60 protein-coding genes and 5 pseudogenes (2 of these 65 cut by a window edge) are annotated in these 53,839 nt (G+C 66.1%); 26 read left to right on the top strand and 39 right to left on the bottom strand.

Translation table 11 applies throughout. The features are described from left to right. The 5 genes from ACFYOW_RS08585 to ACFYOW_RS08605 all read left to right on the top strand — a co-directional run. Nucleotides 1-852 carry the 3' portion of an amidohydrolase family protein gene (locus ACFYOW_RS08585; RefSeq protein ID WP_387285809.1) on the top strand. Its footprint begins 366 nt before the window's first position, so only the last 852 of its 1,218 coding nucleotides appear in the window; the start codon falls outside the window, past its left edge; its stop codon occupies nt 850-852. Beyond that, complete coding sequence (locus ACFYOW_RS08590; RefSeq protein WP_040700292.1) at nt 839-1,255, top strand: nuclear transport factor 2 family protein; 417 nt, start codon at nt 839-841, stop codon at nt 1,253-1,255. The genes ACFYOW_RS08585 and ACFYOW_RS08590 overlap by 14 nt, the downstream gene beginning before the upstream one ends. A gap of 2 nt (nt 1,256-1,257) precedes the next feature. Then, nucleotides 1,258-2,346: an acyl-CoA dehydrogenase family protein gene (locus ACFYOW_RS08595; protein ID WP_387286085.1), complete on the top strand. Its 1,089-nt coding sequence runs from the start codon at nt 1,258-1,260 to the stop codon at nt 2,344-2,346. A 66-nt stretch (nt 2,347-2,412) separates the two neighbouring features. Further along, the gene (locus tag ACFYOW_RS08600; RefSeq protein WP_387286087.1) at nt 2,413-3,147 is read left to right on the top strand and encodes an acyl-CoA dehydrogenase family protein; all 735 of its coding nucleotides are present in this window, start codon (nt 2,413-2,415) and stop codon (nt 3,145-3,147) included. A gap of 26 nt (nt 3,148-3,173) precedes the next feature. Then, nucleotides 3,174-3,467 carry a hypothetical protein gene (locus ACFYOW_RS08605; RefSeq protein ID WP_387285811.1) on the top strand — a complete coding sequence of 98 codons (294 nt, stop codon included), beginning with the start codon at nt 3,174-3,176 and terminating at the stop codon, nt 3,465-3,467. Nucleotides 3,468-3,588: 121 nt separating this feature from the next. On the opposite strand, the gene ACFYOW_RS08610 is transcribed toward ACFYOW_RS08605, so the two are convergent. The 5 genes from ACFYOW_RS08610 to ACFYOW_RS08630 all read right to left on the bottom strand — a co-directional run bounded on the left by ACFYOW_RS08610 (nt 3,589) and on the right by ACFYOW_RS08630 (nt 5,992). Then, on the bottom strand, nt 3,589-4,140 hold the full coding sequence (locus ACFYOW_RS08610) for a dihydrofolate reductase family protein (RefSeq protein ID WP_387285813.1): 552 nt from the start codon (nt 4,138-4,140) through the stop codon (nt 3,589-3,591). 132 nt (nt 4,141-4,272) lie between these two features. Further along, complete coding sequence (locus ACFYOW_RS08615; RefSeq protein WP_387285815.1) at nt 4,273-4,794, bottom strand: type II toxin-antitoxin system RelE/ParE family toxin; 522 nt, start codon at nt 4,792-4,794, stop codon at nt 4,273-4,275. Between the two features lie 4 nt (nt 4,795-4,798). Further along, nucleotides 4,799-5,107 (bottom strand): type II toxin-antitoxin system prevent-host-death family antitoxin, encoded by a 309-nt coding sequence (locus tag ACFYOW_RS08620; RefSeq protein ID WP_357466316.1) that lies wholly within the window; start codon nt 5,105-5,107, stop codon nt 4,799-4,801. 58 nt (nt 5,108-5,165) lie between these two features. Beyond that, complete coding sequence (locus ACFYOW_RS08625) at nt 5,166-5,366, bottom strand: hypothetical protein (protein ID WP_387285817.1); 201 nt, start codon at nt 5,364-5,366, stop codon at nt 5,166-5,168. 425 nt (nt 5,367-5,791) lie between these two features. Next, nucleotides 5,792-5,992, bottom strand: coding sequence for a hypothetical protein (locus ACFYOW_RS08630; protein ID WP_387285819.1), 201 nt, complete (start codon nt 5,990-5,992; stop codon nt 5,792-5,794). Between the two features lie 260 nt (nt 5,993-6,252). Here ACFYOW_RS08630 and ACFYOW_RS08635 point away from each other — a divergent pair, with 260 nt between their 5' ends. After that, nucleotides 6,253-7,050, top strand: a complete 798-nt coding sequence (locus ACFYOW_RS08635; RefSeq protein ID WP_387285820.1) for an inositol monophosphatase family protein — start codon at nt 6,253-6,255, stop codon at nt 7,048-7,050. Nucleotides 7,051-7,075: 25 nt separating this feature from the next. Here the strand turns inward: ACFYOW_RS08635 and ACFYOW_RS08640 are convergent, their stop codons facing one another. From ACFYOW_RS08640 to ACFYOW_RS08665, 6 genes and pseudogenes are all read right to left on the bottom strand, one after another. Further along, a complete protein-coding gene (locus ACFYOW_RS08640) occupies nt 7,076-7,318 on the bottom strand; it encodes a hypothetical protein (protein ID WP_387286098.1) in 243 nt (80 codons plus the stop codon). A 26-nt stretch (nt 7,319-7,344) separates the two neighbouring features. Beyond that, nucleotides 7,345-7,503, bottom strand: a pseudogene (locus tag ACFYOW_RS08645) (NUDIX hydrolase); the annotation flags it as partial. A gap of 336 nt (nt 7,504-7,839) precedes the next feature. Then, a complete protein-coding gene (locus ACFYOW_RS08650; RefSeq protein WP_387285823.1) occupies nt 7,840-9,195 on the bottom strand; it encodes a cytochrome P450 in 1,356 nt (451 codons plus the stop codon). Between the two features lie 405 nt (nt 9,196-9,600). Then, a complete protein-coding gene (locus ACFYOW_RS08655; protein ID WP_387285824.1) occupies nt 9,601-10,383 on the bottom strand; it encodes an enoyl-CoA hydratase in 783 nt (260 codons plus the stop codon). An 11-nt stretch (nt 10,384-10,394) separates the two neighbouring features. After that, nucleotides 10,395-11,570 carry an acyl-CoA dehydrogenase family protein gene (locus ACFYOW_RS08660; protein WP_387285827.1) on the bottom strand — a complete coding sequence of 392 codons (1,176 nt, stop codon included), beginning with the start codon at nt 11,568-11,570 and terminating at the stop codon, nt 10,395-10,397. Continuing rightward, nucleotides 11,554-12,552: an acyl-CoA dehydrogenase family protein gene (locus ACFYOW_RS08665; protein WP_387285829.1), complete on the bottom strand. Its 999-nt coding sequence runs from the start codon at nt 12,550-12,552 to the stop codon at nt 11,554-11,556. The genes ACFYOW_RS08660 and ACFYOW_RS08665 overlap by 17 nt, the downstream gene beginning before the upstream one ends. A gap of 177 nt (nt 12,553-12,729) precedes the next feature. On the opposite strand from ACFYOW_RS08665, the gene ACFYOW_RS08670 reads away from it, so the two are divergent. From ACFYOW_RS08670 to ACFYOW_RS08680, 3 genes are read left to right on the top strand one after another with little or no spacing between them, the layout of a single operon-like run. After that, a complete protein-coding gene (locus ACFYOW_RS08670; protein WP_387285831.1) occupies nt 12,730-13,383 on the top strand; it encodes a TetR/AcrR family transcriptional regulator in 654 nt (217 codons plus the stop codon). A 45-nt stretch (nt 13,384-13,428) separates the two neighbouring features. Beyond that, nucleotides 13,429-14,247: an acyl-CoA thioesterase gene (locus ACFYOW_RS08675; RefSeq protein WP_387285833.1), complete on the top strand. Its 819-nt coding sequence runs from the start codon at nt 13,429-13,431 to the stop codon at nt 14,245-14,247. 4 nt (nt 14,248-14,251) lie between these two features. Further along, entirely contained in the window at nt 14,252-15,331 is a 1,080-nt protein-coding gene (locus tag ACFYOW_RS08680; protein ID WP_387285835.1) for a dihydrodipicolinate reductase, read from the top strand. 484 nt (nt 15,332-15,815) lie between these two features. Here ACFYOW_RS08680 and ACFYOW_RS08685 read toward each other — a convergent pair whose 3' ends face one another. Genes ACFYOW_RS08685 through ACFYOW_RS08710 form a run of 6 tightly spaced genes read right to left on the bottom strand, consistent with a single transcriptional unit; the run spans nt 15,816 to nt 21,753 of the window. Further along, nucleotides 15,816-16,628: an SDR family NAD(P)-dependent oxidoreductase gene (locus ACFYOW_RS08685; RefSeq protein WP_387285836.1), complete on the bottom strand. Its 813-nt coding sequence runs from the start codon at nt 16,626-16,628 to the stop codon at nt 15,816-15,818. Nucleotides 16,629-16,671: 43 nt separating this feature from the next. Continuing rightward, nucleotides 16,672-17,814 carry a thiolase family protein gene (locus tag ACFYOW_RS08690; protein ID WP_387285838.1) on the bottom strand — a complete coding sequence of 381 codons (1,143 nt, stop codon included), beginning with the start codon at nt 17,812-17,814 and terminating at the stop codon, nt 16,672-16,674. Nucleotides 17,815-17,844: 30 nt separating this feature from the next. Next, the gene (locus ACFYOW_RS08695; protein ID WP_063039589.1) at nt 17,845-18,261 is read right to left on the bottom strand and encodes a Zn-ribbon domain-containing OB-fold protein; all 417 of its coding nucleotides are present in this window, start codon (nt 18,259-18,261) and stop codon (nt 17,845-17,847) included. Nucleotides 18,262-18,272: 11 nt separating this feature from the next. After that, nucleotides 18,273-19,172 (bottom strand): ArgK/MeaB family GTPase, encoded by a 900-nt coding sequence (locus ACFYOW_RS08700; RefSeq protein ID WP_387286089.1) that lies wholly within the window; start codon nt 19,170-19,172, stop codon nt 18,273-18,275. A gap of 12 nt (nt 19,173-19,184) precedes the next feature. Then, nucleotides 19,185-20,330: a thiolase family protein gene (locus ACFYOW_RS08705; RefSeq protein WP_387285839.1), complete on the bottom strand. Its 1,146-nt coding sequence runs from the start codon at nt 20,328-20,330 to the stop codon at nt 19,185-19,187. Then, the gene (locus tag ACFYOW_RS08710; protein WP_387285842.1) at nt 20,323-21,753 is read right to left on the bottom strand and encodes a class I adenylate-forming enzyme family protein; all 1,431 of its coding nucleotides are present in this window, start codon (nt 21,751-21,753) and stop codon (nt 20,323-20,325) included. The genes ACFYOW_RS08705 and ACFYOW_RS08710 overlap by 8 nt, the downstream gene beginning before the upstream one ends. 53 nt (nt 21,754-21,806) lie before the next feature. Here ACFYOW_RS08710 and ACFYOW_RS08715 point away from each other — a divergent pair, with 53 nt between their 5' ends. Together ACFYOW_RS08715 and ACFYOW_RS08720 are read left to right on the top strand one after the other, a co-directional pair. Further along, complete coding sequence (locus ACFYOW_RS08715; protein WP_387285844.1) at nt 21,807-22,571, top strand: SDR family NAD(P)-dependent oxidoreductase; 765 nt, start codon at nt 21,807-21,809, stop codon at nt 22,569-22,571. Nucleotides 22,572-22,591: 20 nt separating this feature from the next. After that, nucleotides 22,592-23,341 (top strand): SDR family NAD(P)-dependent oxidoreductase, encoded by a 750-nt coding sequence (locus ACFYOW_RS08720; protein WP_387285847.1) that lies wholly within the window; start codon nt 22,592-22,594, stop codon nt 23,339-23,341. 79 nt (nt 23,342-23,420) lie between these two features. Here the strand turns inward: ACFYOW_RS08720 and ACFYOW_RS08725 are convergent. Both ACFYOW_RS08725 and ACFYOW_RS08730 read right to left on the bottom strand, forming a co-directional pair. Next, nucleotides 23,421-23,639, bottom strand: a pseudogene (locus ACFYOW_RS08725) (aldo/keto reductase); the annotation flags it as partial. Nucleotides 23,640-23,952: 313 nt separating this feature from the next. Continuing rightward, the gene (locus ACFYOW_RS08730) at nt 23,953-24,654 is read right to left on the bottom strand and encodes a TioE family transcriptional regulator (RefSeq protein WP_387286091.1); all 702 of its coding nucleotides are present in this window, start codon (nt 24,652-24,654) and stop codon (nt 23,953-23,955) included. 111 nt (nt 24,655-24,765) lie between these two features. On the opposite strand from ACFYOW_RS08730, the gene ACFYOW_RS08735 reads away from it, so the two are divergent. Continuing rightward, a complete protein-coding gene (locus tag ACFYOW_RS08735; RefSeq protein WP_387285848.1) occupies nt 24,766-25,980 on the top strand; it encodes an erythromycin esterase family protein in 1,215 nt (404 codons plus the stop codon). Between the two features lie 186 nt (nt 25,981-26,166). Here ACFYOW_RS08735 and ACFYOW_RS08740 read toward each other — a convergent pair whose 3' ends face one another. Beyond that, complete coding sequence (locus ACFYOW_RS08740; protein WP_387285850.1) at nt 26,167-26,346, bottom strand: hypothetical protein; 180 nt, start codon at nt 26,344-26,346, stop codon at nt 26,167-26,169. Nucleotides 26,347-26,497: 151 nt separating this feature from the next. Here ACFYOW_RS08740 and ACFYOW_RS08745 point away from each other — a divergent pair, with 151 nt between their 5' ends. The 3 genes from ACFYOW_RS08745 to ACFYOW_RS08755 all read left to right on the top strand — a co-directional run bounded on the left by ACFYOW_RS08745 (nt 26,498) and on the right by ACFYOW_RS08755 (nt 28,679). Further along, on the top strand, nt 26,498-26,899 hold the full coding sequence (locus tag ACFYOW_RS08745; RefSeq protein ID WP_387285852.1) for an SgcJ/EcaC family oxidoreductase: 402 nt from the start codon (nt 26,498-26,500) through the stop codon (nt 26,897-26,899). A gap of 329 nt (nt 26,900-27,228) precedes the next feature. After that, nucleotides 27,229-27,624 (top strand): ectoine synthase, encoded by a 396-nt coding sequence (locus ACFYOW_RS08750; protein ID WP_387285854.1) that lies wholly within the window; start codon nt 27,229-27,231, stop codon nt 27,622-27,624. Continuing rightward, nucleotides 27,621-28,679: a threonine aldolase family protein gene (locus tag ACFYOW_RS08755; protein WP_387285856.1), complete on the top strand. Its 1,059-nt coding sequence runs from the start codon at nt 27,621-27,623 to the stop codon at nt 28,677-28,679. Before ACFYOW_RS08750 ends, ACFYOW_RS08755 begins: the two co-directional genes overlap by 4 nt. A 21-nt stretch (nt 28,680-28,700) precedes the next feature. On the opposite strand, the gene ACFYOW_RS08760 is transcribed toward ACFYOW_RS08755, so the two are convergent. The 4 genes from ACFYOW_RS08760 to ACFYOW_RS08775 are packed head-to-tail and all read right to left on the bottom strand — an operon-like array spanning nt 28,701 to nt 32,870. Beyond that, complete coding sequence (locus ACFYOW_RS08760) at nt 28,701-29,465, bottom strand: enoyl-CoA hydratase/isomerase family protein (protein ID WP_387285858.1); 765 nt, start codon at nt 29,463-29,465, stop codon at nt 28,701-28,703. A gap of 1 nt (nt 29,466) precedes the next feature. After that, on the bottom strand, nt 29,467-30,555 hold the full coding sequence (locus ACFYOW_RS08765) for an acyl-CoA dehydrogenase family protein (protein WP_387285860.1): 1,089 nt from the start codon (nt 30,553-30,555) through the stop codon (nt 29,467-29,469). Next, a complete protein-coding gene (locus ACFYOW_RS08770) occupies nt 30,542-31,444 on the bottom strand; it encodes an acyl-CoA dehydrogenase family protein (RefSeq protein WP_387285862.1) in 903 nt (300 codons plus the stop codon). Before ACFYOW_RS08770 ends, ACFYOW_RS08765 begins: the two co-directional genes overlap by 14 nt. Further along, nucleotides 31,422-32,870, bottom strand: coding sequence for a class I adenylate-forming enzyme family protein (locus ACFYOW_RS08775; protein ID WP_387285864.1), 1,449 nt, complete (start codon nt 32,868-32,870; stop codon nt 31,422-31,424). The genes ACFYOW_RS08770 and ACFYOW_RS08775 overlap by 23 nt, the downstream gene beginning before the upstream one ends. 76 nt (nt 32,871-32,946) lie before the next feature. Between ACFYOW_RS08775 and ACFYOW_RS08780 the strand changes: the two genes are divergently transcribed. Further along, the gene (locus ACFYOW_RS08780) at nt 32,947-34,011 is read left to right on the top strand and encodes a 2Fe-2S iron-sulfur cluster-binding protein (RefSeq protein ID WP_387285866.1); all 1,065 of its coding nucleotides are present in this window, start codon (nt 32,947-32,949) and stop codon (nt 34,009-34,011) included. Further along, nucleotides 34,008-34,334 (top strand): hypothetical protein, encoded by a 327-nt coding sequence (locus ACFYOW_RS08785; RefSeq protein WP_387285868.1) that lies wholly within the window; start codon nt 34,008-34,010, stop codon nt 34,332-34,334. The genes ACFYOW_RS08780 and ACFYOW_RS08785 overlap by 4 nt, the downstream gene beginning before the upstream one ends. Nucleotides 34,335-34,366: 32 nt before the next feature. Here ACFYOW_RS08785 and ACFYOW_RS08790 read toward each other — a convergent pair whose 3' ends face one another. The 6 genes from ACFYOW_RS08790 to ACFYOW_RS08815 all read right to left on the bottom strand — a co-directional run bounded on the left by ACFYOW_RS08790 (nt 34,367) and on the right by ACFYOW_RS08815 (nt 40,138). After that, complete coding sequence (locus tag ACFYOW_RS08790) at nt 34,367-35,179, bottom strand: alpha/beta fold hydrolase (protein WP_387285870.1); 813 nt, start codon at nt 35,177-35,179, stop codon at nt 34,367-34,369. A 179-nt stretch (nt 35,180-35,358) separates the two neighbouring features. Continuing rightward, nucleotides 35,359-35,790, bottom strand: a complete 432-nt coding sequence (locus ACFYOW_RS08795) for a group 1 truncated hemoglobin (protein WP_387285872.1) — start codon at nt 35,788-35,790, stop codon at nt 35,359-35,361. A gap of 186 nt (nt 35,791-35,976) precedes the next feature. Next, nucleotides 35,977-37,035 (bottom strand): CaiB/BaiF CoA transferase family protein, encoded by a 1,059-nt coding sequence (locus tag ACFYOW_RS08800; protein WP_387285874.1) that lies wholly within the window; start codon nt 37,033-37,035, stop codon nt 35,977-35,979. Between the two features lie 76 nt (nt 37,036-37,111). Continuing rightward, complete coding sequence (locus tag ACFYOW_RS08805; protein WP_387285876.1) at nt 37,112-38,068, bottom strand: TIGR03564 family F420-dependent LLM class oxidoreductase; 957 nt, start codon at nt 38,066-38,068, stop codon at nt 37,112-37,114. Nucleotides 38,069-38,117: 49 nt separating this feature from the next. Then, the gene (locus ACFYOW_RS08810) at nt 38,118-38,561 is read right to left on the bottom strand and encodes a cobalamin B12-binding domain-containing protein (RefSeq protein ID WP_387285878.1); all 444 of its coding nucleotides are present in this window, start codon (nt 38,559-38,561) and stop codon (nt 38,118-38,120) included. Beyond that, nucleotides 38,561-40,138 carry a methylmalonyl-CoA mutase family protein gene (locus ACFYOW_RS08815; RefSeq protein WP_387285880.1) on the bottom strand — a complete coding sequence of 526 codons (1,578 nt, stop codon included), beginning with the start codon at nt 40,136-40,138 and terminating at the stop codon, nt 38,561-38,563. Before ACFYOW_RS08815 ends, ACFYOW_RS08810 begins: the two co-directional genes overlap by 1 nt. Before the next feature lie 87 nt (nt 40,139-40,225). Between ACFYOW_RS08815 and ACFYOW_RS08820 the strand changes: the two genes are divergently transcribed. Genes ACFYOW_RS08820 through ACFYOW_RS08835 form a run of 4 tightly spaced genes read left to right on the top strand, consistent with a single transcriptional unit; the run spans nt 40,226 to nt 42,579 of the window. Beyond that, entirely contained in the window at nt 40,226-41,059 is an 834-nt protein-coding gene (locus ACFYOW_RS08820; RefSeq protein ID WP_387285882.1) for an SDR family oxidoreductase, read from the top strand. Nucleotides 41,060-41,080: 21 nt separating this feature from the next. After that, nucleotides 41,081-41,476 (top strand): 4-carboxymuconolactone decarboxylase, encoded by a 396-nt coding sequence (gene pcaC / locus ACFYOW_RS08825; protein ID WP_387285884.1) that lies wholly within the window; start codon nt 41,081-41,083, stop codon nt 41,474-41,476. Next, nucleotides 41,469-42,359, top strand: a complete 891-nt coding sequence (locus ACFYOW_RS08830; protein WP_387285886.1) for an NAD(P)-dependent oxidoreductase — start codon at nt 41,469-41,471, stop codon at nt 42,357-42,359. The genes pcaC and ACFYOW_RS08830 overlap by 8 nt, the downstream gene beginning before the upstream one ends. A 10-nt stretch (nt 42,360-42,369) precedes the next feature. After that, nucleotides 42,370-42,579: a hypothetical protein gene (locus ACFYOW_RS08835; protein ID WP_063047811.1), complete on the top strand. Its 210-nt coding sequence runs from the start codon at nt 42,370-42,372 to the stop codon at nt 42,577-42,579. 7 nt (nt 42,580-42,586) lie between these two features. Here ACFYOW_RS08835 and ACFYOW_RS08840 read toward each other — a convergent pair whose 3' ends face one another. Further along, entirely contained in the window at nt 42,587-42,940 is a 354-nt protein-coding gene (locus ACFYOW_RS08840) for a hypothetical protein (RefSeq protein ID WP_387286100.1), read from the bottom strand. A gap of 25 nt (nt 42,941-42,965) precedes the next feature. Beyond that, nucleotides 42,966-43,052: pseudogene (locus ACFYOW_RS08845) on the bottom strand (hypothetical protein); the annotation flags it as partial. Between the two features lie 398 nt (nt 43,053-43,450). Here ACFYOW_RS08845 and ACFYOW_RS08850 point away from each other — a divergent pair. Continuing rightward, entirely contained in the window at nt 43,451-44,365 is a 915-nt protein-coding gene (locus ACFYOW_RS08850; protein ID WP_387285888.1) for an LLM class F420-dependent oxidoreductase, read from the top strand. Nucleotides 44,366-44,378: 13 nt separating this feature from the next. Here ACFYOW_RS08850 and ACFYOW_RS08855 read toward each other — a convergent pair whose 3' ends face one another. Then, nucleotides 44,379-45,095, bottom strand: a complete 717-nt coding sequence (locus ACFYOW_RS08855) for an enoyl-CoA hydratase/isomerase family protein (RefSeq protein WP_387285890.1) — start codon at nt 45,093-45,095, stop codon at nt 44,379-44,381. 147 nt (nt 45,096-45,242) lie between these two features. Between ACFYOW_RS08855 and ACFYOW_RS08860 the strand changes: the two genes are divergently transcribed. Next, nucleotides 45,243-46,775 (top strand): AMP-binding protein, encoded by a 1,533-nt coding sequence (locus ACFYOW_RS08860; RefSeq protein ID WP_387285892.1) that lies wholly within the window; start codon nt 45,243-45,245, stop codon nt 46,773-46,775. On the opposite strand, the gene ACFYOW_RS08865 is transcribed toward ACFYOW_RS08860, so the two are convergent. The 4 genes and pseudogenes from ACFYOW_RS08865 to ACFYOW_RS08880 all read right to left on the bottom strand — a co-directional run bounded on the left by ACFYOW_RS08865 (nt 46,776) and on the right by ACFYOW_RS08880 (nt 51,242). Beyond that, entirely contained in the window at nt 46,776-47,234 is a 459-nt protein-coding gene (locus ACFYOW_RS08865; protein ID WP_387285893.1) for a MarR family winged helix-turn-helix transcriptional regulator, read from the bottom strand. A 243-nt stretch (nt 47,235-47,477) separates the two neighbouring features. Then, complete coding sequence (locus tag ACFYOW_RS08870) at nt 47,478-49,538, bottom strand: ArnT family glycosyltransferase (RefSeq protein ID WP_387285894.1); 2,061 nt, start codon at nt 49,536-49,538, stop codon at nt 47,478-47,480. 29 nt (nt 49,539-49,567) lie between these two features. After that, nucleotides 49,568-49,690 carry a hypothetical protein gene (locus ACFYOW_RS08875; protein WP_387285895.1) on the bottom strand — a complete coding sequence of 41 codons (123 nt, stop codon included), beginning with the start codon at nt 49,688-49,690 and terminating at the stop codon, nt 49,568-49,570. Nucleotides 49,691-49,879: 189 nt separating this feature from the next. Beyond that, nucleotides 49,880-51,242, bottom strand: a pseudogene (locus ACFYOW_RS08880) (ISNCY family transposase). 318 nt (nt 51,243-51,560) lie between these two features. Here ACFYOW_RS08880 and ACFYOW_RS08885 point away from each other — a divergent pair. Both ACFYOW_RS08885 and ACFYOW_RS08890 read left to right on the top strand, forming a co-directional pair. Beyond that, nucleotides 51,561-51,866, top strand: a complete 306-nt coding sequence (locus ACFYOW_RS08885) for a hypothetical protein (protein WP_387285897.1) — start codon at nt 51,561-51,563, stop codon at nt 51,864-51,866. After that, entirely contained in the window at nt 51,863-52,033 is a 171-nt protein-coding gene (locus tag ACFYOW_RS08890; RefSeq protein ID WP_387285899.1) for an integrase core domain-containing protein, read from the top strand. Before ACFYOW_RS08885 ends, ACFYOW_RS08890 begins: the two co-directional genes overlap by 4 nt. Nucleotides 52,034-52,118: 85 nt before the next feature. Here the strand turns inward: ACFYOW_RS08890 and ACFYOW_RS08895 are convergent, their stop codons facing one another. Continuing rightward, a complete protein-coding gene (locus ACFYOW_RS08895; protein ID WP_387285900.1) occupies nt 52,119-52,229 on the bottom strand; it encodes a DUF397 domain-containing protein in 111 nt (36 codons plus the stop codon). A gap of 1,240 nt (nt 52,230-53,469) precedes the next feature. Here ACFYOW_RS08895 and ACFYOW_RS08900 point away from each other — a divergent pair. Continuing rightward, a pseudogene (locus ACFYOW_RS08900) lies at nt 53,470-53,716 on the top strand (transposase); the annotation flags it as partial. A gap of 23 nt (nt 53,717-53,739) precedes the next feature. Here ACFYOW_RS08900 and ACFYOW_RS08905 read toward each other — a convergent pair. Continuing rightward, on the bottom strand, nt 53,740-53,839 hold the final stretch of the coding sequence (locus tag ACFYOW_RS08905; protein ID WP_387285902.1) for an IS110 family transposase. The gene runs 1,124 nt beyond the window's last position; only the last 100 of its 1,224 coding nucleotides appear in the window; its start codon lies beyond the right edge, outside the window; it ends in the stop codon at nt 53,740-53,742.

Raw genomic sequence — 53,839 nt, forward strand, 5'->3', positions numbered from 1 at the left:
GCGATCGACGCGGGCTGGATCGAGGGTCCGCGGATCGTCCCGGCGGGCCACGCGATCACACCCACCGGTGGCCACCTGGATCCGACCATGTTCTCCGCCTTCGCGCCCGATGTGCTGAAGCTGACCCTCGAGGAGGGCATCGCCAACGGCGTCGACGAGGTGCGCAAGGCGGTGCGCTACCAGATCAAGCATGGCGCGCAGCTGATCAAGATCTGCGTCTCCGGTGGCGTCATGTCGCTAACCGGAGCACCTGGGGCGCAACACTATTCGGACGAGGAGCTGCGCGCGATCGTCGACGAGGCGCACCGGCGCGGGCTCAAGGTCGCCGCGCACACGCACGGGGCCGATGCGGTCAAACATGCCGTCGAGGCCGGAATCGACTGCATCGAGCACGGCTTCCTCATCGACGACGAGGCGATCAAGATGATGGTGGCGGCGGGCACCTGGTTGGTGCCGACCACCCGGCTCGCCGATGCGATGGATGTGTCGAAGGCGGATCCGGCATTGCAGGCCAAGGCCGCCGAGATGTTCCCGAAGGCCCGCACCTCGGTCAAGGCGGCCTACGACGCCGGAGTGAAGATCGCCGTCGGCACGGACGCGCCGGCGATTCCGCACGGCCGCAATGCCGATGAATTGGTGGCACTGGTCGAACGCGGCATGAGCCCGATCGACGTCCTGCGCGCGGCCACCGTGCGCGCGGCCGAGCTGATCGATGTCACCGACCGCGGGCGGCTGGCCGAGGGTCAGCTGGCCGACATCATCGCCGTGCCGGGAGATCCGGTGCGCGATATCACCGTCACCCAGAACGTGCGGTTCGTCATGAAAGGCGGCAAGGTCCATGTCCAGAAATGATGATCTGCTGGAGATCCAGCAGCTGCTGGCCCGCTACGCGGTGACGATCACCAAGGGCGATATCGATGGCCTGCTCGCGGTATTCACCCCCGACGGCACCTACAGCGCATTCGGCGACACCTATACCCTCGACCTGTTCCCGGAGCTGGTCGCGGCCGCGCCGAAGGGCCTATTCCTCACGGGCACACCGGTTCTCGATATCGACGGTGACACCGCCGCGGGCACCCAGCCGCTGTGCTTCATCGACCACAGCACCCACGATATGCGTATCGGCTACTACACCGACAGCATCGTGCGAACCGAAGCGGGATGGCGGCTGAAGACGCGCCGGATGACCTTCATCCGCCGCAGCGGCGTGCACGATTCGGGCATCCCACACGCCTTCGAGAACACCCGCGGATGACCATGGACGTGTCCGAATTCCGGTCCGGTGTGCGGGCGTGGCTGGACGAGCACGATCTGTCCCCCGGTCCGGATCATTCGTTGGACGGTCAGGTCGCGCAGTTGGCCCGCGTGCGGCGGGCCCTCTACGACGCGGACTGGATGCGCTACGGCTGGCCCGCCGAGATCGGCGGTCTCGGTGGGCCCGCCATGCTCCGCGCGATTCTCGGTGAGGAGGTGGCCACCCGCGACCTGGCCGAGCCCGGACTCTATTCGATGGTCGAAGTGCTTGCGCCCACGATGATTTCGTATGCGCGCCCGGAGTTGGCGGCGGAAATGGTGCCGTTGCTGCTGTCGGGTCGTGAGCAGTGGTGCCAGGGCTTCTCGGAGCCGGGTTCGGGCAGCGACCTCGCCTCGCTGACGACGAAAGCCGTTGCGCGCGGCGATGATTGGGTGGTCAACGGGCAGAAAGTGTGGACCAGTCTCGCCCAGTACTCGGCGCGCTGTGTCCTGCTGACCCGCACGGCCCCCGGACACGACGGGATCACCGCGTTCTTCCTCGATATGGACTCCCCCGGCATCACGGTGCGCCCGCTGCGCACCATGCACGGCGTCGACGAATTCGCCGAGGTGTATTTCGACGATGTCGTGATACCCGGCGACCGCATGCTCGGGCGGCCCGGCGATGGCTGGCGCGTCGCGATGGATCTGCTCCCGCACGAGCGCTCCACCTGCTTCTGGCACCGCGGCGCCTATCTTTTCACCCGGCTCGACCGCTTGGCGGGCGCGGCCACGGTGGCCGACGATGCCGACCTCGGCGCCGCCTATCTGGCGCTGCACACGCTGCGCTGTCGCTCCCGGCTGACCCAGCAGCGGTTGGCCGCCGGCGAGCATCTCGGACCGGAAACCTCGATCGACAAGGTGCTACTGGCCGGTGCCGAACAGCAACTGTTCGACACCATGCGCGACATGCTGCCCGGCTCGGTAGAGCTGACCGATCCCGAATTGCGCACCGAATTCCTCTATTCGCGCGCGGCCACCATCTACGGTGGCACAGCCGAGATCCAGCGCAATATCATCGCGCGCCGTCTGCTCGACCTGGGCAAGGAGTAGGCCGTGACCAGCATCGATACCGATACCGCCGAGCTCGAACTGCTCACCGACACGCTGCGCAAGACGATGACGGCGACGTCGGGTCGGCAACTCGATCATGCGCTGACCGACCTCGGTTGGCCAGACCTGCTTACCGAAATACCGTACGTGGCAATACCTCTGGTGTTCCGCCTGCTCGGCGAGACCGGCGCGCACGCGCCACTGCTCAACGATGTCATCTCCCACGCCGCCGGTACATCCCTCGGCGCCACGCACCCGCTGCCGTTCGCGGGCGGATCGTGGGTCGTCTGGGAGCGCGCCGATCGGCCCGGCACCACGGTGGACGAGGAACTCCCCCTGCACCCGGTAGCGACCGGAACCGCTGTCGGGGTGGCCGCCGGTCGTCATGCCCTGGCCTGGTGGCTGCTCGGCAGCAGCCGCGCCATGCTGTCGCTGGCCCGCCGACATGCCTTGGACCGCAAGCAATTCGGCCGTCCCGTCGCGTCGTTCCAGGCGATCCGGCACCGTCTCGCCGAGACGCTGGTCGCCATCGAAGGCGCCGAGGCCACCCTCACGGCCGCCGACGACGAGTTCGGCGCGCTGCTGGCCAAGGCCGCCGCCGGACGCGCGGCACTGATCGCGGCTCGACACTGTCAGCAGACACTCGGCGGTATCGGCTTCACCGCCGAACACGACCTACAGCGGCATATCCGCCGCGTCCTGATCCTGGACGGATTGCTGGGCAGCACAAGGGAACTCACCCGCGAGGCCGGCACCCGTATCCGTACCGCGGGCGCGGCACCGCGCCTGGTTCACCTGTAGATCCAAACCGCAAACTCCGAGGCGCCATGAAATTCGCTCCAACCGCGATCGGCTATCTCCGCAGCGATGTATCCGGAATACGGCAGGGATGGGACGAAACCCAGATCCGGAGCCTAGCCGGGCGTCTCGGCTACAACCTCACCAAAACCGTTGCCTTCAGCGCCAAGACCGACAATCCGGTCGCACAACTGGTCGCCCTGGCTCGGAAGATGAACGCGGACGCGGTGATCGCGCCCGGCCTGATCCATTTCGGCGGTGCGGTACCGCGCGAACTGGACCAGATCACGGCCGTGATCACCGTCGTCTCGGACACCGTCTGAATCGATTCGCCGACTTTCTGAACGCCGGTCGAGTTTCCGAACACTGACTTACTGGTCCCAACAAAATGATCAACGTGGTGGCGTCGGGCGCGTCTGGTAGCGGGCTGCGGTTGAACGGACCTCAGTCGGCGAGATAGCGCAGCATCACCACGGTGTTGAAGTGCCGCGTCTCGGCCAATCGAAGCTGGATGCGCTTGTCCAGCAATGGGAACAGCGGTGTGCCGCCCCCGAGCACCACGGGCAAGACGAACAGCTGGTACTCGTCGATGAGCCCGTGCGGCATCAGCGAGGCCGCGAGGCTCGCGCCACCGACCTCCATGACGCCATCGCCCCCAGCCTTCAGCCTGCGGACCTCCTCGACCGCGTTCTCACTGATCAGGGTGCTGTTCCAGTGGACCTCGGTGAGCGTCCGGGAGAAGACGACCTTCGGCTTGTCGGTCCAGAGCCTGCCGAACTCACGCTCGATACGCGGCGCGTCCTCGGGCACGTGCGGCCAGTACTCGGCCATCAGCTCGTACAGGCGACGGCCGTGCAGCGAGACCTCGATCTCGCGGTAGCGGTCATTGTGGAACTGGTGCAGCTCATCGTCCGGGTTGGTCCAGTCGATGCGGCCGTCGCGGTCGTTGACGTAGCCGTCCACGGACACGCCGAACGAATAGATCAGTTTCCTCATGACCGAGTAGACGTCCTGCGCGCTCGAAACTCATCGGCATCGGTCGGCAGGCGAATGGCTGGCGGGACGCGGTGAGAGACGTGCCCCGGGTCGACGGGTGGAGCCGGTAGAGCAGGATCGTGTCCGGCCGGGTTATGTTGATGGCCGCGAGGTGTATTCGGCCCAGTGGTCGACCGCCTGTTCGAGACTGAGTGCCGCGACCTCGGCAGGAGCCATCCCGACCGTATGGATCAATCGCTGTGCGAGCCAATCGGGGACAGGTTCGCGCATCGGTGTCGGTGGAATTCCGAGCGATTCGGCACTGCGGCCGAGTCGCTGGACCACTTCGCTGAGTTTGCTGAATTCCGGTAGCCGACTGGCCGCCGTGACGATACGGGCGGTTGCTTCCGCGTAGACCTCGGAGTCGGCGCGTGCTCCGATCGTCCAGATCTCGCAGATCTCGATCGTCTGCTGGTCGACGACCCGGTACACGATCCGCCACGTGTTGCGGCCGACGACAAGCTTGCGGAACCCGGTCAGTTCGCCGCCGAGTGGATAGCCCGCTTGCGGTGAATCCAGTAGCAGGAGCACCTTTTTGAGGACTTTGGGCACGGCGTCGGGGCCGAGTTTTCGAAGATCGTCGATTGCCGCATCGGTGAAGAGGACTTCGACCATCGGTTTACTCGTGGTCGTCGAGTTCGGCGAGGGATTCCCTCGTGTGCCCGAAGGCGCCGAGTACATCGTCCAGTGGCGTTCGGTTCCCGCTGTCGGTCGCGGCCCGGGCGAGCACCAGTGCGAGGTCGCGCAGGTCGGACTCCGCGCGATCCAACTCGGCGAGCCGATCCATGCTGACCACGGCCGCAACCGGCCGATGATGGCGGGTGACCACGAGGTCGGTGCCTCGTTCGGCATCCGCTACCAGTCCAGCGACACCTCGCTGCGAGGCGTCGGAAACGCTCAGCTCACGAGTGTTGCGCAGAATGGACATGCCATAACTGTACAGAATTCTAGCTAGATTATCTATGCCGTGCCGCCTGCGGGAACGGTCATCCGGGTGACGGGGCGATCAGCGCGTCGGCGTCGGCGTTGCGCACCTGATCGACCAGCGGAATCAGACTCGCCGCCTTCGGCCAGATCAACACGTACCCGAGGCGGCGCGCCGGCCGCCGCACCTGCGCGGCATCCCAGTCCGGTGCTGCCGTCACGTTCGGGGCGATCCACCCCAGCGCGGTCGGTAGCACTCGCATCACGACCACCTCCCCAGCGCCTCGAGGCCCCGCGGGGTGATCGAGTAGCGCGACTGGTGGGACGTAGTCGCGATCGGACCCCGTGCCGCGAGCTGGCCTGTCGCCCGGCGCGCGTCCAACTGGTCAGCTGCGCCTGCGCCTTGATCGGGTCCACGTGCCCGAACAGACACGGTCCCGCATAGGCGACCGGTGGGGTGGTAAGCGTCTGGCCGCCGAGTAGTGCGGCGCTGACAGCGACAACCGAGATGACTGCCCGAATCCCGTTGAATCCCACGGACATTCCTCCATTACCTACAACTCCCGTACCCCACAGGAGAGATCAGAACCGTCCCCGGCCACGCACAGCCGGGGACGGTGTTGTGACGTGCACGCGTCACAACGTTCTTCTGCGCGCTTCCTGGCGATCGACGGTGGCGGGACGTAGCTCACCGGGCTTGTTCCGCGATGCGGATGCGCTCGAGCGCGGCGGCCAGGCGCGGGCAGGAAGTGGGGGCGCAGGTGCCTTTATCCCGGTTGACGATGACGATGCCGTGGGCGTGCTCGTAGGTCAGACCGGGGGGCACCTTGTCGCAGCGGTCCATCTCGCGCGCCATCTCGGGAGTGAGCCGGTTCACCGTTCTCCCCATTCGCGGACCGCATCAGCTATCCGCTCGACGAATTCAACCGACTGGCTTATCGGCCGCGGTGGCCCACGGTGACAGCGGCGCAGACCGGGTCGTCGGTGCTGCCGCCCTTGACCGCCTCGACCAGGCTTTCACTGGTGGGTAACGTCATCGCCTCGGAGCTCATCGGACAGCCTCCCGAGTCGGACGGATCAGTCCAGCGTTCACGCGAGTCCAATACGCTGTGTGCTTGGAGTCGCACAGTTCACTACTGGGGTTCCCGGGTGACGAGCTTCGACGAGCTGCTGACGGTTGGGCGTTTAGCGGCCGAGGAAGGTTGCCGACTTCTGAGGACTGCTGAACCAGGAAAAATCACGGTCAAAGACGACCGTGATTTCGTTACGGATCTCGACCTACGCATCCAAGAGAAGGTCTGCCGGTTTCTCGGCAGCCGTACTCCGGGCATCGGATTTGTTGGAGAAGAAGCTGGCCAGCATGAGGAGTCCGACCACGAACAGCCCTATCGCTGGATACTCGACCCCATAGACGGGACGTCGAATTTCATTCACGGGATCCCGCTATGCGCTGTGTCATTAGCTCTGGTGCACAACGGTATTCCGGTGATCGGCATCATCAAGGCGCCATTCTTGGACCTGGAGTACCATGCGAGCGCGGGGCATGGCGCCTTCCGAAACGATGCTCGAATAAAGGTGAGTCACACGGATTCTCTTGAAAATGCGATCGTTTCGATAGGTGACTATGCCGTCGGAGCCGATGCTGCCGAGAAGAATCGGCAGCGCTTCGCCGTGACAACCGCGCTCGCGGGACGAGTCGAGCGAGTGCGCATGCTCGGATCGGCAGCATTGGATCTCGCCTGGGTCGCCGACGGGCGCCTCGACGCGTGCGTCTCGCTGTCCAACAAGCCGTGGGATACCGCGGCTGGCGTTCTTATCGCACGCGAAAGTGGCGCTGTCGTAACGGATTCCGATGGCAGCGCGCACAGCCTGACTGCGGAACATACCATCGCGGCAAGCCCGGCCATTGCTCCGCTCTTGCTCGATCTGATCGCAAGCGCCCGGTAGTGCGGCCGCACGGCTCCGCCAGAGATCAATGCGGCGCTGACTGCCCTTCGAGAGTGAGCGCGCGATAGATGGCGACAACCGTTGCGGCGCCGATAATCTCGCCGCGATTGATCATCTTCACCGCCTCGTCCAGCGGTATCCAGCGGATGTCTTCGGCTTCGTTGATGTCCGGCGCCGTGTCGGTGAGGTCGGCACCTCGCGCGACGTAGATCTCCTGCGGCTGGTCCAGGCTGCCGATCGACGGCTGATAGGTGACCAGGCGCTCCATCGATCGCGGCCGCCAGCCGTCTCTTCCTCCACCTCGCGCGCGGCTGCAGCGGCAACGTCTTCGGCGTGATCGACATAGCCGCCGGGTAATTCCCACACCCACTTGTCGATAATGAACCGATGCCGGTACATCAATAGGGCCTCGTGGTCCTCGTTTAGTACCAACGTCATCGCGCAACGCGGCATTCGCACCACATACTGCGTGAACTGCACGCCATCCGGCAACTCGACATCGACCGTCGACAATCGAATGTGCCGGTTCTCATCTACCAGCCTCTCGCCATGGATCTTCCACTGGGTGCGCTCCACGGCTCGACCCTACGCCCACGGGAGGACCACCTTGGGATCTTCTTATGCGGCAGGCCCTTGCGGGCACAAGTTGCGACCGAGCTGCTGGAGACCAGTCGATACCGGTAACGAGTCACTGACTTCCGACAGGAATTACGCCCGGTGATCGGTGAGTTCCGCGTCACCCACTGCCATGGCGCCATTCGGCTGCTTCCAAACCAACTCTTCACAAGGCTATTGCCGTTCGGTCACCGTCGCGATGACCGGGAACTTGGTGTTGAGGGTCAGCGCGGAGATCGGTGTGAGGTCCGGGTTGTCGATGGTCAGCTCGAACCGGCTGACTATGGTCGAGAGCGCCAGCTGCATCTCCATCATCGCGAATGCGTTGCCGATGCAGAGGTGTCCGCCCGCGCCGAAGGGCAGCCACAAGTTCCGGTCACGGCCGGCGACCGCGTCGGCGGCGAAGCGGTCCGGGTCGAAGGTATCGGGCCGGTCCCAACACTCGGGGTTTCGGTGTGCGTGGTAGAAGCTGTACATCAGCGGAGTGCCTGCCGGGATGTGGTAGCCCCCGATCTCATCGTCCTCGGCGGCGCGCCGCTGCCCCATCCATGCCGGCGGTTTGAGCCGCAACACCTCCTCGAGTACCTGCTTGCTGTAGGGCAGCGTGGGCAGGTCGGCCAGGGTGGCATGCCTGCCGGTCAAGGCGCTGTCAACGTCATCGCGCAGCCGCTGGTGCACCTCCGGATGCAGTTGCAACAGCAGTATGGCCGACGTCAATGCCGAGGAGCTGGTCTCGTGACCGGCGAAGAGCATGGTAACGACCTCGTCACGCAGTTCCAGGTCCGTGAGTTTCTCGTTGGTATCGGCGTCCGTGGAGTTGATGAGCATAGACAGCAGCCCACCGCTGCCGGAGTCGCGCAAGTCGTCGATCACCTTGTAGACGATGGCATCCATTTCGGCGATCCCGCGCCAGAAACGGCGATGGCTGGGCGTCGGAAACTTCAAGGGAACCAAGGGCATTCGCACGAACTTCCCCAACTCGGCGTTCACCTTCTGCGTCGCGCGGGCGAAGCCGGTGACCTCCGGGCCGTTGGGATCCAATCCGAACAGCGCCCGCACCACGATCCGCAGCGTGAGGTGGCTCATCTGCTCACCGATATCGACCGTCCGTCCGGCGCGGGCGTGTTCGGCCCATTCGTCACACATGGAGTCGATCTCGGCCACCATGATCTCGGTCAGCGCACTGATCTTCTTGTGGTGGAAGGCCGGTTGGACGAGGCGCCGGTTGCGTCTCCACCGGTTGTGGTCGGCGATGGTCGCCAGCCCTCGCCCCACGAACGGCTCGATGATGTCGTACATCTGGGTCTCGCGGGTGAAGTTCGCCATGCGCTCCTGCAAGACGTACTTGATGTGGTGGGGATGGGTGATCCCGACCATGCTCCCGTTGATCAGTTGGAACCGAAAGACGTCGCCGTGGTGGGTCATGGAGTCGGAGAGGAACGAGATCGGGTCGACGACAAAATGTTTGGTATTCCGGAGGCGGCCGGCGACCATCGGGGGCAGGCCGCTGACTGTGGAGGTGGAAGACATGAGAATAAGTAGAACCGATCTCCTCGGAATCCGGCTGATTTTCAGTGGTTGTGACTGGAGGCCAACTCCCGCAACAGGTCCCGGCCGGCAAAGCCGCTGGCGTTCTCATCGCACGCGAATGTGGCGCGTCGTAACCGATTCCGATGGCAGCCCGTTCAGCCTGACTGCGGCACATGCCATCGCGGCAAGCCGGGCCGTTGCTCCGCTCTTGCTCGATCTGATCGCAAGCGCCTGGTAGCAACGCCACCAGATCGGCAAGCGAGAGATCGTTCTCGCCGCCGAGTGCTCGCCGCCTCGCCTATCTGCCGATTCGACACCGCCACCATCCGCATTCGGCGAAAAGCCATTCCGCCACAACCAGAATCAGCTCCCAGGTCGCCGTCACCCGCACACGCCGCAGTCGACCTACTGCATCTTTTCCTTCATCTCGTCCAGATGCACCAGAATCGGCAGACCGGAATGGCTGAGGGCATTGCCGTGGCCGGTCTGGTGCACATCGAAGACCGATTGGATGGCGGCGTAGAAGCCCTGTATGTCGAGCGTTTGATTCACCGCACGCTTGGCCTGACGCAACCCGAACGGCGGCATCGCCGCGATCTGTGTGGCCAGCTCGGTGGTCTGCGCATCCAACTCGGCTCGCGGCACTACCTTGTTCACCATGCCGACCTGCTCGGCCTCGCGCGCGGTGACCGGACGTCCCGTGAACAGGATCTCCTTGGCCTTGCGCGGGCCCAATTCCCAAGTGTGCCCGTGATATTCGACGCCGCCGATACCCATCAGCACGACCGGATCGGAGAAGAGCGCGTCCTCGGCGGCGACGATCAGATCGCACGGCCAACACAGCAGCAGGCCACCGGAAATGCAGCGGCCCTGCACCGCGGCGATGGATGGTTTCGGCACATTCCGCCAGCGCAGCGAATACTCCAGATAGCGGCGCGATTCGACGTTGTAGATCATGTCCAGGGTGATCTTGTCCGGTAGCGGGCCGCCCGAGCGCAGATCATGACCGGAGGAGAAATGCTTGCCTTCGGCCCGCAGGACGATCACCGATACGTCGTCGTCGGCCGCCGCCCGAGCCCATGCCGCATCGAGTTCGTCCAGTAGCTCACCGTTCTGGGCGTTCGCGACCTCGGGACGGTTCAGGGTGATGGTCGCGATCTTGTCGGCGACGGCGTACAGAATATGCATGGCGAACTCCGCTACCTGGGCAGTCCGAGCACTCGCTCGGCGACGATATTGCGCTGAATTTCGGAGGTGCCGCCGGCGATTGTTCCGGCGAAGCTGCGGACATACCGTTCGAACCAACTGCTGATGAAATTGTCATTGTTCAACGGGTTGAACGGCGCGGTCATTGCCGGATGGATCAGGCCGTCGGGGCCCTGTGCGGACAGCGCCTGTTCCGAACCGTTCTGCACCGCCTCGGAACCGAGCAGTTTCAGCACCGACAGCGCGGCCACGTCCTGTTGGCCCCGCGCCTCGCGCGCCAGCGCCGCCGACCCGAGCAACCGCAGCGCCTGAGCATCCATGACCAGCGTCGCGTACCGGTCGCGGTCGAGCACGGTGCGCGGGTGGAAGTCCTCGATCAGCTCCTGCAGCCGGCCGGCGAAACTGAGCCACAGCAGCGTGCGCTCATGTCCGAGCGAACCGTTGGCCACGCCCCAGCCGCCGTGCAGCGGGCCGACCAGATTTTCCGCGGGCACCCGGACGTCCTCGAAGAAAACCTCGTTGAAGTCCAGATCGTTCGGTCCGCAGATGGAAGCGAACGGTCGCCGGGTCACGCCGGGAGTATCGGTGGGGATCAACAGCACGCTGATGCCCTTGTGCTTGGGCGCATCCGGATCGGTGCGCACGAAGGTGAGCAGCACGTCGGCGTCGTGTGCGCCGGAGGTCCATACCTTCTGCCCGTTGACCACGAAATGATCGCCGTCGCGCACGGCCCGGGTGCGCAGCCCGGCCAGATCCGACCCAGCCCCCGGTTCGCTCATGCCGAGCGCTGCGGTGATCTCGGCCCGCAAAATCCTTGCCGCCCAATGCTTCTTCTGCTCCGCGCTGCCGAACGACAGCAGCGAGGCGGCGATGATGCCGAGCCCCTGCGGATTGAAGCTGTGATAGATGCGCCGCTTGGACAGCTCCTCCAAATGCACATACTGCTGCAGGATTCCGGCATTGCGGCCGCCGAATTCCGGTGGGTTGCCGGGTAGCAACCAGCCGTGGTCGAACTGCAGACGCTGCCATTCCCGCGCCCACGGCGGGACCTCCGCACTGGAGATCGGCCGATCCTGGGCCGCCACCGCCTCGTCGGGCATGAATTCGGTGAGGAAGGCGATGAATTCGGCCCGGAACTCCTCGACCTCGGTATCAAAAGTCAGTCGCACGGTACTCCTCGGCGATCAGCGCCCGGTGCTCGGCCGCGCCGCCGAGCAACAGCTCACCGGCTTTGGCCCGCTTGAGCGCGAACTGCAGGTCGTTTTCCCAGGTAAAGCTCATGGCACCGAACAACTGCATGCCGCGTCCGAACACCTGTGACTGGCATTCGCCGGCCGCGGCCTTGGCCATCGACGCCGCCAGGCGCCGCCGCGGATCGTTCTCGCGGATCGTCATCGCCGCGAAATACGCCAGGGCGCGGGCTCTTTCGATCGCGATGTGCATATCGGCGGCCTTGTGTTTGACCGCCTGGAACGAGCCGATCGGCACGCCGAACTGCTGTCGGCTGCGTACATGCTCGAGCACCATGTCCAGTACCCGTCGACACGCGCCGACCATGGTCAGCGCCATTCCGGTCGTGGCCAGGTGGCGCGCGGGCTGCGGATCGACGCGCAGGTAGCGATCGTCCGGAACCCGCACCTCGACAAAGCTCACTTCGGCGAGATGCAGCACCGGATCGAACACGGCCGCACGCCGCACGATGACGTCGTCGGCGGGCACCACGAAGACACCGGCCTCGGTCACGACCGCCAGCTGCCGCGCCCGATCGCCGTCGAGCACGTGACGCGCGGTGCCGCTCAGCAGCCAGCCATCCCGGTCGCGCACCGCCGACACACCGTCGTACACCGCGGCGCCCGGTTCACCCTGGCGCACGAAATCCGGTGCGAGCGGCGCGAATTGGGTCATGGTGGCCAGATACGGGGTCGGGTCGGTGGCCCGCCCCAGCTCCTCCAGCACGATCCCCAGTTCCACCGCGTCGGCCGAGTCGGTCAGCTCCATCCATCCCAGCTCCGCATAGGTACGCCACAGTCCCTCGGGATCCGCGCCCTTATCGGCGACCTCGCGGATCAGGGTCGGCGGACACTGCTTGGCGACCACCTCGCGGACGGTTTGCTGCCACAGCAGTTGATCGGAGTCGAACTCCAAAAGCATCCGGCCTGCCTCCTTGCCACTCCGACACACTCCAGATCCGAGAATATCATTCTCCAGTTCGGAAAGTAAGAGTCTCGCATTTGTTCGCTGACACAGCGTCCAGCCAACACGGAGACACCCCGTTCTCCGGTACAGTGCATCCATGTTCTCTCTACATGACCGAGGACCGGAGCGCCGGTGACCAGCCCGAGCGAAGAGCCCGCCTGGAAGCAGCGCGCCGTCGAGCGCTCGTTACGGACCGCGAAATTGCGGGCCGAACAGCGCGTTCAGCGCTTCCTCGACGCAGCGCAGGCCATCATCACCGAGAAGGGCAGCACTGACTTCACCGTTCAGGAAGTCGTCGATCGTTCGCGCCAGTCGCTGCGGAGTTTCTATCTGCAGTTCGACGGCAAGCACGAGCTACTGCTAGCCCTCTTCGAAGACGCACTCGTGCGCACCGCCGATCAGCTGCATGCCGCCGCCGACGCCAAGGCCGATCCGCTGGAGCGGCTGCAGGTAACCGTCGAGCTGTTGTTCGAGTTGTCGCGGCCCGATCCGGCCGCACAGCGCCCGCTGTTCACCGACTTCGCGCCACAGCTGCTCGTCACGCATCCGGCGCAGGTCAAGGTCGCACACGCACCGCTGCTCGCACTGTTCACCGAGCTCATGGAGCAGGCCAAACAGGCCGATCAGCTGCGCTCGGACGCGAATCCGCGACGGACCGCGGCGATGGTCATGCAGACGGTCATGTTCATCGCCCAGTCCACCGGCGGCACCGACGAGGAGACCGTGCACCCGCTGACCGCGACCGAGGTCTGGAACTTCTGCGCACACGGCTTCACCAAGAATTGAGAATAATATTCTCAATTCAGGAGAGTTTCACTTACACTCGGGGACATGCCCGACCTCTGGAATGATCTTCTCGGCTGTCTCGACCTGACCGCTCGGCCGTCCCTCGACGACGAATCCGTCTTCGAGGGACGCAACCAGCAGCTCGAGTACTACCGCGTCTTCGGCGGGCAATTGCTCGGCCAATTCATCCGCGCGGCCGATCTGACCTGCCCGGAGAAATCGGTCAAGTCGCTGCACGCACTGTTCGCCCGCGAGGGCAGGACAGATGAGCCGATCCGCTATCGGGTGCGCCGACATCACGGAGGCCGCTCCTTCGCCACCGTGACCATCGTCGCCGAGCAGAGCTACGGGGTCGTGGCCACCGCATCGGTGTCGCTGCACGCGGAGGCGGAGGGACCGGAACACCAGAGCGTGCCCGCCGCTCCCGCGCTGCTGAGCGCCGAGTACAAGGTGACGTGGGACCTGCTGCCCTGGGAAACCCGATCCGCTGTCGATCTCGACGACACCGCCTCCGCCGCACCGGAATTCGAGTTCTGGATGCGCACACCGGACGTCGATCCACGGCTGGCCCCGGCGATCATCTCCTACGCCACCGATCTCAACCTCATCGGCACCGCACTGCGGCCGATCGAAGGTGTGTGTCAGCGCGGCAACGGCACCGCATTCCATTCGGCGGTGACCTCGCACAGCGTGTGGTTCCACCGACCGTTGCGCACCGACGAGTGGCTGCTGCTGCGCCAGCACAGCCCGCTCATGGCGGGCAGCCGCTGTTTCGGCCGCGGCGACGTGCTGACCGAGAACGGCCGGTTGGTCGCCTCGTACGCGCAAGAAGCCATGGTGCGCTTCCCATCCGAGGTCGGGTGAACCCGTGGTCGTGAATCGAATGGTGATCAAGCGATCCTCCGACGCACCCGAGAACCGGCCGCACCGGGTGGTGCAATGGGCCACCGGGACCATCGGCGCGCGGGCACTGCGCGGCGTAGTCGAGCATCCGAAGATGGAGCTGGTCGGCCTGTTCGTGCACAGCGCGGACAAGGTGGGGCGCGACGCGGGCGAGTTCTGCGATATTCTCGCCACCGGTGTGCTGGCCACCGATGACATCGAGCGGATCGTCGAACTCGACGCCGACTGCGTGCTCTATATGCCGCTCGTGTTCGACGCGGAGGTGGTGATCCGCCTGCTCGCATCGGGCACCAACGTGGTGACGACATGCGGCCTGTTCCACCACCCGCCGAGTATGGATCCCCAACTGCGCCAACGCATTCAGCAGGCCTGCACACTCGGGGCCACCTCGATCCACAGCACCGGCAGCAGTCCGGGTTTCATCACCGAGGCGGTGCCGCTGGTGTTGTCCTCGATCCAGCGCCGACTGGACCGGCTGATGATCGACGAGTACGCGGATCTGTCGCAACGCGATTCGCCCGCCATGCTGTTCGACGTCATGGGTTTCGGGCGGCCACCGGGTGATTCCAACGCGGCCCGTGCGGAGCATCTGGCCGCGAGTTTCGGTCCGTCACTGCGGTTGGTCGGCGACGCGCTCGGCTGCCCGCTGGATTCGATCGACGCAGACGGTTCGGTTGCGACCGCGCGTGCGACCACCCGCATCGCGGCGGGCACGATCGAGCAGGGAACCGTTGCGGCCCAACGCACTACGGTCTCCGGTCTGGTGGCAGGCGAACCGGTGCTGAGCTTTCGCGCCAATTGGTATTGCACCACCGATATCGAGGCCGATTGGGACCTGCGCGATACCGGATGGCACATATCGGTGGTCGGCGACGCGCCACTGGAAGTGGATCTGCGCTTCCCGATTCCGCTGGAACAAATGGCCGCCGTATCCCCCGCCTATACCGCCAACCGCGCGGTCAATGCGATTCCCTCGGTGTGCGCCGCCGATCCCGGGATTCGGTCGACGCTCGACTTACCGCACATCGCAACGACACTCGGCTGAGCACACCACGACCGTGCTCGGCTGAGCAATCACGGCCGAACTCGGCTGAGCACACCACGACCGTACTCGGCCGAGCACACCACGGCCGTGCCCGGCCGAGCACATCACGGCCGTACTCGGCTGAGCAATCACGGCCGAACTCGGCTGAGCACATCGCGATCGTGCCCGGCCGAGCACACCACGACCGAACTCGGCCGAGCACACCACGACCGTGCCCGGCCGAGCACATCACGGCCGAACTCGGCCGAACAGCGTTGGCATACGCGATATCTGTTGCCGCAGCGACTGATTCGCGAGCACGTGACAGCGAGGCTTGTACATCGCGACCGTGCGCGGACTGAGCCGTTGTCGACCTATGCAATATCTGTTGCCGCAGTGTTTAATTCGCGACCAGGCGACGGCAAGGCTTGCGCACCGCGACCGTGCGCGGGCTGAGCCGTTGTCGGCCCACAGGATACCTGTTGCAGCAGTGTGTAATTCGCGGTCAGACGACAGTAATATCGGCCAGCAGGGTGTCTACCCGCGCCCGCGCTCGCGTGACTACGCCATCACCGGGAGCCACGTGGACACGGCCCGCTTCGATTGCGGCGAGCGCGGACTCGGCGACCTCGCGCGGGGAAAGGATTCCGCCACGTGCGGCGGCGAGGCTGCGCATCGAGGGGGTCGCGCCGGCATCGGCCGGTAATTCGATCGCGCCCAGCGTGGCCGAGTTCTGACCGAGCGGGGTGTCGACCAGCCCCGGGCAGAGCACGGTTGCGCCCAGCGCGGGCGCTACCTGCTTGAGCTCCAAGTCGAGCGTCTCGGTGAGACCGACCACCGCGTGCATGGTGCCGGTGTAGGGGGTGCGGCCGGGCAGCGGGGCGAGGCCGCCGGAGGAGGCGGTGTTGAGGAAATGGCCGGTGCCCTGCTCGATGAGCAGCGGCGCAAATGCCTTGACGCCGTGGACGACACCGAGAATCTTGACCCCGATCATCCGCTGCCAGGTGCGCGCGTCCTGGTCCCACAGCGGCGCGGCCGGGCACACCACCCCGGCGTTGTTGCAGACCAGATCCACCCGGCCGTAGGCGGCCATGGTGCGCTCGGCCAGCGCGCGCACCGATGCCTCGTCGCTCACATCGGCCACCACGGCCGTGACCTCGGCGTCGCGCAATGCTGCCGCCGCCGCGATCAGGCCGTCCTCGCGGATATCGGAGATGACGAGTCGTACCCCGCGCGCGGCGAGCGCCTCGGCCAGGCCGTAGCCGATGCCGCTCGCACCGCCGGTGATCACGGCGACCTGTCCCTCTTGTATCAGCATCGGCTGCTCCTCCTCGCCGGATGGATGGTGGGTCGAAATACCGTCAGAGGCTGAGAACCGATGCCGCCGCCGTACCGGGCGCCCCATAGACCTGGGCGTAACCGACACGGGGATTACCCGGCACCTGCCGCTCGCCCGCCTGGCCGCGCAATTGCAGCACCAGTTCATAGACCTGCCGGATGCCGGAGGCCCCGATGGGTTCGCCGTTGGCGAGTAGCCCGCCATCGGTGTTCACCGGCAGGCGGCCGCCGATCTCCGTCGCCCCCTCGGCGAGCAGCTTCTCCTGGTCGCCGTCGGCGCAGAAACCGTTCTCGGCCATATGGATGATCTCCGCGCCCGCGTCGGTGTCCTGGAGCTGGATCACATCGACGTCCTCGGGTCCGATCCCGGCCGCCTCGAATGCGGCCTGGGAGGCGTACACCGTCGGTGAGACGTCCTCATCGATGGCTGCCCAGGTGCTGTGTACCTCGTACGCGCCGTAACGGCGCGTACGGATCGCGCTCGAGCGCAGGTATACCGGGGTGCCGGTGTAGCGGTGCGCGATATCCCCGCGACACATGATCACGGCCGCGGCCCCCTCGTCCGGCGAGCAGAACATGTACTGCGTCAACGGATAGTTCAGCATCGTCGAGTTCAGGATCTCGTCTTCCGCAATCGGCTTGCGCCGGAAGGCATTCGGATTGAGCGCGCCATTGCGGAGGTTCTTGGCGGCGACCTTGGCCAGGGTGCGCTGGGAGATGCCGTGCTCGTGGATGTAGCGGTTCGCCTTGATCCCGAAGAACTGGGTGGTGACGAACTGTCCGTTCTCCGCGTACCACGCGGGCAGCCCGAGCTTGGCCGGATCGTCGGTGAACGCACCGCGCGGGTGTTTGTCCATGCCGACCGCGATGCCGATGTCGTATCGTCCGGACCGGATCGCCTCCGCGGTCTGTTCGATCGAACTGGCCGCGGTGGCACAGGCATTGAACACATTGGTGAACGGGATTCCGGTCAGCCCGACCAGCCGGGTCACGGCATCGGGGTTGCTGACCTCATAACTGCCGCCGAAACCGAACTGGATGTCCTTCCACTCGACACCGGCGTCGGTCAGCGCCAATTGGATTGCGTCGGCGCCCATTTCGATGGCCGACTTGGCGAAGCGGCCGAACGGGTGCAGGCCGACGCCGATGATGGCAACGTCGTTCATTCAAATCTCCTCGGTAGCCGTAGCCGCTGATCAGGCCGGTGCGAAAGCGACCGTGACGACTTCGTTCCCGTCGTCGTCGACATAAAGGGGGACGAAGGCCAGCTCGACATCCATCCCGAAGCGCAGCTCGGCCGGTTCGGCCACGGTCAGCCGGGCCTCCACCCGCACGTCATCGCCCAGTTGGATCAGTCCGATCCCGAACGGCTCGAAGCTTTCGGCCGTCTCCTTGCCCGCGTACGGCAGTTTGGGGACGAAGCCCTGGGTGGTCCAGGCCACGAGCGTGCCGCGTCGGGGCAGCAGCCGTTCGGACATGTCCGGGCCGCTGCACCGGGGGCAGCGTGGTTGTTTGGGCCAGGTGACCGCGCTGCATGCGGCGCAGCGGCTACCGATCAACTGCGGATTCTCCGCCGGCCACGTCGAGACATCGGGCGCGAGGGCCTTTGCCATGCCGTCCTCCATCAGGTGGAAATGTCATTCTTGTAAAATGTATACGCTATTTCCGACGAAATGCGAACCAGTTGCTCCGCCGCGGTGTACGCATCGAGTTGTCCGGCCGCGACCGAGTCCGCCAATGCCGCCAATGCCGGATCGGTCCGCAACCGGGTCTGGGCCAGGGACAGGATCTGCGCGCGTGCCCGCGCGGTCCTGCGGGCGAGGGTGTCGGTGCGGTGATGCACATCGATCGCAGCCACCAATTCGGCGATCCCGACGCCCTTGACCGCGACCAGGGTGAGGATCGGGGCGGCGGTCTCCTGATGCAAATCCCGCACGGTCTGATCGGCGCCTTCCCGGTCGGCCTTGTTGACGACCAGGATGTCGGCGACCTCGAGCAGACCCGCCTTCGCGGCCTGAATCGCGTCTCCCGCACCGGGATTCAGAATCACCAGGGTGGGGTCGGCGATCGCGGCGATCTCGATTTCGGACTGCCCGACGCCGACGGTTTCGAGCAGGATCAGCTCGTGGCCGAGTGCGCCGAGCAATCGGATGGCGGCGGGCACCGCGGCCGCGAGACCGCCCAGATGGCCGCGCGTGGCCACCGACCGGATCAGCACATCGGGATCATTGATGTGCTGCGCCATCCGAATTCGATCACCCAGCAGCGCGCCGCCGCTGTACGGCGAGGACGGATCGACCGCCAGCACCGCCACCCGCAGGCCCTGCTCGCGGTAGGCGGCGACCAGTGCCGCGATCGTGGTCGATTTGCCCGCGCCCGGCGGGCCGGTGACCCCGATGACCCGCACCGGGACGGCGTCGAGCAGCGCGAGCACCTCGTCGCGCTGTGGTCCCTCGACCGCGCTCAGCAACCGCCCCGCGGCCCGCACCGATCCGGCCCGCGCGGCGGCGATGAGCTCCGCAATGGTCCCCACGCGCTACGGAGCCGGAACCTCGATGACGGTGGCCGAACCCATCCCGCCACCCGCGCACAGTGCCGCGATTCCGAAACCGCCACCGCGACGCCGCAATTCGTGCACCAGCGTGACGATCATCCTGGCTCCGGTGGCGGCGACCGGATGGCCCAGCGAGCATCCGCTGCCGCTGAAGTTGACCCGATCGGGATCGATATCGAGCGCCTTGGTCGCCGCGATCGGCACCGAGGCGAATGCCTCGTTGATCTCGAACAGACTCACCTGCGACAGCGAAATACCGGCCCTGGCAACGGCCTTGGTGATCGCCTCGATCGGCGCCAGCCCGGTGTCGTGCGGGTCGACGCCGACCGAGGCCCATCCGCGGATGATGCCGAGGGCGGGCAATCCGAGCCGGTCGCTGGCGATGGCCAAGGCCGCGGCGCCGTCGTTGGAGCCCGACGCATTGCCCGCGGTGATGCTGAAGCCCTCGATCTCTGGGTGCAGCACCTTCAATCCGGCCAGCTTTTCCAGACTGGTATCGCGGCGCGGGTGCTCATCGACCGCGAACAGTCCGTGCGGAGTGTCGATCGGCACGATCTCCTCCTTGAACCGGCCCTCGTCGATGGCGGCGATGGCGTTGCGGTGCGAGCGCAGCGCCCATGCATCCATCTCCGCCCGCGAGATGCCGGACGCCACCGCGGTGTTCCAGCCGACCGTGATCGACATATCGAGGCAGGGCGCGTCCGGCCGGTCCGGATGGCTCGGCGCGACCCACGGGTCGATCCATTCGTCCTCGCCGACCCGGAAACGCACACGCGGCGCGGTGGATTCGGAATTCACGCCACCGGCGATGACGAGTTCGTCCATTCCCGCCCGGATGCCGGCGGCCGCGGTCTGCACGGCGGCCATGCCCGCGGCGCAATGCCGGTTGTGCGCCACACCGGCGACATTGGTCAGGCCTGCGGTGATCGCCGCGTGCCGGGCCAGCACGCCGCCGCCGTAGCGGCCCTCGCCGAGGACGACATCGTCGATGCGGGCCGGGTCGAGTCCCTCGGCGGCCGCGGCCACCACATGCTTGGCCAGGTCGAAGGCATTGGTATCACGCAGCGTGCCCTTGCGGGCGGTTCCGATCGGAGCGCGCAGGGCGGACACGATGACAGCTTCAGGCATTGGTGTTCTCCATTTCGGTGACAAGGTTGCGGCGCAGCAGTTTTCCGGTTTCGGTCTTGGGCAGTTCGCGGCGGAACACGATGGTGTCGGGCGTCTTCGACGACCGCAGTCGCGTGCGGACCCACTGTTTGATCTCGTCCGGCTCGCCCGCGCCGACGAGCACCGCGACCAGTCGCTGTCCCCACTCCGGATCCGGCACCCCGATCACCGCGGCCTCGGTGATGCCCGGATATTCCAGCAGCACATCCTCGATCTCGGCGGGCGCGATGTTCTCGCCGCCGCGGATGATGGTGTCGTCGGCGCGGCCTTCGATGAACAGGTAGCCGTCGGCGTCCAGGCGGCCCAGATCCCGGGTGGGGAACCAGCCTTCGGCGTCCAGGGCGCTGCGGCCGCCGTATTCACCGGAGATCTGTTCGCCGCGCACGAATACCAGCCCGACCTCCCCCACCCCGGTGGGCTCGCCGGACTCGGCGCGGATCTGGATCTCGATCCCGGGCAGCGGCTGTCCCACGGAGCCGAGCCGATCGCGGACGGCCGGATCATCCGAGGCGAAGGCCGCACGGTGATCGTCGGGTCCGAGTACCGCGATCGAGGACGCGGTCTCGGTGAGTCCGTACGCATTGACGAAGCCGGTGTCCGGGAACACCCGCAGCGCGTGCTCGAGCACCGGGCGCGGCGTACGCGAGCCGCCGTAGGCGAGACTGACGAGCGTCGGCACTCCCGCGTCGGCGCCGTCGACGGCCGCGACGATGCGAGCCAACATGGTCGGAACCAGCATGGCGTGGGTAATCCGTTCGCGCCGAACCGTTTCCAGCCAGCCGGACGCGTCGAACGCCGCCAGGTAGACCACCCGGCGGCCGGAGTAGAGATTCGACAGCAGATTCGTCAGACCCGCGATGTGATAGGGCGGCACCGACACCAGCGCCGCATCCGTCTCCTGCGCACCGCCGAACTCCACGGTGTTCAGCAAGTAGGCCATCAGATGCCGATGCCGCAGCAACGCCGCCTTGGGTTCGGAGGTCGTGCCGCTGGTGTAGATGATCGCCGCGACCGCATTGCCATCCCACGGCACCTCGAGTTCGGGCGCATCGGCGGCGCCCTCCTCGACCAGGGCATCGAGGTCGTCAGGCCGCAGCACCAGCGCCCCTGGATGACGCTCCAAGAGCATGGCCAGCTGTTGTTCGCCGAGCCGATAGTTCAGCGGCACGAATGGCACCCCGGCCAGCGCCGCGCCGAACAGCGCGACCGGATAGGCCAGGTGATTCGCGCCCAGATACAGCACCGCGGGGTGCCGCTGGAAGCGGACGGCCGCGCGACGCGCATTGCCGAGCAGGGCGGCGGCGGTCAGCGAGCGATCGCCGACCGTGATCACGGTCCGATCGCCCGCCGATGCGGCCATGTCTAGGATCATGCTGATATTCATGAGAACATTATTCTCTCCATAGGAGAGTGTTAGTTGCAAGAGAGGATCACGATATGCAGATCAGTGGGAGCGCTGCCATCGTCGTCGGCGGCACCGGCGGACTCGGCGAGGCCACCGTGCGTCGCCTGCACGCCGCCGGAGCAAAGGTGGTGGTCGCCGATGTCGCCGACGACAAGGGCAGGGAACTCGAGAAAGAACTCGGCATCCGCTACGTGCACACCGACGCGACCAGTGAGGAGTCGGTGCTCGCGGCCATTGCCGAGGCGGAATCCCTTGGACCGCTGCGCATTTCGGTCGACACCCATGGCGGCCCTGCCACCGGCGGCCGCCTCGTCGGCAAGGACGGATCGCCGCTGGCACTCGACGGTTTCCGCACCACCATCGAGTTCTATCTGACCGCCGTATTCAACGTGCTGCGCCTCTCGGCCGCGGCCATCGCCAAGACCGAGGCACTGGAGGAGGGCGCCCGCGGTGTGATCGTCAACACCGCCTCGATCGCGGGGTACGAAGGCCAAATCGGCCAACTCCCCTACTCGGCGGCCAAGGGCGGCGTCATCGGTATGACCCTGGTGGCGGCCCGCGACCTGTCCCCGCTCGGCATCCGGGTGGTCACCATCGCGCCCGGCACGGTCAACACGCCCGCCTACGGCAAGGCCGCCGACCAGCTGGAGGGCTACTGGGGCCCGCAGGTGCCCTTCCCCAAGCGGATGGGCCGCTCGGTGGAATACGCGCAGTTGGCCCAGTCGATCATCGAGAACAACTACCTCAACGGCGAGGTCATCCGGCTCGACGGCGCGCTGCGCTTCCCACCGAAATGAACGGGCAACCGTACCCCGGCATGGGCGAAACACTCAGCGGCAAGGTCGCATTCGTCGCCGGTGCCAGTCGCGGCATCGGTGCGGCGATAGCCGCCGGGTTGGCCGGAGCGGGTGCGGCAGTGGCCGTCGCAGCGCGCTCGGAAACCGAGGGCAAGCTGCCGGGCACCATCGGTTCGGTCGCCGACCGGATTACGGCCGCGGGCGGAACGGCAATGCCGGTGGCATGCGATGTCACCAGTGAGGAGTCGGTCGAAAATGCCGTGGCCGCAACGGTTTCGGAATTCGGCGGTATCGATATCCTGGTCGCCAATGCGGGCGTGATGTGGTTGGGTCCGATCGAGACCACACCCCTCAAGCGCTGGCAGCTGTGCATGAACGTCAACCTGAACGGCGTATTCCTCACCACCAAGGCCGTCATCCCGCATCTGAAAACCCGCGGCGGCGGCTCGCTCATCGCGATCACCACCACCGGCGTGGATATGATCCGCGGCGCCAACGCGTACTGGGTGTCCAAGGCCGCCGTCGAACGCCTCTACCTCGGTCTGGCCGCGGAACTGAAGGACGACAACATCGCGGTCAACTGCCTGAGCCCGACTCGGGTCGTACTGACCGAAGGCTGGCAGGCCGGAGGCGGTGGCCAGGAGATTCCAGCGAACATGGTCGAGCCGCCGGAAACGATCGCCCGCGCCGCGGTGCTGCTGGCGGGCCAGGATGCCGCCGGTATCACCGGCACGGTGCAGCGTTCGGAAGTGCTGATTCCGCGGGGATGATCGGCGCAAGGCCCCGAAGAAGTATGGTCTTCGGGGCCTTGCGCGGATCACAGCGCTCAGCGATATCAGCCCGGCCGTTGCGCACCTTACTTTGGCGCATGAGGTCGGTCAGCGCGCCGAGGTTCTCCTCCAGATCGGTATCCAAGTCGGGTTTGTGGACTTGGTAGAGGTCGATGTAGTCGGTGCCGAGCCGACGGAGACTGGCCTCGACCGCACGCATGATCCACCGCCGGGAGCCGCCACGCTGGTTGCGGTCCGCGCCCATCGGGTAGAAGCATTTGGTCGCGAGCACCACGTCATGGCCATGGGTGTGGCCGAACTGGGATGGTCGGCCGCATCGAGGCTTATGTGCTGATTGACTCCCACCACCGTGACCCTTACCTGATCAGATCGAATGCACTGTCATGCCGCTGGGCGCCTCGGTCGCCAGCCGATCGCTCTGCTCAGCCCGTCGGCCGGCTGCACCATCACACGACCGGTCAGCCACGCACGCAGCAGGAAGGCGGTAGCCGCCGAACGGTGGACTCGCCTGGATGGCGAACGTCTCTGCCGCCTGTCGCACACAGGCTCATGCTGATTTATCGCGCGGTAGGTGTTGGTCGGCGATGGTTTCATAAGGCGTGCTGATCGAGCAGGGCGAGGTAGGCGTCGAGTTGGGCCGCGCCGGCGAGCAGGTTGCGGCTGCGCGCGGTGAGCCGCTCCTGCCAGGAGTCGAGGAAGGCGCTCAACGCTTCCGCACCGCCCGCCTCGCGCAGCGACTCGATGAACTGCGCGACCTGGTGCAGCAGGTACCCGCCTCGGCGCAGTTGTCGTGCGATCTCGGCGTCGCGCACGCAATCCGGTCCGTATTCGCGGTAGCCCGTTGCCCGGTCGCGTTCGGGGCGCAGGATGCCCTCGGTCTCCCAGGTGCGCAACGTCGCCGGGTGCACGCCGAGCCGGCGCGCGAGTTCGCCCACGGTCAGCGGACGGCCGTTGACAAGGGGCGGTTTCGTGGTGGACAGGCTGTCGAGTGCAGCCGCGACCTCGGTGCGGGTATCGCGTTCGGTGAGCAGCGCGACGTGCGTGGCATCGATTAGCCGGTAGACGGACTCGGTGTCGCCCCGGTTGGTCGCGCGCATGATCTCCGTTGCCTGCTGGTGCCCGTGTCCGCCGCGTAGCGCGAGGAAGGCGCGCAGGGCTTGCGCGTGCAGGGGCGTGTAGCGCCGGTAGCCGGTCTCGCTGCGCTCGGTCGGCGGGAGGATGCCGGCGTCGTCGTAGTTGCGGATCGCTTGCGCGGACAGCCCGTGTTCTCGGGCGAGGTCGATGGGACGCAGCTTTACCTCCGATTGAGGCTTTCATCTATGGATTGCAGGTAGAAGTCTCAGAAGTCTCACCCGAATCTTCAACGATACCGTCGAGGGTAGGTACTTCCGGAAGGGGTGTTCATGTCTACTGCCGCATCACTGCGTGGGATCGGCCGCCAACTCGACGACGCGGCCGGCCTCGGCCGTGCCCTCGACGAACTGCTCGCCGCGCGGCCCGAGCCGCCGGTCCTGCTCGCACTCGGCGAGCCGACCCACGGGATCGAGGCGTTCCCGTTGCTGCGCAACGAAATCCTCGGCCACCTCGTCGAACGGGGGTACCGGTCGATCGTGTTGGAGACAGATGTCTTCGCCGCGTCCGTCGTCGACGACTACGTTGCCGGGGCAACGGCGGAGATCGACACGGTGCTCGCGACCGGGTTCAGCCACGGGTTCGGCGCCGTGCCGGGAAACCGCGAACTCGTCGAATGGCTCCGCGCGCACAATGCCGCCAGCGCGCCGCAGGATCGGGTTCGCTTCTACGGCTTCGACGCGCCGACGGAGTACTCGGGTGCGCCGAGCCCGCGACGCGCACTGTCCTCGGTCATCGAGTACCTGCCCGCGGCCCTGCGGCCCGAATCAGTCCACGACCTCGACACGCTGCTCGGCGAGGACACGGACTGGACGAACCCGGCGGCCATGTTCGATCCGGCAGCCTCCATCGGCGACACCGCCCGCGCCCGCGCCCTGCGCATCGTCGCCGACGACCTCGCCAGCACGCTGCGCCGCGCGGCACCCGACCTGCACCGCGCCGATCCGACCGGCTACGCCCACGCCGTCGCGTACGCGCGCACCACCCAGGGCCTGCTGCGCTATCACGCGGCCATGGCGAGTCCAGCCCCTGATCGCATCGCGACGCTGGTCAGCCTGCGCACCGAGATGATGGCCGAGAACCTGCTCGCGATCGTCGCGCAGGAGCAGCGACGCGGACCGAGCCTGGTGTTCGCGCACAACCTCCACCTCCACCTGCAACGCACGCAGTCGGACGGCGAGGACAAGGTGAGCTGGGGAAACGCTGGAGCGCTCGTAGCGCTCACCCTCGGCGAGCGCTACGCGTTCCTGGCAACCGACGCCAACCCCGACAGCGATCCCGGCACCCTCCAGGGCATGTTGGCCGAGGCGACCACCCGCCGCGCCCTGTTCCCGACACCGGCCCTGCGCGCCGCGCTTCCCCCGTCGATCGGCCCTGGCGAACCGATCCTGCCCGGCCACATCCCGCTCACCCCAGCAGAATTCGACGGCGCCGACGCGGTCATCTTCATCGCCGACACCGACGGAAAACGGTATCAGTACTGGTAGCAGCCACCGCCGGAGAGGATCCGCCAGCCCCCGGGCGTGCACGGCGCAGCGTCCACAGACAACCGATCGCCTGAAGACCGAGAATGCATTGTGAGAGGCGTACTCTCGACGTCTACTGCCACCAATACATTCTCGACGGCCGCCCACGAGCACGGTGTGCGGCACGGCGGTGAAAATGACTGCGGCTCAGTGGAATCGCGGTGGCAGGTCGAAGAGCCGGGACACCTCCTCGAACTGGTGGGCAACCAAGTGTGCGATGCGGCCGCCGCCAATGGTGAAGACCTGCAAGGTGTGCAGCATGTAGCCGCCGTCGGCGTTGCGGACGTAGGTCGCCGATGCGGGGCCACCGTTGGCGCCGATCGGCACCAATTGTCAATCGGTGCCGCGGGTGTCGAAGACCCGGGTACCTCCTCGAGACACCCTGCCGAACTTTCTGTATCGCGAGCGATGAATCGGGCATGGCCCGCTGGTAGGTACTCGTGAGCCGCTGACCGTGGCCACGAACCGAGGAGAAACCATGACCGACACCGAATTGCACACCGACCGCGAGGCCGTCCTCGACGTCCTGAACAACCTCTACCGTGCCTGGGCAGACAATGATGCCGACGCTTTCGTCGCCGACTACGATCCCGACGCCACCTCCATCCTGCGCGGCGTGTTCAACTCCGGCCGCGACGCCGTCCGAGACCGGATGGCCGCCGGCTTCGATGGCCCGCTGCGCGGCTCGAAAACCCTGGACGAACCCCAACTCGTCCGTTTCCCCACCCCCGATACCGCCATCGTGGTCAGCCGCAGCGCCATCCTCATGGCAGGCGAATCCGAAGCGCCCGCCGACCGCTGGGTCCTGGCGACCTGGACCCTGATCCGCCGGGACAACCGCTGGCTGCTCACCGCCTACCACAACTGCCCGGCCCAGTAACGCAACGTCGTTCGGCAGTCAGGTGAGCGGGTGACCCCGGCGGCGGTAGTGCGATAGACGAGCTCGGTGCTGTCGGCATAGCCGCCGGCACCGAGCCTCAGCGCTCGAACGCAGGTCGAGCCGCCCCCAAAGGGATTCCCGCTCAGGGCTGTCGAGGGAAATTGTCGGTGTCGCTGTCGTCGGTAATGTGCGGGCGTGAGCCGTACTCACTCGTCTCGTATGGCGCGATCTTAATGAAGGGGGCATTCCTGCCACTGTCGGGGATGCTGTGCCAGCAGTCATGCTCTTAGTGTTCGCAGGAAACGTACGAAACAAAAGGAACGCACTCCATGATCGTCCGTTCACTGACAGAGATCATCGGCACCGAGCGCGAAGTGAAGGGCCCCACGTGGACCAGCCGTCGGCTGGTGCTCGCCAGGGAGAAGGTCGGCTTCTCCTTGAACGACACCGTGGTTGACGCGGGCACCGAGATCAAGATGTGGTACGCCGACCACGTCGAGGCCGTCTACGTCATCGAGGGCCGGGGCGAACTGGTCGACGACGAGACCGGTGAAAGGCACCGCCTCGAGCCCGGCATGATGTATCTGGTCGACGCACATCAGCATCACACCCTGCGCGCCGACACCGAGTTCCGCGCGGTCTGCGTGTTCAACCCGCCGCTCACCGGTCGCGAGGTCCACGACGAGAACGGCGCCTTTCCACTGCTGACAGAAGAGGATCAGTGAGCGACACCGCTGCCCACGGGGACGAGCCGCTACGCGGTTTCGCCAGTGACAACAACGCTTCCGTGCACCCGGACATCTTGGCGGCGCTGGCCGCCGCCAACGAGGGCCACCAGCCGGCGTATGGCGATGACGTCCACACCGCCCGGCTGCGCGAGCTGATCAAGGACCATTTCGGCGAGCGCGCCGATGTCTACCCGGTCTTCAACGGCAGCGGCGCCAATGTGGTTGGGCTGCAGGCGATGTGCGACCGATGGAGTGCGGTGGTCTGCCCGGAGTCCGCGCACATCAACCTGGACGAGTGCGGCGCACCCGAGAAAGTGGCCGGGCTCAAGCTCATCCCGGTGCAGACCCCGGATGGCAAGCTGACGCCGGAGCTGCTCGACCGGTACGCGTGGGGGTTCGGCGATCAGCACCACGCCCAGCCCAAGGTTGTCTCCATTACCCAGAGCACCGAGCTCGGCACCCTCTACACACCCGGCGAGATCGCGGCCATCGGCGCGCTGGCGCGCGAACGCGACATGCTGCTGCACGTGGACGGCGCCCGGCTGGCCAACGCGGCCGCCGCGCTCGATATGCCGTTGCGTGCGTTCACCACTGACGTCGGGGTGGATGTGCTGTCATTCGGCGGCACCAAGAACGGCCTGATGCTCGGCGAGGCGATCGTGGTGCTGAACCCGGACGCGGTGCGCGGCGTGACCTATCTGCGTAAAGCCGGTCTGCAGTTGGCCTCCAAGATGCGGTACGTGTCGGCGCAGTTCGTCGCACTGCTGGAGGGCGACCTGTGGCTGCGTAACGCCCGGCACGCCAATGCGATGGCGGCGCGGCTGGCCACGGCGGTCGCCCCGGTGACCGGCGTCGAGATCGTACGGCCGGTCCAGGCAAACGCCGTCTTCGCCGTACTGCCTCGCGAGGTCACCGAGCGGCTGCAGAAACTGTTCCGCTTCCACACCTGGGACGAACGCACCGGCGAGGTCCGTTGGATGTGCTCGTTCGACACCACCGAGGCCGACGTGGACGCCTTCGCGGCCGCCATCGCCCGGGAGATGACCGGTTGAACAGGAGGCCTTGCGCGAACCTCACCGCTTTGCGGTGAGCCTGGCGATGTTGGCCCGGAAGTCCTCGCTCTGGAATGTCAGATCCTCGGCCGCCAGGGCGTAGTCGAGTGTGGCCAGCACGGCATGCTCCAGTTGCAGGTTGAGCACGCGCTTGGTGCTCTCCACCGCCTGCTGTGGAAGTTCGAGCATCCGCTGGGCGCACGCCAGCGCCTCGGCGACCGGATCTTCGACGACGTGGTTGGCCAGACCCATCTCGCGTGCCCTGGCGGCGGGGATCCGCGCGCCGGTGATCGCGTATTCCTTGGCCAGCAGCATGCTGGTGTGCAGGGGCCAGGTGAGGGGGCCGCCATCGGCGGCGACCAACCCGACCTGCACGTGCGGGTCGGCCAGATACGCGGTTTCGGCGATGTAGACCATGTCGCTCAACGCGACAAGGCTGCAGCCGAGGCCGACTGCCGGACCATTGACCGCGGCGATCACCGGGATCCGGCAGCGGGCCATGCCGAGCACGATGTCACGGCCGTCGGCAATTGTCTTGGCGCGCAGAGCGCTATCGCGGCTGAGTTCTTCGAGGTAGGTGAAATCGCCACCCGCGGAGAAGGCCCGCCCCGCGCCGGTCAGCACCGCTACCCGTGCCCCGCTGTCCGCGCTGAGCCGCGGCCACAGCCGGGCGAGCCCAGCATGCAGCGGATCGTTGACGGCGTTGAGGGCATCGGGCCGGTTCAGCGTGATGATCCGTACCGGCCCCTCGGCCCGGACTTCGATTTCGGCTGGCATGTCGTACATTTCAAACTCCCAATCCCAGGATGCGCGCAGCGATGATGTTCTTCTGTATCTGCGAGGTGCCGCCCATGACGCTCTGTGCGCGGCTGTAGAAGTAGGACCCGAGCAGTTCCGGATCGCGGGTGCCGCCGACGGCCAACGCCGCATGGCCGACCGCTTGGTCGACCCAGGTCATGAGCAGCTTGTCCAGCGACCCGTCGGGCCCGTGGGTGACGCCGTCGAGCTGTTCGGAGAGTCGGCGCCGCACGTGCAGGCGCAGCATCTCGGTCTGCACCGCTGCCCAGGCGAGTTCCTCGGGTGCCTTGCCCTCGACACGAGCGGCCAACTGGCGCACCAGTTTTCCGTATCGAGCCGCGAATCCCAGAGTGGACGGCTCACGTTCGTGTCCGACGACGGTCATCGCCAGCTTCCAGCCCTCCCCGGGTGCACCGACCAGCTGATCCGCGGGCACGATCGCACCGTCGAATTCCACCTGACCGAATTCCCGGGTCACGCCGCTGATCATCTGCAGTGGCCGCTGCTGCACACCGGGCTGCTTCATCGAGATGATGAATGCCGAAATGCCTTTGTGCCGTGGCGCATCCGGATCGGTACGCGCCAAGACCAGGCACCAGTCCGCGACATCGGAATAGCTGGTCCATATCTTGTGGCCAGTGATGACGTAGTGGTCGCCCTCACGCGTCGCGGTGGTCGTCAGCGCGGCCAGATCCGAACCGGCCCCCGGCTCGCTGAAGCCCTGGCACCAGCGCTCGGTGCCGTTGATCATGCCGGGCAGGAACCGTTGCTGCAGTTCCTTGCTCGCGTGCCGTCCGAGGCCTGCGACCAGGTAGCCGAGACTGGGCCGTGGCGGCGCACCTGCGATCGCCAATTCCTCGTCCAGGATGACGTCGTAGACCGGTGAAAGGTCGTGGCCACCGAATTCTCGCGGCCAGGACAGGCCGAAGAATCCGGCCGCGTAGAGCGCCTGATGCCATTCGCCCTGCCGCGCCCAGTATTCGTCACCGGAGGTCGGAAAGGTCCCGGCCACCTCGGCCAGCCAGGCGCGCAGCCGGTCCCGGAATTCGGCCTCCTGCGGTGCGTCACGAAAGTCCAAGGTCGATCTCCTCCAGGCTGACGGGGAACAATTCGGTCGAGGTCAGGGCCCGGCGCAGGTATACGTGCGCGAGGCACTCCCAGGTATTGCCGATGCCGCCGTGCACTTGAATCGCGGTCTCGCATACCGTCCGCGCGGCCCGCGCGCAGTACAGCTTCGCGATCCGCGCCGCACGCATCGACTCGGCGTGCGGCAATTCGTCGACCGACCAGGCCGCGTGCCGCGCGACACTGATCGATCCCTCGATCAGTGCCTGGCTCTCGGCGAGCAGGTGCGCGACCGCTTGATACGAGCCGATCGTATTGCCGTACTGCGCACGGACTTTCGCGTATTCGACGGCGAGAGACTGCGCGCCGCGGGCGACACCGACCAGATCGGCGGTGGTGGCCACCAGCGCCAAGGCCTGCCACTGGGCCACCTGATCGGCGGACAGTTCGCCGAGGAAGTCGGGTCGACCGGTGAGCTCCGCGTCGACCCTGGTGAGATCCGCACCGGGGAGTTCGGCACCGACCCCGCCGACGAGCAGCTGCCAATCATCGATCACCAATGCTCGATCGGCGCCGTGCGCGTCGATCGCCCGGTCCGTAACCGCGACGGTCCAACGCTGACCGTCATCGGCCGGACCGCGCAGATCATCGGCCAGTACCGGTCCCAGGAACGGCACATCGACCAGTCCGCGCCCGAACTCCTCGGCCACGATCGCCACCTCGACTCCGGAGGCGCCGTCCGAACGCAGTGCCCGCCAGCCGGTCTGGTCGACCGCCTTCTCCAGCCGGGTCACCCGCGCCGCGTCGTCGAGGTCGAGTACCGAGCCGGGGCCGAGGTCATCGGCCAATTTCGCGGCGGCGTCCCGCAATTGTCGCTGTTCACTCGTGAGACGAACGTCCATACTGCTCCTTGAGAATTCGGCGCAACACCTTGCCGGAGGGCAGGCGCGGGATTTCGGGGACGAACACCACATGGCGCGGTCGCTTGTATCCGGCCAGCCGGTCGCCGACCAGTGCGATGAGTTCGTCGTCGGTGACCGCCGCGGTGCGGGCGACGGCCGCGACGATCGCTTCCCCATCGGCGGGGTCGGCGATGCCGAACACCGCGCAGTCGCCCACCGCGGGATGTCCGTGCAGTACTGCCTCGATTTCGGCGGGGGCCACCTGGAAGCCGCGGACCTTGATCATTTCCTTGGATCGGTCGGTCAGCTGGACCCAGCCGTCGGCATCGATTCGGCCGATATCACCGGTCCGGTACCAGCCGTGGTCGAAGGCTTCCGCCGTTGCATCAGCCGGTAGATATCCGGCCATGAGCGACGGCGACCGCGCCTGGATTTCACCGATCTCGCCGGGGCTCACCGTTTCTCCGGTCGTCGACACCACCCGCAGTTGCACGCCCGGCGCCGCTTTTCCGACGCTGTCGTACCGCATGTCCCCGATCGGACTGCACGCGATAACCGGCAGTTCGGTGGTTCCGTACGCGGGCAGCCAGCCGACACCGGTTCGGGCGGTGACGGTTTCGGCGACGGCCGCGGTGACCGGCGTTGCACCCCACATGATGTAGCGCAGCGAGGACAGGTCATAGGACTCGAGTTCGGGATGCGCGGCCAGCGCCAGAGCGATGGGCGCGACGGCCATCTCGATCGTGATCCGATCCTCGGCGATGCACCGCAGCATCCGTTCCAGGTCGAAGCGCCGGTGCAGCCGCATCCAGGCGCCCGCCTCCAGCACGGTGACGATATTGAGCAGCCCCAGGATGTGTGAGGGCGGCGTGACGATCTGCAAGCGGTCGTAGGAGTTCAGCTCCAGGACTCGGGTCCAGTGCCGCACCGCCGCGGCGAGCGATGCGTGGGTGTGCCGCACCGCCTTCGGCAATCCGGTAGTGCCAGAACTGAATACGAGCACCGCGTCGGATTCCGGACCGGGTTGTCCGAAGGTGTGTGTCAGCGGTGTGATCGGATCGTCGAGGTGGCGGGTCGGCATCAGCTCGGCCAATACCGGCGCATCGCCGAGTGCGTACGCCGGTTCGGTCAGCGCCAGGGCATGTTCGACCTCGGCACGCTTCCAAGCCGGACTGATCAGCACGGGTGTCGCGCCCAGTAGCCATGTCGCCAGCACTGCGACCACGAATTCCGGCCGGTTCGTCGACATCAGCGCGACGCGATGCCCGGCGCGCACACCCCGCGCCACCAACTCCACGGCCAGACCTCCAGCCAGCCGATCCAGCTGCCGGTACGTGTATGCGCGGTCCTCGAACGCGAGGGCGACCGGTTCCGCGCGCGCGGTCGCGGCAGGGCCGGCACCGCGGCGGCTGTCGTTCGACCCCATATGAGAAGATCCTGTCTCGTCCGAGAGAATACAATTCTCCCTGTACTAGAATCTTAATACCAGGAGGAGGCAGTTCATGGCGAGACCCCCGTTATTCCAGCGCGCGACCGTAACGCGGATCGTTAAAGAGAGCGCCGACGCGCGCACCTATGTGCTCGACCCGCACGACGGGCCGATCGCTTATCAATCCGGGCAGTTCTGCACGTTCCGAGTCCACGTCGACGGCAAGGACCTGTTCCGCTCCTATTCGATGTCGAGTGCGCCGGAAACCGACCGCGAACTGATGACCACGGTCAAGCGCGTGCCCGGCGGACAGGTCTCGAACTGGCTGCACGACAACGTGGTCGAGGGCGACGAACTCGAGTTGACCAGGGCTGCGGGCCGATTCTGTCTGCGCCCCACCGAGGCACCGCTGCTCGGATTCAGCGGCGGCAGCGGCATCACGCCGATCCTGTCGCTGGCCAAGAGCGCGCTGGCGAGCACCGCCAGGAAAGTTCGGCTGCTGTGCGCGGACCGCGATCGGGAGTCGGTGATCTTCGAGGCGGTACTCGCCGAAATGGTCGGCCGCTACCCGGGGCGGCTCGAGGTGATCCGCCACCTCGACGCCGACGGCGGCTTCCTGACCCCCGACGCGATCCGCGATTTCGTCGGTGCGGACGGCGGCGGCGACAGCTACATCTGCGGACCCGAGGCCTTCATGGAGATGATCGAGAACGCCCTGCCCGGACCGGGTCTGGTGTTCAGCGAACGATTCGGCGCCCCGGCCCCGGCGCTGCCCGCTACCCCCGCGGCCGTCGAAACCCCTCCGACCACAACCCCGGTCGCAACCGTCGAAACCCCCACGGCTACAACCCCGGTCGCGACCACCGACAACACTGTCACGATCATCCTGAACGGCAAAAAGAAGTCGGTTCCGCGCAAGGACGGCGAAACACTGCTCGACAGCGCCCGCCGCGCCGGTCTGACACCCCCGTTCTCCTGCGAGGCCGGAAACTGCGCCACCTGCATGGCCAAGGTGACGAAAGGCCATGCCACGCTGCGCCGCAACGACGCGCTGACCGACGACGAACTCGCCGAAGGTTATGTCCTCACCTGCCAAGCCGTGCCGGATACGGACTCCATCACCGTCGACTACGAGTGATCGATAGCCAACGATCTCTGGCTGACTACGAGATCGCGGAGCGGCCCGGGTCGGCGTCGACGGGCGCCGTTCCCGCCCGTGCTTCCGATAATTTTCGGCTTGCAACCCAACTTTTCTCGATCGGCCGGTTGATGTCGGTGTCGGTGTCCGAACGAAACTCCCGTTCCAGGAGGTCTGTTGTGGTGATCGCGGCCGCGGCGCTCACTCTCACCGCCGCGTCCGCGTGCAGCAGCGTCGTCGACCATTTCAATGGCCCCTACGATCCCCGTACTGCAAAGGTCGGCGACTGCTTCGATGGAAAGCTCTGGCACAAACCGAAATAGGCTGCGACAGCGGGTGCGAGCATTCGGCCGTCTTACGCCGAGCGATGTTCCTGGACGCGGCGAAGCCATTCGGTGATGAGCGCCTTGACGAGGTCGCCCTGCTCGTGCGGGAGCGCGTGCCCGGCGCGGTCCAGCACCGCGAACGTGCCGCGGGGATAGTGCTCGACCAGATCCCAGTGGCCTGCGAATCCAATTGAGGAGTCCTGGCGCCCGGCGATGATAAGGGTTGGGTTGGGGTACGGCGGTCCGTCCTCGGGGCCGGAGCTCAGCCGCCAGCGTTCGCCGATCCGCGCCATCGCGGTTTGGTCCGCCAAGGGGATGGCGGGAGCCACACAATGCTGGAACCGCTCTTGCATGGCGGGTGTGTGCACCACGAAGTAGGCCTCGAATTCGGTGCGGTCGTCCGGGCTCAGAACGTCGCCGAGGTCGCCTGCGGAGTACACCACCTGGTGTGCGGGAATGTCGCGCGGGTCCTCGATGAGGGGGCAGATGACGGTGAGCCCGCTCACCTGATCGCGGCGTCTGTTCGCGACCGCTCGGGCAAAGTAGCCGCCGGCGGAATGACCGACAACCAACAGATTTCGATCACCGATCACAACATCGATCACCCCGAGGACGAGCTCGACCACATCGTCGGAGCTATTGATCGTTTCGGGCGCCGGAGTGCGCCCCATCCCCGGGAGATCCAGATAAATCCGCCGATAATCAGGCATGTCACCGAAGATTGGCTCCATCGTCCCGACCATCTCACGATGATCCACCCCCGAACCGTGCATCATCAATATCGGCGTCCCGTTGCCGTATTCGACGTAATGCACGGAAACGCCGTTGACGTCGCACTCCATATCGACACCCTAATCAGCTGGGGTGCGCGGTCGCGCATGGCGGTGTGCGGGCTCGACCGGCTGGCCGCGGCTCTCGAGTTCGGCGACGGAGTCGAAGTGGTCGTGTGCGGGCATTGCGATCCCCCGAGCGCCTACACCTTGCGCTCGTGAACCTGGGGACCCGGTCAACGCCGGAAAGCTCAGCGCTTCGACTCTGCAGCGGAGCCGGACGCGATGTCGTCGGCCAGCGGCGCAATAGCCCCGATGATCTGCTCCACCAATGCCGTCGGCACCTCGGCGGTGGTCAGCGCATCGGTCAGATGCCCAGCCACGAGGTTGAAATGGTGCATCGTGATGCCACGGCCTTGATGGACCTGCTTCATCGGGGCACCAGCGTAGGGGCCGGGGCCGCCGAGCGCGGCGGAGAAGAACTCGACCTGACGCCCCTGCAACCGAGACATGTTCGTTCCGGTGAAGAACGGCGCCAGCTGGTCATCGGCGAGGACGCGGACGTAGAAGTCCTCGACTACCGCCTCGAGCGCCTCCTGCCCTCCGATCTGCTCGTAGATTGTGCCGGGCTCGACTACCGCGGCCGCCCCGGACTTGGACTTGAACCATGATGTGATATCCATGCATTCAGGACAGCACCGGTCGGTTTCCGTCCCGTTAGTCGGCTGTCGCAGCCCGTTTTCCATTCATGGCCTGTGCATTTCACGGAACTCACAGCAGGCAGCCGCACCTGTGAGCAATGTTTCGAACGTGACTCATCCTGGGGCAACGTACGGACTCTCGGTGCCACTCGGACACCACAGGCCCGACTACTCCTCGTGCTCGCCGAGCACCGGCGGCGGACCGTACTGCGGCTGGTACCCCGCTATCCGGATCGGACTGCCGATCAGCCGGTAATCGCCTACGGTGACAATGGTTTCGGGGGTGGCGGCCAGGGCCTCTGGCAGGGTGCGGACCGCGGCGGCCGGGATGCCGAGCGGGTGCAGGCGAGATTCCCAGCCGGAGGCGGTGTCGGTGGCCAGGGCCGCGGTCACCGCGGAGAGCACCTCGTCGCGGTGGGCGGCCCGCTCGGCCATCGTCTCGAATCCGTCGACACCGGCCTCGGCAGCGAAGACCTTCCAGAAGCCGTCATGGGTGATGAACAGCGCGAGGTGGCCTTCGGCGGTCGGAAAGAGCTGTGCCGGAACGTAATACGAATGTGCGCCGAACTTTCGGCGTTGCGGTTGTTTGCCGTCGTTGAGATAGGCCGACGCATGGTAGTTCAGCTGCGAGAGCATCACGTCGTAGAGCGAGACGTCCACCTGCCCGCCCCGGCCGGAAACGATCTGGGCGAGCAGGCCGAGGGCGGCGGTGAGGCCGGTCGAGTTGTCCGCCGACGAATACCCGGGCAACGTGGGCGGCCCCTGCGGATCGCCCGTCATCGCCGCGATGCCCGTCGCCGCTTGGATCACGTAGTCGAATGCGGGGTCGTCACCGCCGTCCAACCCGAAGCCCGTGATCGCCACGCAGACGATGCGCTCGTTGAATTGCCGCAGCGACTCATAGGTCAGGCCGAGCCGCCGAATGGCCGACGGCTTCAAATTCACCAGTAGCGCATGCGATTCCGCGACGAGTTCGGCGAGCCGACGCTGGCCGGCGGGGCTGGTCAATTCGAGTCGGATACTGCGCTTGCCGCGATTGAGGCTGGCGAAATAGGAGTCGCCGACCTGCCGCGAGATCTCCCCGTTCAGCGGTTCGATCTTGGTCACCTCGGCGCCGAGATCGGCGAGCATCATCGTGGCGTAGGGACCGGCGAGCATGGTGCCGACCTCGAGTACCCGGATCCCCGCCAACGGCCCCGCGGACTCGCCGGACACCGTTCGGCTCACGACCGCGCCTCGCTGGCGCTCGGCTCCGTCGTGCGCCATTGCACGCCGTGTCGATGGTTCACTCGCTGACGCCCGCTCACCGCAATTCCCTCGCCAGTTCGGCGATCATCTCCCGGGTGCGGCGCTTGGAGGCGATGAGTTCGTCGCGGGTGTCGCCGATCGGCAACAGCCGCACCGACAGATCCGTGGCGCCGGCGTCGGCGAAGCGCCGCAGTCCCGCCGCGATCGCCCGCTCGTCGCCCGCGACGCAGATATCACCGATATCGCGGGCCGAACCCTGTTCCAGCAGCCGCTGATAGTTCGGCGAGACCTCGGCCTCGCCGAGAATCCGGTTGGCCCGCGCCTTGGCCTCGTCGACCTCCGACGGCGCGCACAGGCACACCGGTAGCCCGGCGATGATGCGTGGTGCGGGCCGCCTGGCGTCGGCGGCGGCCTTGGTGATCTTCGGGACGACATGGTCGGCCACCGCGCGCTCGTCGGCCATCCACAAAATGGTGCCGTCGGCCTGTTCCCCGGCGATGCGCAACATGACCGGTCCGAGCGCGGCGATCAGCACCGGTACCGGCGCTACCGGGCCGAGGTCGAGCGGATTGTGCACGGTGAAGGTGTCGTTTTCGATATCGACCTGACCGGGTCCGCGCAGACCGGCGTTCAATACGTCCAGGTAGTCGCGGGTGTAGGCCGCCGGTTTCGTATAGGGCAGCCCGAGCATGTCCTGCACGATCCAGTGGTGCGAGGGGCCGACACCGAGTGCGAGCCGACCACCGGCTGCGGCCTGCGCCGAAAGCGCTTGGCGGGCAAGGGCGATCGGATGTTGCGCCTGCAATGGCACAACCGCGGTGCCCAATTCGATGCGGGTGGTCTTCATGCCCATCAGCGCGATGGTGATCAGCGCGTCGAAATCGGTGGGTATCTGCGGAATCCACGCGGTGTCCAGTCCCGCGGATTCGGCCCATTCGATATCGTCGAGCATCCTGCTGAGCTTGCGGGCGGAGTCCCCCTTCTCCGGCCCGATCATCACTCCGATTCGCACGAATTCCTCCAGTTTCCAAGCTCTTCCAGACGACGGCTGCCGCCCAGGATCACGACGGTGTCGCGGTTTCGGTCTCGGGGACGGCAGTCGGCGGAGCCGACGGGGTGGGTAAGCACAGCGCGCGGATCTCGGTGACCAGCGTCTCCAGCGCAGTGCCGGTCGGAAAGACCGCGGCCGCACCGGCTTCCAGCAATCGCGGCACATCCGCCTGCGGGATAGTGCCGCCGACCACCACCGCGATATCCCCGGCGCCGGCGGCCCGCAGCGCGTTCACGACGCGCGTCGTCATCGACACATGTGCGCCGGACAGGATGCTCAAACCGACCACGGCGACGTCTTCCTGCAGCGCGATCGACACGATGTCCTCCACGCGCTGACGGATGCCGGTGTAGATGACCTCGAACCCGGCATCGCGCAGGGTGCGGGCGACGATCTTGGCGCCGCGGTCGTGACCGTCCAAACCCGGTTTGGCGACGAGTACGCGTGCGGGCATCAGAACACCACCGGCTGCTGGAATTCGCCCCATACCGACTTCAGTGCGGCGGTCATCTCGCCGACCGTGCAGTACGCGTTGGCGCAGTCGATCAGATTGTGCATCAGGTTTCCGTCTCCTTCGGCGGCATGCGACAAAGCGGTGAGACAGGCACGCACCGCAGCGGGATCTCGTTCGGCCTTCACCCGAGCCAGGCGCTCGAGCTGCAATTCCCGCCCCTTGGCATCGAGTTCATAGGTGCCGATATCGGGTGCGGGCTCGTCGGAGACGAATCGATTCACCCCGACCACCGGGCGCGAACCCGACTCCACCTCCTGATGCAGCCGGTAGGCCTCGTCGGCGATCAGACCCTGCAGATATCCGTCTTCGATGCAGCGCACCATGCCGCCGTGCTGCTCCAGATCGATCATGATCTCGACGATGCGGGCCTCGGTGGCGTCGGTGAGCGCCTCGACGAAGTAGGAGCCGCCGAGTGGATCGGCCACCCGCGTCACACCGGTCTCATAGGCGAGGATCTGCTGGGTGCGCAGGGCCAGCGTCGCCGACTCCTCGCTCGGCAGCGCGAACGGTTCGTCCCAGGCCGCGGTGAACATCGACTGTACCCCGCCGAGCACCGAAGCCATCGATTCGTAGGCGACCCGCACCAGATTGTTCTGGGCCTGCGGCGCGTACAGCGACGCGCCGCCGGCGACACAGCCGAACCGGAACATCGACGCCTTGTCCGTGCTCGCGCCGTAGCGCTCGCGCACCAGGGTGGCCCAACGACGTCGGCCCGCACGGTATTTCGCGATCTCCTCGAAGAAGTCGCCGTGGGTGTAGAAGAAGAACGAGATCTGCGGCGCGAATTGGTCGATCGTCATCCGGCCGCGTTCCACCACGGTGTCGCAGTAGGTCACGCCGTCGGCGAGGGTGAAGGCCATCTCCTGCACCGCGGTCGCCCCGGCGTCGCGGAAGTGCGCGCCCGCCACCGAGATCGCGTTGAACCGCGGCACCTCGGCGGCACAGAACTCGATGGTGTCGGCGATCAATCGCAGCGACGGTTCCGGCGGCCAGATCCAGGTGCCACGCGAGGCGTATTCCTTGAGGATGTCGTTCTGGATGGTGCCCGTGAGCTTTTCCCGTGGCACGCCCTTTTTCTCCGCGGCCGCCACATAGAACGCCAACAGGATCGCCGCGGTGCCGTTGATGGTGAAGCTGGTGCTGATCTTGTCCAGCGGGATGCCGTCGAAGAGCACCTCGGCGTCGGCGAGCGTGTCGACGGCGACGCCGACCCGGCCGACTTCCTCGCTCACCTCGGGATCATCAGAGTCATAGCCGCACTGCGTCGGCAGATCCAATGCCACCGACAATCCGGTGCCGCCCTGGCCGAGCAGATACCGGTAGCGCTGATTGGACTCCTCCGCGGTGCCGAAGCCCGAGTACTGCCGGAACGTCCACAACCGACCCCGGTAGCCGGAGGCGAAGTTGCCACGCGTGAAGGGATATGCGCCCGGCTGGGGCGGATCGGCACGCCGGTCTTCCGGTCCGTAGACCGGCTCGAGCGGGATACCGGACGAGGTCTGCACTTGGTCGTTCATCAGTGAATACGCTACTTGCCAAAAAAGAGAATGCCAATACCATCTGAAGCGAGTGAGTTCTCACAATCCGTTTCCCCGAGGAGCACGATGCCCGAGCAGCACCGACCGTTGACCGACCGCACCATGGTGATTTCCGGCGCCAGCCGCGGTATCGGACTGGCCATCGCGGTCGCCGCCGCCCGCCGGGGCGCCAACGTGGTGCTGCTGGCCAAGACGGCCGAACCGCATCCACGGCTGCCCGGCACCGTCTATACCGCGGCCGCCGAAATCGAGGCCGCCGGCGGCAAGGCCGCCGCCGTGGTGGGTGATGTGCGCCGTGAGGAGGATGTGCAGCGGGTGGTGGGCACCGCGCTGGAACGCTTCGGCGGGATCGATATCTGCGTCAACAACGCCAGTGCCATCGCGACCGACCCGACCGAGCGGTTGTCGCCCAAGAAGTTCGATCTGATGATGGACATCAATATCCGCGGAACCTTCCTGCTGACCCAGTCCTGCGTGCCGCACCTACGCAATTCGGCCAACCCACATGTGCTGACCATCGCGCCGCCGGTGAATATGAACCCGCGCTGGCTCGGCGCGCACCCGGTCTACACGCTGTCGAAGTACGGAATGACACTGCTGTCGCAGGGCTGGGCCGTCGAATACGCCAACGCCGCAATAGCATTCAACTGCCTGTGGCCCGAGACCTTCATCGCCACCTCCGCGGTGGCCAACCTCGACGACGGCACGAATCAGCTCGCGGCCGCGCGCAGTCCGGAGATCATGGCCGATGCCGCGATCGAGATCGTGTCCCAGCCCGCGCCGGAGATCACCGGAAACTGCTTCATCGATGCCGAGGCGGTGACGCGATTCGGCGTCGTCGAGGACCTGTCCCGCTACGGCGGCGGCGCGCACCCGACACCGGACCTGTTCCTCGACTGATCGCCGAAAGGATTGCCGGATATGACAATCGATCCCGACCAACGGGCGCGCTACGAGGCCGGATTACAGGTCCGCCGCGAGGTCGTCGGCGCCGACTACGTCGACCGGGCGCTGGCCGCCGCGACCGACTTCTCCGAGCCGCTGCAGGATCTGGTCACCGAATACTGTTGGGGCGCGGTGTGGACCCGCCCCGGCCTGGACCGCCGGGCCCGGTCGATGATCACCCTGGCAGTGCTGACTTCGCTCAACCGTGCCACGGAATTCGCCACGCACGTACGCGCCGCATTGACCAACGGCGTCACCCCGGACGAGATCCGGGAGGTGCTGCTGCACGCGACGGTCTACGCCGGTGTCCCGGCCGGAGTCGAGGCCTTCCGAATCGCCGAACCGATCCTGCAGGAGCACGCCGATGCCTGAACGCGCCACCGGACACATCGCCTTTCTCGGCCTCGGCACCATGGGCGCGCACATGTCGCGGCGGTTGGTGGCGGCGGGTTTCGACGTCGTCGGATTCGACCCGTCCGAGCACGCCCGTGACGGCTTGGCCGCGGTCGGCGGACGGGTCGCGACCACCGCCGCCGCAGCAGCCGCCGGGGCCACCCACCTGATTCTCATGCTGCCCAGTTCCGCCGTCGTCGAATCGGTACTCGGCGACGAGCAGGTCCTGACCGCCTTGGGCTCGGACGCGATCGTGATCGATATGAGCTCATCCGAACCGGAGTCGACGCGGCGGCTGGCCACCGCACTGGCCGCGCGTTGGATCACGCTGATCGACGCACCGGTGTCCGGCGGTGTGCGCGGGGCGGCGGACGGTACCCTGACGATCATGGTCGGGGGTCCGGAAGACGCTGTCGCCCAGATTGATTCGGTGCTGGCGCCGCTGGGCAAGCTACGGCGCATAGGCGCATCGGGGGCCGGTCATGCCGTCAAGGCGATCAATAATCTGCTCGCCGCGGTCAACCTGCTCGCCGCCGCCGAGGGGGTCGCGGCCGGGCGCCGTTTCGGCCTGGACCCCGCCGTGATCGTCGAGACCATCAACGCCGCCAGCGGCCGCAGTGCCGCAACCGAACTCAAGTTCCCGCAGGCGATTCTGCCGGAAACCTTCGACTCCGGATTCGGGCTCGCACTCATGCTCAAGGACATGCGCATCGCCACCGATCTGGCGGCCTCGCTCGGCATACCGGCCGCACTCGGCGAACGCGCCGTCGAGCTGTGGACGCGCGCCTCGGCCGACCTCGGTCCGAGCGCCGACCAAACCGATATCGCGCGCTGGGCGGACGCGCAGTCCGCGAAACATTGAGGCCAACACCATGAATACGCCCATCCGATTCTCGGTCGTCGACGTGCTCCACTACTTCGGCAAGTGCCCGCGCTGCGGTTATTCCGCCACCGCGTCGGCGATGATCCAGACCTTCGCCGACGGCGCCACCGAATCACAACTCGTCGCCACCTGCGCGCAACCGTGCGGGTGGAGCGGCCCGGTGGCGCTGACCACGATGACCGACGCCCGGTCCGATTGACTCGGATTCACCACCGCTGCACGGCGCTCGGCGCGGCGATGGCCGCGTTCTCCGCGGCCAGCACCACCGTCGGGATCACGACGATGGCGCGAACTCCGCCGTAGTCGGATTCGGTCAGGCGCACCGAGATGCCGTGCCGAATCCCCAACCGAGCCACCACGAACAGCCCGAGCCGCGAATCCGACGATAGTGTCGCGACGCTGAAATCCGGTGGGTCGGCGAGCACTTCGTTGGCCGGCTCCAGTTCCGAATCCGACATGCCCATGCCCTGATCGCTGATCACCACGACAACCCCCGTGCCGATCAGCGATCGATGCCGAACCCTGGTCCATACCGTCCAGTAGTCGGTTGTAGAAGGCATAGGCGTCGGCGATCGGTAGCCGACCGGCATCGATCTCACTGCGCAGCTCCGGTAACCGAGCCTTCAACTGGTCGAAGGCCGTCACCACATCTCCCAACGTGCTGCCGCCCACACGTCGCAACGCGGCTTCGGTGACTTTCCAGCGACTTCAGCGTGGAGTCGAACCGCATACGGGCGGCGGCCAGTGCACCGGGATCGATGACCTCGCCTGCCAGCTGGGACACCGACAGCAGTCGCTCCTGTTCCACGGCCAGGACCAATTCGCGCGTCGGGGGGAGGTGGCCGTCCAGCGTGCGCGCGAAGTCCTCGGCGTGCCGCCCGTCGTTGAACAGGTAGATCGACGTACCCACCCCGACGCAGATCAGCAGCAGGCTGGGTACCAGCGCAATGACAAGAATCCGTGTCCGGATCCCACGAAATCGAGCCTTCAACATCGCGATAATATAACTTACATATTCGAGAATGGCATTCTCGAGAATGTACGCCGACTCAAAGCACACGGAGGACCCGATGCGATTTATCCTGCATTACCCTGAGACCACCGGCTACGACGGTGACATGCTCGATGTCGGCGCACTGCACGACGTGGCGATCGCGGCCGAACGATCCGGATTCGACGGACTGTCACTGAGCGAGCACCCTGTTCCGGGCGCCCGATGGCTGGCTTCCGGCGGACATCAGACGCTCGATCCGTTCGTCGCACTCGGCTATGTCGCAGGTGTGACCGAACGTCTGCGGCTGATCACCTATCTCGCGGTGCTGCCCTACCGCAATCCGTTCCTGCTGGCGAAGGCGGCGGCAACGCTGGACAAACTGTCGGGCGGGCGCGCGATCATCGGCCTGGGCACCGGTTATCAGAAGAGCGAATTCCATGCTCTCGGAGTCGATTTCGATGAGCGCAACGCACTTTTCGACGAGGCGCTGGACGTGCTGCCGCTGCATTGGAGCGGCGAGCCGTTCAGCCATCGGGGCCGCCATTTCAGCGCCCGCGACGTGATCGCCCGGCCGCGGCCGGTGCAGAATCCGATCCCGATCTGGATCGGCGGCAATTCGAAACTGAGCCGCCGCCGGGTCGCCGCGCGCGCACAAGGCTGGATCCCGATGACCGGCGGCGCCGAGCTGAGCACCTCGGCCCGCACACCGGAACTCGGCACGCTCGACCAGCTCGCCGCGAAGATGGCCGAGGTGCGATCGGCGGCCCAGGACGCGGACCGGTCCGAGCACATCGATCTGGTGTACTCCTACCCGGACGCGAGCATCGCCACCCCGGCGGTGGATGCCGATCGGCACCGCGAAGCCTTCGCGGCGTTGGACAAGGCCGGCGTCGACTGGATCGTCGTCTCCTGTCGTACACGCGAGCCCGGCGCGCTATTCGACTTCATCTCGGAATTCGGCGCGACCTACCTGACCGCGCCCGAATCCTAGGCTTCGCCGCCGATCATCGCGGCCGGCTCAGCACCTTATCCGCCGCCGCCCAGTGCTCATCCGAAACCCAAAGCTGTGCAAAGGCATTCACCGCTTCCGCCGGGGTAACCCCGGACAGCACCCGCTTGATCTCACCCGCGGGCGCGTTGGCCAGCGAGCGAGCCAGTGCCAGCCAACCTTCCTCGAACGACGCACGGGGCAGCACCCGGTCCACCAGGCCGACGTGTTCGGCCTCGGCGGCGTCGAGCACGGTGCCCGAACCCGCGAGCAGCAGTGCTCGACTCCGGCCGACCAGCGCGCCGAGCCGCTCGGCGCCGCCCCAGGCGGGCATGATCGCCAGCGCGACCTGATTGAACGCGATCTTGATGTCGTCGGCGGCGACCCGGATGTCCGCGGCGACCGCGACTTCGGCGCCGCCACCGAAGGCGTGGCCGTTCATTGCGGCGATCACCGGTGCGGGAAAGTCCGCGAGGCGATCGCAGATGCCCCGCATCCGCCAGGCCATCTCCTCGGCGGCCTCGACGGTCCGAATCGCACTGAGCTGCTTGAGATCTCCGCCCGAGACGAATGCCTTGTCCCCAGCTCCCCGGATAACCAGCGCCCGAGCCCCCTCGGCCGCATCGAGGGCCTTCTCGAGCTGGTCCATCGTCTCCGGCGCGATGGCGTTGCGCGCCTGCGGGCGATCGATGGTGACGACCGCAAGCCCGTCGCTCAGCTCGAGTTCCACCATTTCAGTTCTCCGATCAAGATATTGGCATTCTTCTTTTAGGAGAATAGTATATTCGAAGCGGCAGCCCCCGACACTCATCCCGTAACCACCCGACCGCGCCGCGGGTGTGGCCGACTCGTGCCCGCGCGCCGGGTACTTGGAGTCCATATGCGCACAATCCCCGCCGACCTGGTCAAACGGTACGAAGACGAAGGATGGTGGACCCGCGATTCGCTCGGCGATCTGCTGGCCCGCGGTCTGGCCGCCGCACCCGATGCCCGGTTCCGCGTGCACTCGGCGGTCCGGCCCTATACCGGAACCTTCCGTGACGTCGAACTTGTCGCCCGCCGACTGGCCAAGGGCTTGCACAAGCGGGGCGTCGGTCCCGGCGATGTGGTGGCCTTCCAACTGCCCAACTGGATGGAGGCCGCCGCGACCTTCTGGGCCGCAACCTTTCTCGGTGCGACCGTGGTTCCGATCGTGCACATCTACGGCCCGCGGGAGGTCGGCTACATTCTGGGCGCGGTGCGCCCACGCGTCTTCGTCACCACCGACCGATTCGGTTCGATCGACTACGATCCGGCCGTCTACGCGGATGTGCCGATCGTCGGCGTCGTCGGACGCACCTTCGACGATCTGCTCGATGACGAGCCGTTCACCGGGGTCGCCGAGGTCGACCCGGCCGGTCCGGCGCTGATCGCCTTCACCTCGGGCACCACCCGCGCGCCCAAGGGCGTGATCCACAGTCATCAAACCCTCGGTTGCGAGACCCGCCAGCTGGCCGAGCACTACCCGGCCGACCTCGGCCCGCAGATCACCGCCGCGCCGGTCGGCCATTTCATCGGCATGCTCAACGCCTTCCTCATCCCGATCCGCGACGGCATCGCGGTCAACCTCGTCGACACCTGGAATCCGGCCCAGATCCTGACCCTGATGACCAACTACGGCATCACCGTCGCGGGCGGCGTGCCCTACTACCTGACCAGCCTGGTCGACCATCCCGACTTCACCGCCGAACATCTGCTGCACATGAAGTACGCGGGCATGGGCGGCGCCTCGGTGCCGAGTTCGGTCACCGAGCGGCTGAACGAACTCGGCCTCATCGTCTACCGCTCCTACGGCAGCACCGAACACCCCTCGATCACCGCCTCCGACTGCACCGCCCCGGAGGGCAAACGGCTCTATACCGACGGCGATCCGCAGCCCGGCATCGAGATCCGGCTCACCGAGGACGGCGAAATCCTCAGCCGCGGACCGGATCTGTGTCTCGGCTACACCGACGAGGCGCTCACCGCGAAGGTTTTCGACGACGAGGGCTGGTATCACACCGGCGATATCGGCGTACTCGACGAGGACGGTTTCCTCACCATTACCGACCGCACCTCCGACCTGATCATCCGCGGCGGCGAGAACATCAGCGCGCTCGAGGTCGAGGAGGTCCTGCTGACCATGTCGGCGGTCGCCGAGGCCGTTGCCGTCGCCGCGCCCGATGCTCGACTCGGCGAGCATGTGGCCGCGGTGGTGCGACTGCACCCGGGTTCGGACGCCCCGACGCTCGCGGATCTGCAGGCGCATTTCGCGGAGGCGGGCCTGACCAAACAGAAATGGCCGGAACAGCTCATGGTGGTCGAGGACTTTCCGCGCACCCCGAGCGGCAAGGTGCAGAAGTACCGGATCCGGCAGAGCCTGCGCGAGGGGTGATCAGTGGCTGATGGTGGTATGCCGCGGCCACGGACGGCCGTGGTAGCGCTCGATATCGGTGTTGAAGCGTTCGAGATAGGCGGCGAAGGCCGAGACGTCTTCGGGTGTCCAGTCGACCATGATGTCGTCCAACACGCGGAGGCTCTCCGTGCGGTCGGCGTCGAGTTGGCGATTTCCTTCGGGAGTAATGCGGAACAGTCGGGCCATGCCGCCCTCAGGGTCCGGAATCCGCTCGATCAACCCCGCGCGCATCATCGCGGCGGTTTGCCGACGCAGCGTGGATGCCTCCAAGCCCAGTGCGTCGCTGAGCTGACCGATGGACATCGGCCCTTCACCGTGCAGTCGGTTGAGCAGGGTGTACGCGCTGCGGTCCATGCGACTGGCACCACGCCGAGACGCGAGGCTGTACCGCCCGAGCAGCATGGTCTCGAATTCGATCAAATGCGTGGGCTTGTCCATCCCGACCCTTCTGCCGATGCGCGCGTCACCAATGACGCATGTGTATCACACAGCATGTGCACTACACGCCACGTCATGCATATTACACACAGCGTGTATGATACACGTGCATGGGATCGAACGTAGTCGAATAGTGGTCGTCCACGCTGCATTCCACCGCCACATCACTACGCTCGGCGAGCAGCCGGAGCGTGGATACCGAAAGGGGCGCGCCTGCTGGCAGGCGCGCCGCGGTTGGGGTAGTCAGGAGGTGGGCTGGGTCAGGTCGTAGACCGTTGCGCCGCCGACCGTGATGGCGGTGTAGTGCGCCTTGACCCATGCGGTGATTTCGCTTGCGCTGCTGTTGGATCCCCCGCCGGGGCCACCGCCCATGCCGCCGCCCGCGATGAAGTAGGCGATATCGCCGTTGGCGACGTACTGCTGGAATTGCGCCAGTGTCGGCGAATTATCGCTGCCGGTGAAACCGCCGATCGCCATGATCGAAGCGCCGGTGGACAATTCGAGGCCGCTCGCCGACTGCGAGCCCACCGCCGCTGCGGCCCAGCGGGTGTCGGTATTGCGTACCAACTGCTGCAGTTCGGTGTTGGACGAATTCGAGCCGCCCGGTCCGCCGCCGTCACGGTTGGCGGTCGCTTCGGTCCCTGCCTGTTCGGTCCCCGGCTGCTCGGTACCCGCTTGTCCGGGTGCCGCGCCATCGAATGACGGTGCGGCGGTTTCTGATTCGCCGAAACCGTCGGGGGACGCTCCGCCATCACCCGGTCCGCCCATTCCCATCCCCTTGCCCGCGACAGCCGGGCCGGAGGTCGGAATGGAACCGGAATGGGCGGTCGCCGCGGTTTCGATCGCGTACGCGGTCGTTCCCGCGAGGCCGAACAGCAGCCCGGCGATGGCGACGACGGCGGTGAACCTGCCGAGCTGGTGTGCGCCGACCGCGACGATGGCCGCGATAAGGATCGAACCGATCAGCACGATCCAGCGCAGTGCCGGGTACCAGTCGGGTGTGCGATCGAGCAGGATGAAGTTCCAGATACCGGTCGAGGCGGAGATGGCCGCGAGTGCGATACGCGCCGTGACGAATTGGCGGCCGCGCCACAATTCGACCACCGCGATACCGATCAGCGCCGCGATCGCCGGGGCGAGGGCGACGGTGTAGTACGGGTGCATTGTGCCCTGCATGTAGCTGAATACGACGCCGGTGACGAGCAGCCAACCGCCCCACAGCATCAGGCCCGCGCGCGTGCGTCCGGTCCGCGGTGTGCGCCGGGTGAACCACAGACCGGCCACCAGACCGATCAAGGCCGCGGGCAGCAGCCAGGAGATTTCGGTGCCCATCGAATCGCCGAACAATCGGGTGATCCCGGTGCTGCCGCCGAAGCCGGTGTTGCCACCGCCACCGCCACCACCGCCGCCGTTGCCTTCGCCGCCGAGCACACGGCCGAGACCGTTGTAGCCGAGCGCGAGGTCGAGCAGGCTGTTGTCGGTCGAGCCGCCGATGTACGGGCGCGAATCAGCCGGCCACAGGCTGACCAGGGCGACCAACCAGCCACCCGAAATCACCATTGCGACAAAAGCGCCGAGCAGCTTGGCGATACGACGCCAGAAACCGATCGGTGCGGCGACCAGGAACACCAGTCCGAGCGCGGGCAGTACCAGGAAGGCCTGCATCATCTTGGTGAGGAAGCCGAATCCCACTGCCACACCGGCCAATGCGAGCCAGCGGCCGCTGCCACGCTCGGTGGCGCGGACCGTGCAATACGCGGCGACGACGAGCAGCAGCACCAGCAGTGCGTCCGGGTTGTTGAACCGGAACATCAGTGCCGCAACGGGAGTCACGGCCAGCGCCACACCCGCGAGCAATCCGGCCGCCGGGCCGCTCCACCGGCGCACCGCGGCGTACACCAGACCGACCGACGCCACCCCCATCAGTGCCTGCGGCAGCAGCATGGAGAACGAGCTGAAACCGAGCAGCCTGCCGGACAAGCCCATCACCCACAGCGATGCGGGCGGCTTGTCCACGGTGATGGCGTTGCCCGAATCCAGCGAACCGAACAGCAGCGCCTTCCAGCTCTGCGTGCCCGCCTGGACCGCGGCCGCGTAGAAGTCGTTGCCCCAACCGGATTTACTCAGTCCCCACAGGTAGAGGACGGCGGTGGCCGCCAGCAGAGTCCACAATCCGGGGCGAGCCCAGCGTGGCTGATCGGGTGGGCCGAACAGCCAACGGGTCGATCGTTTCCGGTGCGCGCCCGCGTGCCGCGGACCCGCTGATTCGGCGTGCCGCACGGACGCCGCTTCGGTCATGGTCATCTCGCGTCCCTCTCGTTTACTCAAAGTGGTCAGTGGGTGACGGTGAGGTCGTAGACCGTGACGCCGTCGATCGTCTGGGCGGTGAAGTTGGCCTGGACCCAGGCCGCGACTTCGCCGGCGGCCTGGCTGCCGCCGCTCCCGGATCCACGCATCCCGCCATGATCTGGGCGCTGATGAAGTGGTTGCATGAGCTGGGGTGGGCTGACTCACGCCCTATCCCAGTCCGCCCCGTCGTCTGTCATAGCTACTTGCCCCTGAAATAGTCGGTCGGAGGGCTTGGCGAGTCCGGGGTTGGGTTTCGAGTCCGGTGGTTTCGGACCCGCGTCGGCCGCGGGGTGTGTTCACCGGGTGATCACGGTCATCCGCTGGAGGTTGTAGGCGAAGATGCCCAGCCCGATCCAGGTCCGGGCCCCGGTGAGGCGGCGCATGCGGCTGCGGCGCAGTCCGAATCCTCGTTTGAGGTGGCTGATTCGGGCTTCTACGCCGATGCGCCAGTTACGCATTCGTCGGAAGGCTCGGGTGCGTTCGTGTTCACTGCGGGTCTTGCTGAGGGTGCCGCTGCGTTGCAGGCCGATGTGTCGTACCCCGAGTTCTGCCAGGGCTTTGTCGTTTGCGGCGGTGCCGAAGCCGCGGTCGCCGACCACTGTGGCCGGGACGCGGCCAGTAGCCGCGACGACCTGCTCGACAGCGGGAAACAGTTGCCGCGCGTCGTTGGGGTTGCCCTTGTTGACCTGGTGGAACGGAATGAAACCGCGGTCGTCTTCAACGATTAGTGTGGTGTAGCCGAACTGGGTCGGGTGCTGGGGCTTGCCCTTGCGGATCGGGCGTGCGTCCGGGTCGGCCAGCGACACCATCCGGTCGGGGATGACGCGGTTGCCCGCCAGCCGCTGCGCGGTCTGGGCGAGCAGTCGCTCGGTGCCGGCGACGGTGTCCTCCAGTTCGGTGATCAGCCGCTGCAGTCGCCGAGACGGGCGACGACCCAGCATCCGGTAGGCGTGTCACCGCGGCCACCTCGGTGACAGTGGCGGTCGCGATGTCGGCGATTTCGCCGGTGAGCCGGTCGATCTCGCCCAGCGCCTGGCCGGTCCGGCGGCGCAGCGTGCGGCTGATCTGCTTGATCCGCCGCCCTGCCGAGCGGCTGCGGTCGCGGAACGCGGTCCGCTGCGCCGCACCGGCCGCCTTGATTCGCCGCACCAGCCCGCCCAGCTTGCGGACGCCGTGGTCGAGCAGGTCGGCGTCGGTGGGGTGATCGATGTCGGCTTCCACCACCGTGGTGTCGATGCGCAGCTTGCGGGCCCGCAGCACCTTGTCCTCGGTCAGTTTGCCCACCAACGCGGTATTGAGCTGCTCGAACACCTCCGGCCCGGCCCGCCTGACCAGCTTCACCAGTGTGGTCGGATTCGGCACACGGGCTTCCATCGGGATCCGGCAGAACCGCCGCCACGTGATCGAATCGGCCACCTCCCGGCACAGCGTCTCGTATCCGAACTGGTAGCGGTGCTTGAGATACAGCAGCCTCAGCAACATGTCGACCGGCACCGACGGCCGCCCCAAGCGGGCATCGAACATCCCACGCCACGGCGCGACAAACCGTTCGTCGTCGAGGTAGGCGTCGATGCGAGCCAACTCATCGGGAAGCCGGACCATCTCCGGCGGCAACACCACATCCCACAACGAGATCTGCTGATCCGCGACCCGCAACATCGACCGGCTCAACCTCCACGACAACGACAACGACGTCATTATCGCAGCGAAACACAAACTGCCGCAGTCAATTACAGAGAACAGACGCCAGCTACTCGTCAAACTTTTTCAGGGGCAAGTAGCTACTCGCCCTGAACCTACGCCACGAAACATCAAGGGCACGGGTTCCGCCGTGCGTGGGCGACGCTGCGTTCGACGAGGGCTTGCAGGTGGACAAGAAGCGGGTGCACCGGCTCTGGCGGGAGGAAGGCTTGCAGGTGCGCGCTCATCATCCGCGTAAGCGGGCTGGCTGCTCGACTGCGCCGCTGGTTGACGCGGATGCGCCCGAAGGTGGTGTGGGCGTTGGACTTCCAGTTCGACTCCACCGTCGACGGGCGGGCGGTGAAGATCGCGTCGAAGATCGACGAGCACACTCGCGAGTCACTGCTGCACCTGGTGAAACGCTCGATCACCGCCGAGCGGCTCGTCGCCAAGCTGGAAAAGGCGTTTCACCGCGCACAGCGGGCCGCCGCGGGTGCAACAGTTCTGCGCCGACAGTGTCGGGATAGTCTACCTTCCGCCGGAACGCCATGGAACAACGGCTTTGTCGAGTCGTTCAACCGGCGGCTACGCCCGAATGCTTGAACCGTAACCACTGGACGAGCTTGCTCGAGGGCCGGGTGGTGATCGGCGACTTCAAAGACGATCACAACTGTCGGCACCGGCATTCGGCGCTGGGCTACCTGACCCCGGCCGAGTACGCTGCCAGCTGCAGCCACACCGACCGCCCAGTGGCCTGCAGCATCAACTGAAATTAGATCGAGAACAACACGGACTCAAGAATCGGGTTGATCCGTCATCGGGGACCGGTCATAGGTACTTCGTTTCGACACACCTCTACAGCCAGATTGCATCGGTGGATCGACGATTAGCGACTTCGACACACTGGCCACTGTTGGTTCCGCTGTAACTCGAGTTCCGCCACACCAGGCGGTCCTGGGAACTCATTCCATACTCCTACGCTCGCTCGAGACGATCCAGGCGCCCGCGGATTCCCTCGGAGGATCCTCAACAAGCAAAGCCAGAAATCGGAGTCGATCTGCAATCATTTTATACATCGCGACCCGGTCCTGAACCTGAACGTAGGTCTGATACTCGATGTACCCGATACTCATCGCTTCGTCGAAGTTCAGGAGTGTGAAATCGCTGTCGAGACCCACATCACCGGCCGTACTGGTTGCATTCGAGACGGACGAACGCCTTCAACCAGTTCGGCAGAACCTCACTGAACGGTGCCCACCACGTGGCTTGGTCCGCTCGTCGGTCGTATGTCAGCCACAGTGCCCACCGACTTGCCACCAAGCATTGCCACCCTGATAGGGAGGGGGTGGCTGAATTTGCCCTCCCCAGGTAACGCATGTCTGCGGAGCATAGATGAAGACCGGACCCGCGTATGTAGTGTAATTCCCTTCGTCGATTTGAAGAGTGTTGGAATCAGTATTGCGTTCGATTTCCGCCATCATATGGATGGCCGCACCGGGCTGATTTCTGACTGTCACAACACAGTTCCAGCCGTTCTTAAACGTGAGGAAAATGGTCCCGCCATCGAGATCGTGATGATCGATTACCGAATACCCGGCGCCGCACGCACCATTGTACGAGGATGCGGCCGCGGTACCTGACCCTAACACCACTCCGCCACTCGCCAAGATCGCGGCGGCAGCCAAAGAAGCTGCAACTGATTTCCCGCTCGCCATATTTTACCTCCGGTATCTGAAAGTATGTATCACCAAATTGAGATACGACCGCACCTTACGCCGACGGACAGCGCCGAAATATCCGCATTTATACGGAAACTCACGGAAGACTCAGGGGGCATTGCCGGATTCATGCCGATTCCAACGAAAGTAGCCTGCGAGAACAGGGGCCAAAGCGATGGTCTATGCCGTCTTGTGTGCCCACGCTGAAAGGTGGCGATGCCTCCTGGACCTGCCGAGGTCGCGGCTGCTTGGGGATAGTCGAGAGGGAGGCACGACAGATCGCCGTGCCCGTCATCGGACACCGAGCGGAATTGCCGTTCATCGTCACCGCTATCGATCCAGACCACCCAGAGGAGGGTGCTATCGGGCGACACAACGTGCCACGAAGTGACACGCACGAGGACGCTCACAGACACCATGGACCCTCGACAGCGAGCGGACAGAACACCGCACCCTTGGTTGAAGACCGCAACTCACCGCCGGCCGAAGCGCCGGTCGATGAGCGGGCCGTGTTCACCGCGCGGTGGTGTTCGTGCTGACCAGCGGTTGTGCGTGGCGGATGCTGCGGCCATCGTTCGGGGCCACTGTCCCGACGGTGCATCGCCGATTCACCGTCTGTACCGAGGCCGGTGAATGGCGGCGATTACACCGCGCGTGGTCCTGGAGCAGCTGGCTAGCCAGGGCTTGATCGACTGGTCGCGGGCGGTGATCGACACAGCGTCGGTGCGAGTCAAAAATACATCCCAGGAGCTTGAATGTCAAGCAGCAGCGGCTTTTTCGACGTGCGCAGACCAGGCGGTGGCTTCGTCGTAGGTGGTGTGGGTTTTGAGGCATCCGTGCAGGATGCCGACGAGGCGG

This window comes from Nocardia sp. NPDC006982, from assembly GCF_042869435.1.
Lineage (GTDB): Bacteria > Actinomycetota > Actinomycetes > Mycobacteriales > Mycobacteriaceae > Nocardia.

What these genes read in the sequence shown, in the direction of transcription:
- ACFYOW_RS08895 (WP_387285900.1), bottom strand. Translation starts at nt 52,229, where the DNA reads ATGAGTTCCCAGGACCGCCTGGTGTGGCGGAACTCGAGTTACAGCGGA.
- ACFYOW_RS08870 (WP_387285894.1), bottom strand. Translation starts at nt 49,538, where the DNA reads ATGACCATGACCGAAGCGGCGTCCGTGCGGCACGCCGAATCAGCGGGT.
- ACFYOW_RS08760 (WP_387285858.1), bottom strand. Translation starts at nt 29,465, where the DNA reads ATGTACGACATGCCAGCCGAAATCGAAGTCCGGGCCGAGGGGCCGGTA.
- ACFYOW_RS08780 (WP_387285866.1), top strand. Translation starts at nt 32,947, where the DNA reads ATGGCGAGACCCCCGTTATTCCAGCGCGCGACCGTAACGCGGATCGTT.
- ACFYOW_RS08875 (WP_387285895.1), bottom strand. Translation starts at nt 49,690, where the DNA reads ATGCGTGGATCCGGGAGCGGCGGCAGCCAGGCCGCCGGCGAAGTCGCG.
- ACFYOW_RS08710 (WP_387285842.1), bottom strand. Translation starts at nt 21,753, where the DNA reads ATGAATATCAGCATGATCCTAGACATGGCCGCATCGGCGGGCGATCGG.
- ACFYOW_RS08655 (WP_387285824.1), bottom strand. Translation starts at nt 10,383, where the DNA reads ATGCATATTCTGTACGCCGTCGCCGACAAGATCGCGACCATCACCCTG.
- ACFYOW_RS08690 (WP_387285838.1), bottom strand. Translation starts at nt 17,814, where the DNA reads ATGAACGACGTTGCCATCATCGGCGTCGGCCTGCACCCGTTCGGCCGC.
- ACFYOW_RS08795 (WP_387285872.1), bottom strand. Translation starts at nt 35,790, where the DNA reads ATGGATATCACATCATGGTTCAAGTCCAAGTCCGGGGCGGCCGCGGTA.
- ACFYOW_RS08750 (WP_387285854.1), top strand. Translation starts at nt 27,229, where the DNA reads ATGATCGTCCGTTCACTGACAGAGATCATCGGCACCGAGCGCGAAGTG.
- ACFYOW_RS08610 (WP_387285813.1), bottom strand. Translation starts at nt 4,140, where the DNA reads ATGAGGAAACTGATCTATTCGTTCGGCGTGTCCGTGGACGGCTACGTC.
- ACFYOW_RS08810 (WP_387285878.1), bottom strand. Translation starts at nt 38,561, where the DNA reads ATGCCCGCACGCGTACTCGTCGCCAAACCGGGTTTGGACGGTCACGAC.
- ACFYOW_RS08650 (WP_387285823.1), bottom strand. Translation starts at nt 9,195, where the DNA reads ATGTCTTCCACCTCCACAGTCAGCGGCCTGCCCCCGATGGTCGCCGGC.
- ACFYOW_RS08705 (WP_387285839.1), bottom strand. Translation starts at nt 20,330, where the DNA reads ATGCCTGAAGCTGTCATCGTGTCCGCCCTGCGCGCTCCGATCGGAACC.
- ACFYOW_RS08640 (WP_387286098.1), bottom strand. Translation starts at nt 7,318, where the DNA reads ATGGAGCGCCTGGTCACCTATCAGCCGTCGATCGGCAGCCTGGACCAG.
- ACFYOW_RS08590 (WP_040700292.1), top strand. Translation starts at nt 839, where the DNA reads ATGTCCAGAAATGATGATCTGCTGGAGATCCAGCAGCTGCTGGCCCGC.
- ACFYOW_RS08695 (WP_063039589.1), bottom strand. Translation starts at nt 18,261, where the DNA reads ATGGCAAAGGCCCTCGCGCCCGATGTCTCGACGTGGCCGGCGGAGAAT.
- ACFYOW_RS08815 (WP_387285880.1), bottom strand. Translation starts at nt 40,138, where the DNA reads ATGAACGACCAAGTGCAGACCTCGTCCGGTATCCCGCTCGAGCCGGTC.
- ACFYOW_RS08625 (WP_387285817.1), bottom strand. Translation starts at nt 5,366, where the DNA reads ATGCGAGTGCTACCGACCGCGCTGGGGTGGATCGCCCCGAACGTGACG.
- ACFYOW_RS08775 (WP_387285864.1), bottom strand. Translation starts at nt 32,870, where the DNA reads ATGGGGTCGAACGACAGCCGCCGCGGTGCCGGCCCTGCCGCGACCGCG.
- ACFYOW_RS08675 (WP_387285833.1), top strand. Translation starts at nt 13,429, where the DNA reads ATGCCCGACCTCTGGAATGATCTTCTCGGCTGTCTCGACCTGACCGCT.
- ACFYOW_RS08745 (WP_387285852.1), top strand. Translation starts at nt 26,498, where the DNA reads ATGACCGACACCGAATTGCACACCGACCGCGAGGCCGTCCTCGACGTC.
- ACFYOW_RS08840 (WP_387286100.1), bottom strand. Translation starts at nt 42,940, where the DNA reads ATGCCTTCTACAACCGACTACTGGACGGTATGGACCAGGGTTCGGCAT.
- ACFYOW_RS08855 (WP_387285890.1), bottom strand. Translation starts at nt 45,095, where the DNA reads ATGGTGGAACTCGAGCTGAGCGACGGGCTTGCGGTCGTCACCATCGAT.
- ACFYOW_RS08770 (WP_387285862.1), bottom strand. Translation starts at nt 31,444, where the DNA reads ATGGACGTTCGTCTCACGAGTGAACAGCGACAATTGCGGGACGCCGCC.
- ACFYOW_RS08885 (WP_387285897.1), top strand. Translation starts at nt 51,561, where the DNA reads ATGCGCCCGAAGGTGGTGTGGGCGTTGGACTTCCAGTTCGACTCCACC.
- ACFYOW_RS08735 (WP_387285848.1), top strand. Translation starts at nt 24,766, where the DNA reads ATGTCTACTGCCGCATCACTGCGTGGGATCGGCCGCCAACTCGACGAC.
- ACFYOW_RS08630 (WP_387285819.1), bottom strand. Translation starts at nt 5,992, where the DNA reads ATGGGGAGAACGGTGAACCGGCTCACTCCCGAGATGGCGCGCGAGATG.
- ACFYOW_RS08605 (WP_387285811.1), top strand. Translation starts at nt 3,174, where the DNA reads ATGAAATTCGCTCCAACCGCGATCGGCTATCTCCGCAGCGATGTATCC.
- ACFYOW_RS08790 (WP_387285870.1), bottom strand. Translation starts at nt 35,179, where the DNA reads ATGGAGTGCGACGTCAACGGCGTTTCCGTGCATTACGTCGAATACGGC.
- pcaC (WP_387285884.1), top strand. Translation starts at nt 41,081, where the DNA reads ATGACAATCGATCCCGACCAACGGGCGCGCTACGAGGCCGGATTACAG.
- ACFYOW_RS08860 (WP_387285892.1), top strand. Translation starts at nt 45,243, where the DNA reads ATGCGCACAATCCCCGCCGACCTGGTCAAACGGTACGAAGACGAAGGA.
- ACFYOW_RS08615 (WP_387285815.1), bottom strand. Translation starts at nt 4,794, where the DNA reads ATGGTCGAAGTCCTCTTCACCGATGCGGCAATCGACGATCTTCGAAAA.
- ACFYOW_RS08685 (WP_387285836.1), bottom strand. Translation starts at nt 16,628, where the DNA reads ATGCTGATACAAGAGGGACAGGTCGCCGTGATCACCGGCGGTGCGAGC.
- ACFYOW_RS08595 (WP_387286085.1), top strand. Translation starts at nt 1,258, where the DNA reads ATGGACGTGTCCGAATTCCGGTCCGGTGTGCGGGCGTGGCTGGACGAG.
- ACFYOW_RS08820 (WP_387285882.1), top strand. Translation starts at nt 40,226, where the DNA reads ATGCCCGAGCAGCACCGACCGTTGACCGACCGCACCATGGTGATTTCC.
- ACFYOW_RS08665 (WP_387285829.1), bottom strand. Translation starts at nt 12,552, where the DNA reads ATGCTTTTGGAGTTCGACTCCGATCAACTGCTGTGGCAGCAAACCGTC.
- ACFYOW_RS08865 (WP_387285893.1), bottom strand. Translation starts at nt 47,234, where the DNA reads ATGGACAAGCCCACGCATTTGATCGAATTCGAGACCATGCTGCTCGGG.
- ACFYOW_RS08715 (WP_387285844.1), top strand. Translation starts at nt 21,807, where the DNA reads ATGCAGATCAGTGGGAGCGCTGCCATCGTCGTCGGCGGCACCGGCGGA.
- ACFYOW_RS08835 (WP_063047811.1), top strand. Translation starts at nt 42,370, where the DNA reads ATGAATACGCCCATCCGATTCTCGGTCGTCGACGTGCTCCACTACTTC.
- ACFYOW_RS08830 (WP_387285886.1), top strand. Translation starts at nt 41,469, where the DNA reads ATGCCTGAACGCGCCACCGGACACATCGCCTTTCTCGGCCTCGGCACC.
- ACFYOW_RS08850 (WP_387285888.1), top strand. Translation starts at nt 43,451, where the DNA reads ATGCGATTTATCCTGCATTACCCTGAGACCACCGGCTACGACGGTGAC.
- ACFYOW_RS08600 (WP_387286087.1), top strand. Translation starts at nt 2,413, where the DNA reads ATGACGGCGACGTCGGGTCGGCAACTCGATCATGCGCTGACCGACCTC.
- ACFYOW_RS08720 (WP_387285847.1), top strand. Translation starts at nt 22,592, where the DNA reads ATGGGCGAAACACTCAGCGGCAAGGTCGCATTCGTCGCCGGTGCCAGT.
- ACFYOW_RS08620 (WP_357466316.1), bottom strand. Translation starts at nt 5,107, where the DNA reads ATGTCCATTCTGCGCAACACTCGTGAGCTGAGCGTTTCCGACGCCTCG.